The following is a 57,671-nucleotide window of genomic DNA, read 5'->3' on the forward strand; positions in this document are numbered from 1 at the left end:
TTTAGTACTAAACCTATCGTTATAATTCCAAGTATTGTCTTCATCAATAGGCACCCCGTTTTTTGTGTAATATTGATCTGTAATTTTCAATGGCGTCCCTAATTCGTGTCTAATTTGTGAATTATCTGTATTTGTCTCATCTACAAAAGGTGTTACAAAACGTTGCAAACTACTTACTATGCTTTGTGTATTTGCCCAGATAATCTCTGTATTCCATTTTTCAGTTATGGCAGTTCTTAAACTTAACTGTGTTATGGTGGCATCTGAAAGTGGTTTTCCTATGGTATTTTGAAACTCGTGCAATTTAAAACCAAGACTCTCACAAAGGTCAATAGCTTCTTTACATGCAGTTGCTGCTTTTGCCCATCTTGTTTCATCATAAATTTGATTGAATAACTGCGTACCATCATTATTTACCAATGCTGCAAAATCTGTATTTTTATTAAAAAGCGGACTTGCATGAAACGTTAATACTGTTGCTTTTAATGCTAATGCGATAGGCTGTGTTATTCTTCCTAAAGAAGCAATAGGGTCTGTGATTTCAAGTGGTAGGTTTTCAATAGACTCATCAAGAAGACTTACAACAAAATTAAAACAATCATCCACCGGTTGGCGTGATACACGAACCTGATCAATAGTTGCATCAATTGGTAAACTTTCGTCTACTATTGGAATTGGTCCATAATGTTTAACTAGATAAAAATGATAATAGGCTTTTAGAAACTTCACCTCGGCTATCCATTCTCTTTTTTCAAGAGAATCCATATCTGGAACTATATCAATATTTTCTAAGAAAATATTACAGTCGCGAATAGCCTTATACATATTATCCCATATCTCATTACCTATAGGGTCTATTTTATTTTGTCCCCCTTTTGCTGTATCGAATATGCGATGCTCAAAGTTTTTAGATGACCCTGGTGCTGAGTTAAACGCCCATATTTCGTCGCCTCCAACTAACCCAAAATTACTTGCAGGATCTGAATGATTAGGCATATAAGAATAACAGGTGAAAAGGTATTTCTCTGCATTTACACGCAAACTAAATGCATCATCAATGGTTGCCAAGTTATCTGGCACCACATCAAGGTAGCTGTCGCAAGATCCTAGAGAGATAAAAGCAACAACAATTAAACTCCATATTTTATTTTGTTTCATTTTGTTCATTTTTTAAATTATTTAAAAACAAATAGTCTGTAATTAATTAAAACTAATATTCATTCCTATATTCACTGTACGCTGTATAGGATAGCCTAAGCCATTTCCGCCCATTTCAACATCCCACTTTTTGAATTTACTAAACGTTAATAAATTTGATGCATTTAAATACACTCTAAACGTAGTCATACCCAATGTTTCTTTCACTTTGTCTGGCAGGTTATACCCTACCTCAACTTGTTTAAGCCTTAAGAATGACCCATCTCGCATAAACCATGTACTAGTCTGTGTATTGTTTTCGTTTTTTTGTGTATCTAATCGGGGCCAAAAAGCATAAAGATCCCGATTACTTTCAGACCAATAACTGTCTGAAATCACTTTTAAGACCTGATTTTCTCCACCGCCAGAAGCAACAAACGGTGCTATACTATTTGGATCAATCCAAAAAGATTCATTAGTTAAACCTTGAAAAAAGGCAGAAACATCGAAGTTTTTATATCCAAATGAAAATCCGAAGCCATAAACAATTTCAGGAAGCGTTGGGTTACCAATAGCCACCATGTCTGCTTCTGTAATTTCACCATCGCCATTTACATCGGTATATTTAATATCACCACCACCTACTACGGTACCTCCAAAATTTTGCGTTGGTGAATTTTGAGCTTCTTCATCATCAACAAACAAACGCTCTGCTATATACCCATAAGTTTGTTGAATTGATTTACCAACTCTGGAACGCCAGTACTCATCGTAATCTGGTTCTTCATATATTTCAAATTTATTAGTTGCATATGTGAAGTTTCCTCTAGCCGAAAACCAAGTACCATCGTTCCAATTATGGCGAAAATCAGCCGATAAATCTATCCCTCTACCTGAAGCTTCACCTAAATTGGCTTTAATTGCTGTTTGTAAGCCCATAGTACTAGGAATGGCTTCTCTTTCCATTAAAATATTGGTACGACGTTCCTTAAAAAAATCGGCTTGAACGGTCAATTTATTAAATAAACTTACCTCAAGCGCAATGTTTGTTTTATGAGCTATTTCCCAAGTAATATCTGGATTTGCATATCTACTAACTCGCACCCCGTTTCTGGTATATCCATTTTCCCTACCAAAAGATGCCGATCTGCCTCCATCATTTAAGTTAACCTCAGATAAATAAAAGAAACGATCTGCAGCCGATCCAATACCATCGTTCCCAACAATACCATAAGAAGCTCTAAGACGGAAATTATTTACGATATCTTTATAGGATTTCCAAAACTTTTCGTTTGAAATTGTCCAAGCAGCACCTGCCGACGGGAAAAACCCAAAACGTTGCGATTCATGAAATCTTTCTGAACCATTATACCCAAAATTGAATTCTGCAAAATAACGATTATCATAAGCATAAGTACCCCTACCAGATATTCCTAAATTTCTAAATGGAAGTGAGGTTTGAAGGCTACTAAAATCACTATCTAAGGTTTCATTCATTCGATATACCAGCAAGCCGCTTACCTGATGTTTTTCATTGAATTTTCTACTATAAGTTAACTGACTTTGTAAAAAGAACGTTGAGCTAACTGTTATATCACCCCCTTGTGGGTCTCCAAGCGTTTCTGTACCTGTATCTGGATTTAATTGTTCTAAACTATACGTGTTGTTTACAGGGTTGTAGTTTCCTGCTTCATAGTAGAATGGATTATACGACCTTTTTACCTCAAAATACGAATTACGGTTAGTATTAACCATAATATTAAACTTCAACCCTTCAGTTACGCTTGAAAGATCTTGATTGATCTCAAATTGCGCTAACATTCTAGACCTTGAGTAGTCTTTATAACCTCTTACCATTTCAGCATAAGGATTTAAATAATTACCATCACCATAATTCCCGAATAAGATGTGGCGTACAAACTTATGATCTTCATCAACTGGATAATACGCTGGAAATAATACTGGATTAGAGCGCACTGCCATTTTATAAACATCAGAACCACCATTAAGTGGCCCTGTATAATCGTCAAACACACCATTTAACCTAACAACCAACTCTGTAGATGGAGATAAATCAATGTTCACGTTCGACCTTAAAGTGTAGGTATTAAGTTTAATATTACTATTAAAATTATTGCGTTTATGTGTTTTTAATATACCGTTATCTGTATTGTACGAACCTGCAACAAAATATCTAGCTACCTTACCACCACCACTTACATTTAAGTTCATGCGCCTATTATTGGTTTGGTCTTTAAACAATAACTCATTCCAATCATTAGTTGGATAAAAATATTTATTTGTACCATTAATGGTATTTTCTATTTTTTGAGGAGAATAAAGTGTTTGCCCTAGAGGATCCCTTGTTAACACTGCTTCGTTATGCATATTCATAAACGTTACTGGGTCTGCAAATTCAACATTTCTAGTAGGTGCTGAAGTTGAGTTTTCAACACGTAACGAAATTTTAGCAGGTCCTTCGACCCCTTGTTTTGTTTGAACTAAAATAACACCATTGGCACCACGGGCTCCATATAATGATGTAGCAGTTGCATCTTTTAAAACCGAGAAGCTTGCAATGTTGTCTTTTTGCAAACGCGCCAAATCAGTTGAAGTTAGTTCAATACCATCAATTAAAATTAATGGACTTCTATTAGCCTGAGTTCCAAAAGTAGTTACACCACGTACAAAAAAATCTGCATTATCTTCTCCAGGTTCTCCACTACGTTGGTAAGCAATTACACCTGCTGCTTGTCCAGCTAATGCCGTAGTAAGGTTACTAGTAGATATTTTTTGTAAATCTTTGGCGCTTATGGTTGAAACAGCACCTATCATATCGGTTTTTTTCTGCTCACCAAAAGCTACTACAACCACCTCATTTAATGCTTCGGTGTCGTCTTGCAACGTAACGTTAATAGTAGATTGTCCAGCTATACTAACTTCCTGCCTAATCATCCCTACATAAGAGAAAATCAGTGCTTTAGCATCATCTGGAATCAAGAATTCATACTTCCCATCAAAATCGGTAGTAGTTCCTATCGAGCTGCCTTTTACAATAATGGTAACGCCTGGTAGCGGCATTCCTCCCTTATCTGAAACAACTCCTGCTATACTAATCTTACTTTGCGCACAAATGGGCAAAGTTAATATCACTCCTAATAAAAAGAAGTAGTATTTAATATTCTGTTTTATTTTCATGCCTTATTATTTAGTTGGTTTTTTTAGTTGGTTTTTGTTTTGTAGTTCGTGTTACTTTTTTAAGTACAGGCATCATACTTTTAAATAAACCTTCAACACATTAATTAAAAGAATCGCTTTCTCTTTCATATTACAGTTTTAGTTAATAAATTTTAAAATACTATGAAGGCAAATTAAAAGGAATAAGCTTCCTTTAATAGAGAATATTGTACTTATAAAACAGGAAAACCGTACTTCAATACCAATCAAAATAAGGCTTTGAAACATTTTGACTATTAAATCTCTAAACAACTTGATCTCTGTTTCAAATAAAAAAACAAATCATTTGTTGTTTAAATTTAGATAGGTCTTAATTGAAAATCTTGAATTTGCAAACTTTGAAGTAATATTGAGTAATAAATTTTATACAGAAGAGTATTTGGAACTTAAAAAATGATATTAATGAAGAAATAAAATCCACAAACACTTTTTAACATTTAAAGTAACTATCTTTATACTTCCATTATAAATCACTTAATCATGGCACATAAAACTCTAATTATCATACTGTTTTTAAATGTTTTTTTTGTTTTCCCAATAGAAAACCCATTAAGTAAATCAAACCATAATATTGAAACAACCGCCTCTGTATCCAATAGTGCTGTGGCCGATTTTGTTGTAAGCACCCCACAAGAGCTTACAAATGCACTTGCTGCAATAACTGCTGGGGGCAATATTTTTATAAGAGAAGGAAATTACGTTTTCACCTCTAGAATTAGTATTTCAAAAAGTGGCACTTCTTCGAATCTTATTTCAATACTTCCACATCCTGATAATACGGGAAGAGCAAAGCTAGATTTTTCGTCCATGGCTGAAAACTCATCCAATCGTGCAATAACACTATCCGGTTCCTATTGGCATATAAAAGGCATTGATATTTTTGGAGCTGGAGATAATGGTATGTTTATAGGTGGTAGTAATAATTTAATAGAGTTTTGCACTTTTAGTGAATGTAAGGATTCTGGGCTTCAAATAGGAAGCGGAGGCAGTAACAACACCATTTTAAATTGTGATTCATTTAATAATGCAGATTCTTCTATAGAAAATGCCGATGGTTTTGCATGTAAATTAGATGCAGGAACTGGCAATAAGTTTATTGGTTGTCGTGCATGGCAAAATCTAGATGATGGCTGGGATGGATACTTAAGACCAGCAGATAATATTACAACTACCCATGAAAATTGTTGGGCGTTTAGAAACGGTTACTTAAAAAATGGCACCATAGGTGGTGGTGATGGTAATGGCTTTAAAACTGGCGGTAGTGATGATAAACTACTAAAACATAACGCCATCTACAAAAATTGTATTGCTGCAGGGAATGTATTTGATGGTTTTGACCATAATAGTAACCGTGGCGATGTAACGCTTTACAATTGTTCTGCATATAGCAACGGAAGAAATATAAACTTTAGTAGCACAAACATAGCAAATTCACTTACTATTAAAAATACTATATCCATTTCGGGAGTTTCAGGTGGCGATAGCTATTCTGCGACTACTACAAATATAACCAACAATAGTTGGCAAAATGGTCTTGTTGCCAATGCTTCAGATTTTGTTAGTTTAGATATGACTTTACTAACCGCTCCAAGAAAAGCAGATGGTAGTTTACCTGATATTGATTTTATGAAACTGGTACCTGACAGCGATTTAATTGATAAAGGAGTCGATGTTGGCTTAGCATTTAATGGTGCTGCGCCAGATTTAGGTGCTTTTGAGTCTGTTGCTTTAGGTATGGATGATTTTGTAGTTGAACAAGGTGTATTTAATTACCCAAATCCGTTTTCAACTGAAACGCATGTTGTTTTTCACACCAAAGAAACTTCTAAAATAGGAGTTTCTATCTATAATTTAATGGGAGTAAACGTATTCAACATCGCAGAAAAAACATATCCTGCAGGGAAAAATTCCATCCTATTGGACAGAAACAAATTGGCGTCTGGAAATTACTTATTGGTTATAAAAGGAAGAGACCACCAAAGAAATAGCAAACTTATTACCATTCAATAATTCCAATTAACTTGAAATCAGCATAAAATCAACTTTCATTTCTGGAATTAGTAACATTTTTTAGTTATTAATCTAAATGAAAGACCTCTTTTAAGGGTTTGGCAACTGGCGAATTATCTGGATTAGTCTCCATAATATCTGCCATATATGCCCACCACTTTTTCACAATAGGATGGTTAGGCAAATAGGCTTCATCAAAATCTTTACTTATTTTTTGAACAGCAAAAAGCGTTAAGGTTTCTTCATCTAAAAAAATACTGTAATCTTGAATACCAGTTTTGGAAAGTAGTGCTGACAATTCGGGCCAAATTTCATCATGACGCTTTTTATATTCAGCTTCAAAACCTGGTTTTAATTTCATTTTAAAGGCATTTATCTTCATCATTTTTTTTAGTTGTTATGTAGAATCCAGTATTTCGTTTGGTTTTAATTGTTACTAATTCTATTTTTCTGAATAAGTTCTTTCAAGCCAAGACTTAGGAACATGAACGATACAAATATTCATTGATTTATCATCTTTTGATAGCATCGCAGATTGAATTTGAATTTTTGTTCCGTCTGGACTAAAAGATGGATGCGCATGATCTGCAGCAGTTACTTTATGCCCTGTAGTGAGCATCATCATTTCCCTTGTATGCCTATCTATTAAGTAAACGCTTCTAGAAAAATCATCACCTACTGCCCATCGCCCATCGCTAGATCCGTGAACATGCCACAACCCACTACCACTTGGGGTTTGCCCAGCAATAGTCATTTCTTTAGTTCGTAAATTAACGATTGCCAAACCGGTTGGTTTTTCACGAGTTCCCGAAGGTCCCCAATTACTTTCCTGCCCTGGGTTTTCCGGGTTTCTAACAGCTTTGCTTTCTGTTACTTCTACAGGTTTATCTTCTATTATATCTACTTTTCGATGCCCCATAATAGCCATAGCTACCTCATCTTTTGTTATAACAGCTTCATGGGTAACCCACTCATAATCAGCCTCGGGATATAGCGGACGCAACCCAGAACCATCAGCCAACACCGTCCATGTGCGTTGTGGCGATTTCCCTCCTGTTTCCCAACAAAAAACCAATTCACCAGCATTCCATGGGTTGGTCTGTATATGTCCTATTTGAAAAGGCACAGAAATTACATGCTCGGTTTTGCCTGTTATAATATTCATTTTTGCTATTCCGTCTGGACCAGCACCCATATTACGTGGTCCAAAATTCTCTTCTATTTTAACATTTGGACTCAGGTATTTTACAGCGGTTTCTTTACCTATTTTAAAATAAACCCACTCTTCATCTGCATCAAGTGCCAAATCGCCGCCAGCTTTCATATCGGCAGGTGTGGTGCCGCATATTCTTTCGTAATTTGAAATTGGTTTCATAACACCCGCCTTACTATCTGTAAAAACCTTGCCAAGATTTACTTCTACTATTTGCATTATATCTTTATCTGCCTTTCGCATAAAGTATAACTTCATTGATTTTTGAGCAATGTTTAGCATGCCCGTAAAACCGCCTTCGGTTACTTGAACTATATCACCAGTTTCTTCGTTAACCGCCATGGCCTCCCCACGTACTCTTCTTGATTTAAAAATTAACCATTTACCGTCCGATGTCCATTGCGGGTGTGTGGGATATATTTTAGAATCTCCCTTAGGTTCACTTGTTAAAAAAATTAATTCGGTTCCTGTTACTGAATCGATAACTACTTTTTTTTCAGATGGAAATCGGGCACCTATTTGGCTATATACTGTTGAGCTAAATAAAATAATACTACCCAAAACTAGAATTATGTGTTTCATCTATTTAATTTTTTTTATGTTTAAAGAACGGTTTAATCTTAATAATTACTGGTTTGTTTCTGTTGCATATAATTTCACCATTAACATATTCCAATTCGGCTACTTGAATGGAACTTCGTCGGGTTTGATACGTGTCTTTTCCTTTGTTTTCCGACAATCTTCCTGGGTGTGTAAAATAAAAGACATAAGCTTTATCTCCACTAACAACAACATCGGAATGCCCACCTATAACGGCATCATCTAATCCAGTACCCGGAATTTGTAAAATGTTGTTTTCTTGTCGATTCCAATTAACAAAATCTTCAGAGGAATAAACCCCCAAACCATTCCAAGCATCGTTAACCATCCAGTTTTTTCCTTTCCATGAAAATACTTTAGGCCCTTCGCCCCTATCATTTACAACTTTTTTCCCACTATCAACCCAATGGTATAAGTCGTCACTATCGGCGTAATAAATGGATTTTCCATCGTTCTCATTATTATAATACATACGCCATTTACCGTTTGGTAATTGAAAAACAGATGCATCAATACAGCGTTCGGAAGCTAATTTTAATTGCGATTCAAACTTCCAATCGGTTAAATTTTTACTTGTTAAATGAATAATATAACGTGGGTGGTACCAATCTTCAAAAATACCAGGAACGATAGTTAAATACATATGGTAAACACCTTTATATTCAATAACATCAGGTGCCCAATGTGTAACATCTTTAATTTGATAATCTATATTACAAGTGTCTTTATAAGTCCAATGTGCCCCATCTAAAGATTCTGCAATACCAATTCTAGTACCGTGTACCCATGCAACACCACTAGCTGTAGAGTCTTTTGCTCGCCTATTAGTATAAAACATAAACCATTTTTTTTCGTGTTTGTTCCAAATAACGGAAGGGTCGGCTGCACCATCAAAAATAGGGTCTCTAAACAATGGTTTATCTGCTATATTGGTTTTACTGTTGCTTTTTTGAGCATGGCAGGATATACAACATATCATTAAAAATAGGTAAGCAAATTTTAATCTCATTTAACGTTGTGTTTATTTTAATTCTACGTTTACCGTTTTATCATCTTTAGCAAATTGCTTGTCTAATAATAATTTCATTTTTGAAGTAACTGCAACATCTTTATCAATAATATTATCTTTTTCTTCGGGGTCGATTTCTATATTGAACAGTTCATATAAAGCAGGTGAATTATTTTTATTTCGAGATCTGATAATTTTCCAAGATTTGTGTATTAGACTTTCTTGAATGTGACCGCGTACGTAAATATCGTGAGCTGTTTTAATTTCTGAATCTTGAATGGATGCCCATACATTAACACCTTCTACATCCTTTGGTATATTTTGACCAATTAATGAAAGCATGGTAGGCATAATATCACTAACGGACATAAAGTTGGTATTGGTTTCTGGTTTTAAATGGTTCTTCCAATACATGATTGCTGGCACCCGAATAGCACCTTCATAGTTTGAACTTTTCCAATCACGTAACGGGAAATTACTACCCAATACAGGATTTGGATCAAATTTACCATCATATTGATTTTCTGGATACCAATTTTCCATAGCACCATTATCACTAATAAATATAACTAAAGTATTGTTTTCTAGATTTTGTTGCTTTAAAGTTTCTAAAACCAAGCCAATACTATGGTCCATGTGCGCCATGGCTGCCGCAAAATCTCTTCGAGAATCATCTTTAATAGTTTCTAAATAAGGTTCTTTCCACTTATCTTCTTCTTGCAAAGGGAAGTGCGGTGCACTATATGCTAATTGAACATAAAAATTTTTAGTCGTATCGCGTTTTTTTGTTAACCAAGTAATAGCTTCATTAGTCACTAAATCGGTGGTATGTCCTTCTTCTTCAATCATATCCTCATTTCTATACCAACTGGCATCACCATTTTTATACCTATGTGTATATTGGTCTATTTGCCCATGAAGAAAACCATACGAATAATCAAAACCGAAGGCGTTTGGCCCGTTAGAAATATCGAGTCCTAAATGCCATTTACCAAATAAAGCATTCTCATAATTATGTTTTTTTAATGCTTGAGGTAACGTTGTAATAGAATCTGGTAATGTTTTTTTACTTTTCCCACTAATAGGGGCAACAACGCCTATTCTACTTGCCGGCATACCTGTTAACAGTGATACTCGCGAAGGCGAACAGGTTGGATTTGCATAAAACCTATTAAGTTGCACACCATTATTTGCTAACCAATCTATATTGGGCGTGTTAATTTCAGAGCCATTGTAACCTACATCGTTCCAACCGGCATCATCGGCGATAATTACTAAAACATTAATACCTTTTTGTAAAGTAGCTGTTTTGCTTTCTAAGTTTTTACAAGCACTTAGAGTAAAAATTATATAACCGAAAAAAACACACTTTAATAGTTTCATTTTATCTTTTTTTAATAAACACATATTTGGTATAATCTCAAAGATATTTGTTTCAGTTTTTAATGGCATCCTGTACTATACTGTAGCATAAAATTATAAAAAAAATGCGCTACAGTGAAATTGACTGTAGCGCATTTTTACATATAAAATCAAACTATTTAGTTATATCCAGGGTTTTGGGTATATAACCCTGGTTTAACTTCTAATTGACTTTGATTTATTGGATAAATTATAAAATTTGGTATCATAGGACTCATGACTGCTGCTGCATCGTCAACAGCATCCCACGCATTTATAACATCAATCACTTTCCCTGTTCTTACAAGATCATGAAATCTTAATCCTTCACCAATGAATTCCTTTCTTCTTTCTTCAAGGAGCATATCTAAATCTACATTTGAAACAGTACCTAAACCAGCTCTATTTCTTACATTGTTTACGATATCATCGACCTCTTGACTTGGACCATTTTTCAACAGAATTTCTGCTTTCATCATTAAAACATCCGTATAACGTATAACTGGAAAATCTATACCCCAATTAAAGCGATCTACAGGAACATCAGCTAAATCCAAATATTTAATAATCATGGCATCGTTACTTGTATTGTTATTAGCATCTACCCAAGTTCTTAATATTGAAAAGTCATCCCTAACATCATTAGCTTCAAAAGAATTTAATACTTGGTTAGATGGTGTTATATGCCCATCACTTGGAACTCCGCCAGCAAATGGCATATTTACTCGAGCCCATGCTTCATGGTACATTAACGTTGGTAAAATAGTTCCAATACCTTTATCCCCACCGGTACCATCGTTTATGTTTTGAATTGAAAAAACGATATCGGCATTATTTTCTGAATTTGATCTAAAAATAGTAGCATAACTTGGCACATCTCCATATTGGTTGCTTGCAATTACGTCATTAAATAATGTTAGCGCTTGAGAGGTCATATCTACACCTAAACCTGGCCCTTGTATACCATAAGTTGGTCCAGACATTGTTAAATATACTTTCCCTAACAATGCTTTAGCAACCACTGAAGAAGGTCTTCCAGCAGCAGTACTAGTGCTTGGAAGTAAACTAATTGCATCGTCTAAATCAGAAACTATAAAATCGTAAACGGCTTGAGGCGTAGCTCTAGAAATCTCTAATGCTTCACTTGGTGTTATTAATTTATCAATGATTGGAACACCTCCAAAAAAACGAACCAAATCGAAATAGAAGAATGCTCTTAAAAATTTAACTTCTCCTTCCATTCTGTTTCTAGTAGTTTGGTCAGGAACAGCATTTTCGTTTAATCGATCCAAAACCGTATTGGCTCTTAATATCCCTACGTAAGGGTCGTCCCAAGCATCTCGAACCAATGGATTAGTTACAAGGGTTTTAGAAAAATTACTTACAGGAATCCATTCTCTAACTCCGGCTAAACCTGGAATATATACATTATCCGATCTAACTTCAGATAAATAAAATTGAGAAGCTGAATGATAAGCTAGCGCATTATAAATTCCTACAATAGCTTGCTCAAAATCTGTTTCATTATTGTAAAAATCTGCTGCACTTCTGTTCGATAAAGGAGCTTGATCAAGCTCATTTTCACAGGCACTAAATACCAAAACTGATAAAATGCCAATTAATATTATTTTTTTCATATGATTAATTTTTTTTAAAAGTTAAGATTAAGACCAAATGTTACAGATCTTGACAATGGGAATGCTCCATAATCATCTCCACTATTATTTACTGCTTCTGGATTAAATCCGCCGTCATATTTATCGCCTCCAAACCAGTTCTCCATTGTTACATAGATTCTAGCTCCCGAAATAAGATCAGATTGAATCTGCGAACCTAAGTTATAACCCAGGCTAATATTTCTTACTCTCCAATAATCATTATCGTAAAGCCAGTCTGTGTTTTTGATTCTACCAAAACTAGATGGAGATTTACGTTCTAATCCAGCCACATCGGCTTCAGTTACTATAGCACCTTCTTGCCATATATATCTTGGTCCAAGATCAAGTAGGTTATCAGAAGCTCCTTGCCCTGTTCTATACATTGCTCTACCAAAAGTAGAATAAATTTTTCCACCCCATTGACCTTGTAATTGCACTGACAAATCAAAATCTTTATACTTAAATGAATTTGTAATACCCCATAAATAATCTGGATTTGGACTACCTGAATAAGTTCTATCGTCTGGTGTTATAACACCATCTTCATTAATATCCACATATTTTGGATCTCCAGCTTCCTGATTTCCATATCGCGCAACGCCATTATTAATATCTTCTGTTGTTAATAAACCATCTTGTTGCACCAAATACAATGTGTACATTGGTCTTCCTACTTCTAATATATTATGGGTAATATCGAAAGCACCTCCTAATATTGGAGTATTGTTTGGTCCTAATTTTTTAACCTCATTGGTGTTATGACTTAGATTTAAATTTGTTGTCCAAGTAAAATCTTTATTCGTAATATTTCTAGTAGTTAATTCAAACTCCCAACCTTTATTTAGCACTTCACCAATATTGGTAAGTGCTGTACCAAATCCACTAGAGGTTGGAACAGGTATATTTAATAATAAATCAGAATTCCTTTTGGTATAATATTCAATAGAACTAAAAATTCTATTATTAAATATTCCTATATCTAAACCTATATTAGTTGACTCGGATTTCTCCCAACTTAAATCGGCATTGGCAAAATTAGCTGGAGATTGCCCACTTGCCAAGTTTCCACCAAAACTATAATTGGTATTGCTTAAATTAGCAATATGCTCGTAGTTACCAATATTGTTGTTTCCAGAAATACCCCAACTACCTCTTAATTTTAATTCATTAAAGAAATTGTTACTTGACATAAAATCTTCTTCTGTTATTCTCCAACCAGCTGACAAAGAAGGGAAAGTACCAAACTTAGTATTATCACCAAATCTGGATGATCCATCACGTCTTAAAGTAGCCTGAAAAAAGTATTTTTCATTGTAATCATACATCAATCTTCCAAAATATGATATTAATGTGTTTTTGCTTTTTGTAGCACTGCCACTTGTAGTTGATGCCACATTTATTGTTTCAACATCATCTGATGGAAAACCAGAAGCATTTATTGAATAATCTTCAAAGTTGAAAACATTGTATGAGTACCCTCCTAACAAATTAAAATTATGCTTGTTAAAAGATTTTAAATAATTTAATGTATGCTCAGTTACAAATGATGTTCTTGTATCACCAGATTTAGAACCTGTAGCGGTTCTGTTTCTAGTAATCCATGAAGGTGTAAATCGGTCATTAGTATTTATTTGAAGATCTGAGTTTATTGTTCCTTTATATGTTAAACCTTCCAATAAATTATATTCTACAAAAATAGTAGCAAGGTTTCTAAAACGCTTAGTACTTCTTTTATTGAACGTAGCTTCAGCCAATGGACTTACTCTACTACCTGCCCAAGGATAACTAGAAAACTCACCTGTATTGGTATACAATGCCCCTACAGCAGACTCAACGATAGGAGTCTGTGAAACAACAATATGTGTTATTGCATCTTTTCCTTCTACACCTGGATCATCAATTGTACTAAAAGAAGGCGCTATATTAATTCCGAATTTAAGGTTTTCATTAGGCGTAACTTCTATATTGGCTCTTAAATTAAACCTTTCGTTATTTACCCCAATAGCAATCCCTTCTTGATTCGAATAATCTCCAGAAATATAATACTTACTAGTATCTGTTCCTCCTGTAGCTGATAATTGATAACTCTGAATCAAACCTTTTCTAAAAAACAAATCTTGCCAGTCTACATAATCAAGACCAGGATGCCCTGGTTGTAACCAACGTTCATCATACATATAACCGGTATTGATAGCATTAGGTCCCAATCCTAAAATAGCTCTTCTTTGGTCGTTGGTATCGCTAGATGTAGCACCTTGTGCACCAAAGTTTCTAACATAGGAATAGTTTTGGTGTTCCATAGCTCTAGCAACCCATTCTTCTGAAGAGAGAACATCGAGCTTTTTTACTGTTTCATTCCACCCCGTATAAGTATTAAAACTTATTTTTGGTTTGCCAGATTTACCTTGCTTTGTAGTAATTAATACAACACCATTGGATCCTCTAGACCCGTAAATAGCTGTGGACGATGCATCTTTTAAAACCTGAATAGTCTCAATATCGTTCGGATTCAAGTTTGAAGGTTGTCCATCTGTATCCAACGGGAATCCATCAACTACATACAAGGGCTCATTACTTGCATTTATAGACCCTGTACCCCTAATTTGAATTTGAAAACCTGCTCCAGGCACTCCACTTGTTTGTTTAACCCTAACTCCGGATAATTGCCCCACTAAGGCTTGATCAAGTCTAACCAAAGGTCTCTCATCTACTCCCGAAGCAGAAAATGAAGCCACAGCTCCAGTTATACTAGTCTTTTTCTGACTACCATACCCAATTACAATAACTTCATCTAATTGTGCATTATCAGTCTCTAACGAAATATTGTAGGTGTTTGCACTTCCTACCAATAGTTCTTTTGTTTTAAAACCTACATAAGAGAACACAAGCGTTTCTCCATTAGAGACAGAAATACTGTAGTTACCATCAAAATCTGTACTTGCACCATTTTTTGTACCTTTCACAACTACGTTCACTCCAGGCAACGGCATATTAGAAACGTCTGTAACAGTTCCTGATACCTTTTTCTCCTGAGCATATCCAGACGTGTACATTAAAGTAAACATCAACATGCTCATAAGAAGAGTCATTTTGTTTTTCATATAATATTTAGTTTAGTATTAATTAATACAAATTTATTCAATACACCCCCCTATTCTATCCTGTGCCTACCTGCAAATAGATTTTAACTAAAATCAAAAAAAAATACTTTTACAATTTAACTATCTCAAAAACAGTTTGTTACAACAATAATCAATGCGATTAAAAAAATCAATAAAAATGTTATCGATTACATAATTAATTCCTACAACTATTAAAACAGGATGCTACAGGATAGCATTATCTATTGAAGATTCTACTTTTACTAAATTCTAAAAAAGAACTAATTAAAGGAAACCTATGAAAACAACTAAAACACTTTTACTTATTTTAATATCAATTATATTTTCATGTAAAAAAGAGGATACTACTATTAAAATAATCGAAATACAAGTTGAAGCACCTTTTAAAATGCCTGCTATTAAAGTTCCCGACTTTAGCAATAGTAAGCAATTCTTAATTACAGATTTTGGTGCGGTTCAAGGCAACAAAGAGCTCACATCTAAAGCCATATCCGAAGCTATCGCTAAAGCTAACAAAATTGGCGGTGGCACCGTTATAATTCCTAAGGGCGAATGGCTTACAAAAAAAATTCATTTTAAAAGCAACGTTAATCTCCATTTAAATAAAGATGCCGTTTTGCTTTTTTCTGAAAATCCTAAAGATTATTTACCTGCTGTTCATACCTCTTGGGAAGGCATGGAGTGTTACAACTATTCACCCCTCATTTATGCTTATGAATGTAAAAATATTGCCATTACAGGAGAAGGAAAGCTAAAAGCTAAAATGGAAGTTTGGGAAAAATGGTTTGCACGTCCAAAACCACACATGAACAGCTTAAAAAGTCTTTACAACTTGGCTTCTTATAACAAACCTGTTGAAGTACGCCAAATGGTTAATGATACAGCTAATTTTCGCCCACATTTCATACAATTTAACCGCAGTGAAAACATTTTACTGGAAGGTGTTTCTATTGAAAACAGTCCGTTTTGGACCATCCATCCTTACCTTTCAAAAAACGTGATTATTCGCAACATTAAAGTAAAAGCACACGGGCATAACAACGATGGTGTTGACCCAGAAATGAGCCAAAATATTTTAATTGAAGATTGTATTTTCGACCAAGGCGACGATGCCATTGCTGTTAAATCTGGCAGAAACCAAGACGCTTGGCGACTAAACACACCTTCAAAAAACATTGTAATGCGAAATTGCACCATGATAAATGGTCACCAATTATTAGCAATAGGTAGCGAACTGTCTGGTGGTATTGAAAACGTGTTTGTTGAAAACTGTAATGTAGTTGATGGTGCTAAAATGTTTCATTTGGTATTTATAAAAACAAACGAACGCCGTGGCGGTTATGTAAAAAATATTTTTGTTGAAAACATAAAAGCGGGCGCCATACAAAATGGCATACTTGGTATTGAAACCGATGTGCTATACCAATGGCGAGATTTAGTACCAACTATAGAAAGAAAGTTAACGCCCATACACGATGTGCATCTTACAAATGTATCGGCTTTTAAAACAGAATTCCTATCGCGCATTTTAGGTCAAGAAGAACTTCCAATAAAAAATATTTTTCTTAACAATGTGGTGGTCGATTCTATTAGCACCCAAAAACACATTCACGAACATGTTATCAATTTCAACGAATTGACAAAAATCAAATAACATATATAGAAAGACAACCCGATTTAACAGGATGCCACAGGATAGAGTTTATTGTGGCAAGTTATATTTTTACTAAATGAGTTAAAAGTACTCGAAATAAAATCGAAAACAATTTAACGATAATCTAAATAAACAACTAAAAATCAATCAGATGAAGCTTATTAAAACCCTCCTATTATTATTGATTTCAATAAATTTCTCTTGTAAAGGGAAACTATCTAAATCGGATATCTCAAAAGACTCTAAAGCACCCAAAATTGAAATTCCAGTTATGGAAACAAGCAAAGCAAGTTCAATGGCTAAGATTTGGATTGATTCAACTACTGGACATAAGATAGAAAAATTGGTGAATAGAACTGGTGATAACCGTAGCTTTTACTTTCATAACAATCCATTTTTAAAATCAAAAGATGGCAACAGCGATTTGATGATTTTCTCAGGAAGTACAGAAACTGGCGATCAATTCTTTACAGTCAACTTAAAAACAAAAGCCATAGACCAAATTACTACGAAAAAAGGCAATAAAAGAGGCGAAATTGTTGGCACAAAAACAAGAAAAGTATTTTATACCATTCAAGACAGTATTTTTGCAACCCATATAGACACCCATAAAACAGAATTCATTTATAAATTCAGTGATGCCATTATAGGTTCTGTTACCAGTTTAAATGCCGATGAGACTTTATTGGGTGGTGCTTTAATAACCAAGGAAGAAAATGAAATCTTTAAAAAGAATCCTAAAAAATCGGATTATTTTGACAAGATTTATGAAGCAAAGCTTGAAAGAAGCCTCTTTACCATCAATGTAAACACAAAAGAATTCAATAACATATATTCTGAAAATGCTTGGTTAAACCACATTCAATTTTCACCAACAGATCCCGATTTATTAATGTATTGCCACGAAGGACCTTGGCATAAAGTGGATCGTATTTGGAACATCAATTTAAAAACCAAAAAAAACGAAATAATTCATAAAAGAACGGTTTACAGAGAAATTGCAGGTCATGAGTTTTTTAGTCCTAACGGAAACACTATTTGGTTCGACCTTCAAATTCCTAGAGGCGAAACTTTTTATTTAGCAGGAAAACATTTAGATACTGGAGAAGAAACCAGATACGCCTTAAAACGCGATGAATGGTCTATACATTTTAATATATCCCCCGATTTAAAAACCTTTGCCGGAGATGGTGGAGATGAAGGTCAGGTGGCGCATGCTAAAGATGGTATGTGGCTTTACCATTTTACACCAAAAGGAGACAGTTTAGTATCTAAAAAATTGGTGAACATGAAAAACCATGATTACAATTTAGAACCTAATGTGCATTTTTCACCTAATGGGAAACAAATTATTTTTAGAGCCAATTTTGAAGGAAGCACTCAAATTTATGCTGTTGACATTGAAAAACCTACCTTATAAGTTTCAGATTAACCCGTATTTATATTCAATTAAAAAAGTTTATTTTTAAAAATCAATACACACTAAAGCATTAAATAAATGAAAATCAAGCCTAATCATGCACTTCTATTTTTAGCCTTTATAGCTTTATTCTCCTGTAAAGTGAATGACCAAGACAAAGCGTCGCCTTGGCCAGAACAAAGCAATGTCACCAAACCATGGACACGTTGGTGGTGGATGGGTAGTGCCGTAGATAAACCCAATATTAAGTCCAGTTTAATAGACTTTCATAAAGCAGGTATCGGCGGTGTAGAAATAACGCCCATTTATGGTGTAAAAGGACAAGAAGACAACTTTATTGATTATTTATCGCCTAAATGGATAGACATGTTAAGCTATACCATTACAGTGGCAGATAGTTTGGGCATGCAAGTTGATATGGTTTTAGGTACCGGTTGGCCTTATGGTGGCCCTCAAGTTACTGCTAACTATGCTGCAACAAAATTATTAGTGGAAACCTATCAACTAAAAAAGGGAGAAACATTCAACAAAGACATTGTTCCAAAAAACGACAAAAACAAGGACATCGCCCAACTATTAAATGTTTTGGCCTATGGCAGCGACTCAACATATATAGATTTAACATCAAATTTAAAAGGAAATCATTTAGAGTGGAAAGCAACCAACAGCAATTACACCATTTATACGGTTTTTGCAGGTAAAACTGGGCAACAGGTTAAACGTGCTGCACCTGGTGGAAGTGGCTATACCTTAGACCACTACTCATCTGAAGCATTGTTTACCTATACCGAACCTTTCAATGAAGCACTTAAAGAATTTCATGGTAAATTACGCGCTATTTTTAATGACAGTTACGAAGTATATGGAACCGACTTTACCCCCATGTTTTTTGGAGAATTTGAAACGCGCAGAGGCTACGATTTAAAACCCTATTTACCTCAATTATTAAATAATGAAGATACCGAAATTGGCAATAGAATAAAAAGCGATTACAGAGAAACCATATCCGATTTACTGTTATATAAATTTGATATGCCTTGGACAAGTTGGGCGAATTTTAAGAGCTTCAAAACAAAACTGCAAGCGCATGGATCGCCCGGAAATTTAATAGATCTATACGCCTCTGCCGATATTCCCGAATGCGAAACATTTGGTTCTATGCCGTACGATATCCCAGGATTTAGACGCGAACCCGAAGACATTCGTGAAGGCGATGCCGACCCAGTTATGTTAAAATTTTCATCATCAGCAGCACATATTTCGGGCAAACCATTAACCTCATCAGAAACCTTTACCTGGTTACGCGACCACTTTAAAACAGCTTTATCACAATGTAAACCTGAAGTCGAAGATTTACTTTTAAACGGTATTAACCATGTATTTTTACACGGCTCTACCTACTCGCCAAAAGAAGCTGAATGGCCCGGGTGGAAATTTTATGCTTCGGTTAATTTTAATGCAACCAATACCATTTGGGAAGATGTTCCTTCCTTATTTTCTTATATTGCAAACTGTCAATCTGTGCTTCAGTCTGGAAAACCAGACAATGAAACCTTATTATACTGGCCTATTTACGATACATGGGCCAAGAACTTTGGAGGCAACTTATTTTTTCAATTTAAAATCCATTCTTTAAATGAATGGTTACACGATACACCATTTTATAATACAACAAAGAAATTAATGGATAATGGGTATGGCGTCGATTTTATATCTGATAATTTTATTGCACAGGCTACTTTTAAGGACGGACAAATTGTGCTTCCGGGAGGGAAATACAAATCGATAGTTATTCCTAATTGTGAAAAAATGCCAATGGCTACTTTAAAGAAATTGATTGCCTTAAAAAATGCGGGGGCTCCTATTATTTTTGAAGGCTTGCCTAATTCAGTTCCTGGATTTCATAATTACAAAGCGCAAAATTTAAAATTATCACAGTTAATTTCAGAAAACAGTAGTCTTTTAGACCTTACATCAAACTTGTTTAAAGACCTAGAAACGGCGAAGGTTTACCCAGAAACCTTAGTTAAAACAGGGTTAAAATTCATTAAAAGAGCTATTGATGGTGAAAAAATATACTATGTAGTTAATCATACTTCCAAAACAATTGATGATTATATCCCGCTAGCTATAAAAGATAAAGAGGTCATCATCTTAGATCCTTTAACTAAAAAATATGGTAATGCCATTGTAAAAAATGAAACCAATACTACGCTTGTAAAACTTCGTATCGAACCTGGGCAATCATTCATTCTTAAAACAGAAACCAATAAATCTTATCAAAATTGGAATTATTACAAAGCAACTCAAAGTCCAATAAATTTAGAAGGCAACTGGCAAATCAGCTTTGAAAAAGGAGGTCCAGAATTACCGCCATCGGCAAAAATAAACACCCTAAAATCTTGGACAACCTTAAGTCCACAAGCCGAAGCTTTCTCTGGAACCGCACTTTATACTTTAGAGTTTAATGCTCCAAATATTGAGGCTGACAATTGGAAATTAAATTTAGGTGATGTTAGAGAAAGTGCTAAAATATGGCTTAACGGCAATTATATTGGAGATGTTTGGTCTGTACCATTCAGCATCAACTTAGGGCAACTAAAAAAAGGTAAAAATGAATTAAAAGTACAAGTTACCAATCTTGCTGCCAATAGAATTCGTGCCAAAGAAATAAGGGGTGAAGAATGGAAAATTTTCTACGAAATAAATATGGTAGACAAAGACTATAATAAGTTTGATGCTACAAAATGGCAGCCTATGCCTTCTGGTTTACTAGGACCTATTTCAATAACAGCCTTAAAAGAAATTAAATAACGATAATTAATATATAATGAAAAAAACACTTTTATTTATAAGCTTAAGCTTCTTAATGGCACAAATATCGTTTGCGCAGCAACCTTTTAATAAAAAAGAGGTATTGGCTCACATGGAGTTAGCCAACAAATACTTTATGGAAAAATGGCCGGATGTGGGCAAAACCATAGTAACCAACAAAGAACGCCCAAGTAATATTTGGACACGTGGTGTATATTATGAAGGATTGATGGCATTGTATGAAATATACCCGAAAGAGGAGTATTATAAATATGCTTATGATTGGTCTGAATTCCACAACTGGGGATTTAGAAATGGCAATGCGAACCGCAATGCCGACGACTATTGTGCAGCACAAACCTATATTGATTTATACAATTTAGAGCCAGACGCTAAAAAGTTAAAAAACACAAAGGCTTGTATTAACATGCTTTTGAATACGCCACAATTGGACGATTGGTCATGGATTGATGCCATACAAATGGGCATGCCTGTGTTTGCTAAATTGGGTGTTTTAGAAAACGATACTCGTTATTATGAAAAAATGTACGAGATGTACATGTACACTAGAGACAAACATGGTGACAACGGACTTTTTAACCCTAAAGATGGTCTATGGTGGCGCGATGCAGATTTCGATCCGCCATACACAGAACCTAATGGTGAAGATTCATATTGGAGTCGTGGTAATGGTTGGGTAATCGCTGCTTTAGCAAAAACATTAGCTATCATTCCAGAAGATGCACCACATAGAGAGCAATATATTATCGATTTAAAATCGATGGCAGAAGCATTGGTTCCAATTCAAAGAAAAGATGGCTTTTGGAATGTAAGTTTACATGATCCAAAACATTATGGTGGTAAAGAAACTTCGGGAACTGCTTTATTTGTTTACGGTATGGCTTACGGTATAAACAATGGCATTTTAGATAAAACCAAGTATATGCCTATAATAGAAAAAGCTTGGAATGCCATGATAAAAGAAGCATTGCACAATAATGGCTTTTTAGGATGGTTACAATCTACAGGAAAAGAACCAAAAGATGGACAACCGCTATCATACGATAAAGTTCCAGATTTTGAAGATTATGGTTTAGGCTGTTTTTTATTGGCTGGTGCTGAAATTTATAGATTACAGTAAATTATGAACTATTTAGTTTTTATCTGTTCGCTATTTTTAGGTTATACAATAACACCAAAAAATCCATCTACAGAAAATACTAACACAAACAAATTGCCTGGTTTTGAGATTTTCACATCTCAAAACCAGGCAATTATTTTATACAATAAAAATAACGGTAAACTTGACTCTATCTCAGCCCATTTATTAGCTGAAGATATTTTTAAAGTTACCAATTACAAACCTGAAATCATTACAAATATTAAGCAAGCTAAAGGCAACGTTATAGTCATTGGCACTATTAATTCTAAACTTATTACTTCACTTTTAGGTGAGAAAGCTATTAAAGCAGGTTTTGAAAACCAATGGGAAAGCTTTCTCTACAAAACCATTTTAAACCCAACTAAAAAAATAAAAAAAGCATTTATTATTGCAGGAACCAATCCACGAGGTACTGCGTATGGCGTTTTTAATATCTCAAAAAAAATAGGTGTAAATCCTTGGTATTGGTGGGCAGATGTTCCTGTTAAAAAACGATCAGAATTAGTATTAAATCAACCCGATTTTTATAGCAAAGCGCCATCAGTTAAATACCGTGGCATCTTTTTAAACGACGAAGATTGGGGTTTACAACCTTGGGCAGCTAAAACCTTTGAACCAGAAACAGGCGATATCGGTCCTAAAACCTATTCCAAAATTTTCGAATTACTTCTCCGCCTTAATGCAAACACCATTTGGCCCGCTATGCACCCAAGCACAAAAGCGTTTTTCTATTATCCAGATAATGCTAAGGTAGCTAATCAATACCAAATTGTAGTTGGCACATCGCATGCTGAACCTATGTTACGAAACAACGTAGATGAATGGGATAAAAACAATTATGGTGATTTCAACTACAAAACCAACAAAACAAATGTGCTTAATTATTGGGAAACCAGAGTGAAAGAAGCTAAAAATATCGATGCTATTTACACCATCGGTATGCGTGGTGTGCATGATAGCGGTATGGAAGGTGTGAAAAATAACGACGAAGCCGTGGCTGTTTTAGATAACGTTATTACAGATCAAAGAAATCTACTAAAAAAACATATAAATCCAAATATTGAAAACATCCCTCAAGCATTTACCGTTTACAAAGAGGTTTTGGATTTATACAAAAACGGACTTCAAGTTCCTGATGATATCACCCTCGTTTGGACCGATGACAACTATGGTTACATTCGTGCTTTAAGCAATTCCGAAGAACAAAAACGCAAAGGAGGTTCGGGTGTTTATTATCATGCATCTTATTGGGGAAGACCACATGATTATTTATGGTTGAGTTCCACCAATCCGTATTTGATTCAAGAGGAAATGATGAAAGCTTATAATCTAGACAATAAGAATATTTGGATTTTAAATATAGGCGACATTAAACCATTGGAATACAATATGCAATTGTTTTTAGATATGGCTTATGATGCTGATAAGTTTCAAAACTCAACTTACATAACATCACATCAAAACCAATTTTACGGCACTATTTTCGGCAATAAATTTGCTGAAGATCTTACCAAAATAAAAACAAATTATTATAAATTAGCTTTTGAGCGTAAACCTGAATTTATGGGTTGGAGCCAAACGGAACCTACTACACAAATTTTTAATACAGCTTATAATACATTTTCTAATGGTGATGAAATTCAACAACGTATTGATGCTTATGAAACCATTGAAAAAGGCGTCGATTTAATTGAAAACCAATTATCAGAAAATTTAAAAAGTGCTTTTTTTCAATTAGTAAGCTATCCAATTCAAGCAGCTTCAAACATTAACAAAAAATTTCTTTACCGAGATAAAGCAATAAATTATGCCAAACAAGGTCGAAAAAGCGCAAAAAAATATAAAACACTTTCAAATGAAGCCTATAACAATATTGAAACATTAACTAAAGAGTACAATCAGCTTTCAAACGGAAAATGGCAAGGGATGATGGATATGAGACCTCGAAAACTTCCTGTTTTCGATAATCCTTCAATAGAATTGCCAGAACTAACAACTACAGAAACTATCGGCTTTTCGATTGAAGACACTTTAAAATCCACCACTAATTTACCAAAACTACCAACCTTTTACACCAACGATAATTCGTCGTATTTTATAGATGTTTTCTTAAAAAACGCCGAAAAATGTACGTGGACATTTAATGATTTACCACATTGGATTATTGTTAGTAAAGCTTCAGGGAATTTAGTAGATTCAAAAGTAATGGAAGATAGAATTTATGTTTCAATGGATTGGGACGCATGGAAAAAAGCAGGCGAACCGATTTCAGACATTATAAAACTTCAATTAAATTCTGAAAAGAAAAACATTCAAATTAATACTTCAAACAGTTATAATAACATACCAAAAAATAGCATTGTTGAAAAAAACGGCTTGGTAATTATTTATGCCAATCATTTTTCTAAAAATAAAATTAATGATAATTTAAAATGGAAAGAAATTACAGGTTTTGGGCATACACAAGCGGTTATGGCATCGACGCCTTTAAGTAGTAACGACATTTCAAATTATGAAGAAACAGCTGTTTTGCACTATGAGTTATTTACAGAAACTGTTGCCAAAAATGCTTTTTTAACCTTAGTTGCCATACCATCGCACCCAATAACAACAGGTGCAAATCTTAAAATTGGCGTGCAATGGAATAACGACCCTATAACTATTTTAGATTTTAAAACTGAAGGTCGCAGCAATACCTGGAAACAGAATGTACTGCGTAATAAAGCTGAAAAGCAAATACAAGTTTCTATACCTAAAAAAGGCAAACAGACATTAAAAATTTATATGATGAGTGCTGGTGTTATGCTAGATTATTTTGTTTTGAATACTGAAAACAAAACATCTATTCCTTATAAATTTTCGAGTGAAACTATAATTAACGAGAAATGAAACTTACATAACGAGTGTTCTATGCCCAAGAAATGACTAAATGGAAGCTACATGTAACCAATAAAAAACAAATAATATAGACACATGAAAACTTACAATCTCGTAAAACTATTACCATTAGTCATTCTGTTTTTTATTGGTGCTAATCTAATAGCTGCCCAAGAATTTAAAAGAGAAAAATATAATTTCAATTCCGATTGGAAATTAAAAACAGGCGATTTTGAAAATGCAAAAGCCACTAATTTTAAAGATGAAACTTGGAAAAAAGCAACACTTCCTTATGCTTATAACCAAAATGAAGCCTTTTTAAAAGATATTGAACATTTAACCACAGGCATTGTTTGGTATCGAAAAAAATTCAAACTCCCCAAAGGTATTTCAAACAAAAAAGTATTTATAGAGTTTGAAGGCATTCGTCAAGGTGGTATTTTTTATGTAAATGGTGAAGAAGTTGGTATGCACGAAAACGGTGTGATGGCGTTTGGTTTGGATATTTCAGAGTTTGTAAAACCCTTTCCTTTTGAAAATATCATCGCCCTTCGTATCGATAACGATTGGAAGTATAAAGAAACCGCAACAAACACCTCCTACCGCTGGAACAATATCAATTTCAACGCTAATTACGGTGGCATACCTAAGAATGTATTTCTTCATATTACCGATAAATTATACCAAACCCTACCATTATATTCCAATTTAAAAACCACTGGCGTTTATGTGTATGCAAAAGATATTGATATTGAACACAAAACAGCATCCGTAAACATTGAAACTCAGGTAAAAAATGAATTCAATGCTCCCAAAACTGTTGAACTAGAAATTGAAGTATATGATATATCTGGAAACAAAATCTCTCAATTCATAGGAAAACAAACAACTATTCAACCTAACGAAACCAAAATACTAAAAGCAGATGCTCAAGTTAATAATTTAAACTTTTGGAGTTGGGGTTACGGATATTTATACACTGTAAAATCTATTTTAAAAGTTGATGGACACATTGTAGATGAAGTTAATACCAAGACTGGCTTTCGCAAAACTACATTCAGAAATGGTGAAGTTTTACTTAACGATCGCGTTATCCAAATAAAAGGATATGCACAGCGCACCAGTAACGAATGGCCAGCAATAGGGATGTCGGTTCCGCCATGGTTAAGCGATTTTAGTAACAAGATGATGGTTGAAAGTAATGCTAATTTAGTGCGTTGGATGCACGTTACACCTTGGAAGCAGGATATAGAATCATGCGACCGTGTTGGATTGATGCAAGCAATGCCTGCTGGAGATGCAGAAAAAGATTCGCAAGGATTTAACTGGATGCAACGTGTATCATTAATGCGAGATGCTATTATTTACAACCGTAACAACCCTAGTATTATTTTTTATGAATGTGGTAATGAAGTTATTAGCGAACCCCACATGCACGAAATGAAAAGCCTAAGAAATACGTACGATCCTTTTGGTGGTCGTGCTATTGGCTCGCGCGAAATGCTTGATAGTAAAGAAGCCGAATACGGTGGTGAAATGCTATATATAAACAAAAGTGCCAAAAAACCACTTTGGGCAACCGAATATTCCAGAGATGAAGGTTTGCGGAAATATTGGGATGAGTTTTCACCACCGTACCATAAAGAAGGTGAAGGACCATTGTATCGTGGCAACGATGCTTCGGATTATAACCATAACCAAGATGCCCACGCTATAGAAAACATAACACGTTGGTACGATTATTATGTAGAACGCCCTGGCACGGGACATCGCGTGAGTTCTGGTGGTGTCAATATTATTTTTTCAGATACCAACACCCATCACCGTGGCGAATCTAATTATAGAACAAGTGGTGAAGTTGACCCAATGCGAATTCCTAAAGATGGTTTTTTTGCACATCAAGTGATGTGGGATGGTTGGGTAGATATTGAAAATCATCGTAGTCATATTTTTGGCCATTGGAATTATAAAGAAGGTGTTATAAAAAATATGTATGTAGTATCTTCAGGAAGTAAGGTAGAGCTTTTTGTGAACGGAATTTCTAAAGGTTATGGTAAACAAACCAAACAGTTTTTATTCACTTTTGAAAACATTGCGTGGGTAGCTGGTACCATAAAAGCCATCAGTTATGATGACAATGGAAACCTAGTTAGCGAAGCTACAAAAACAACAGTAGGAACTCCTTTTGCTATAAAATTAACACCGCATATAAGTCCTAATGGATTTCTAGCAAATGGCGCCGATGTGGCATTGGTTGATGTAGAAGTGGTTGATAAAAGTGGGAATAGATGTCCCATTGATAACAGTTTAATTGAGTTTTCATTAGAAGGACAAGCTACTTGGTTAGGAGGCATTGCTCAAGGTCCAGATAATTATATTGGTTCTAAAAAACTTCCTGTTGAAAATGGCGTGAACAGAATTATGATCCAGTCTGGTTTAAAAGCAGATAACATTACCATTACTGCTAAATCCAAAGGTTTAAAATCTTCACAAATTGATTTAAAAACAATTCCTTTTTTAACAGAAAACGGACTTTCAATACAGTTTCCTAATCAAAATTTACCTTCAAATTTAGAACGGGGTGCTACGCCAAAAACACCTTCTTACACCGTAAAGAGGAATCCTGTTTTTATAAGTCATGCTACAGCAAAATCTAATAACGATGCTGTTTATAATAGTTATGATGACAATGAACTAACCGAATGGACCAATGATGGCAGAATAAGCAGCGGGCAAATAATATACACCCTGGCGAAACCATCGATAGTAACCGAATGTGTGGTTAAGCTTACGGGGTGGCGCACTAAAAGCTATCCTATTCGTATCTTAGCCGATGGCGAAGAGGTTTATAAAGGAAATACGTGGCAGAGTTTAGGATACATTTCAATACCTTTAAAACCCGTTTTAGCAAAACAAATCACCATGGAGTTAATTGGCGATAATACCGAAAAGGACGCCTTCGATAAAATTGTTGAAGTAGACCCTACCAAAGAATTAGATTTATATAAAGATAAAAATGCAACCGAAGCCAAAGGGCAATTGCGCATTGTAGAAATTGAATTTTATGAATAACAAAATGAAAAAAACAAATAAAGCATTAATTATAGGATTCCTGTTTTTTGGATTAGTGAATAACACATTTTCCCAAAACGAAGAAGTTAAACTTTGGGAAAAAGTTCCAAGTGCTATTACAAATGAAACTTACAAAGAAGTGTTTAGACTAAATGATAGTGGTGAAGCAACAGGTATACTAAAAGTTACAGACCCTACCTTAAAAGTGTTTCTTGCAAAAAATGACAATCAAAAAAACACCGCAGTTGTAATTTGTCCGGGTGGTGGCTACGGTGTTTTATCGCATTACAAAGAAGGTGATAAAATTGCCGAATGGCTTAATTCCATTGGTATTTCGGCTTTTGTTCTAAAATACAGATTACCAAGCGACCTTATTATGGAAAACAAAACCATTGGTCCACTTCAAGATGCACAACAAGCCATTAGAATGCTTCGGAAAAATGCTAAAGAATGGAATTTAGACACAAATAAAATTGGTATTATTGGTTTTTCGGCTGGTGGACATTTAGCTTCAACCGCTTCTACACATTATAACGATACTGTTTATGCATCAGATGGAACGAGTGCAAGACCAGATTTCTCCATGTTAATCTATCCCGTAATTTCTATGGAAGATGGCATCACTCATAATGGTTCAAAAATGAATCTTTTAGGAAAAAATCCTTCCGAAGCATTAATTGTAAAATATTCAAATGAAAAACAGGTAAATGAAAACACACCGCCAACCATTTTAATCCATGCAACCGATGATGGCGCTGTACCTGTTAAAAACAGCATCAATTATTACCTAGCTTTAAAAGAAAACAAAGTACCCGCCGAAATGCACATTTATGAAAATGGTGGTCATGGTTTTGGTTTAGGCAGGTTTGGCACGCACCTTAATTGGCCTAAAGCTTGTGAAAATTGGCTGATAGCAAATAACTTTATTCCTGAAAAAGAAGTTTATATGTTTTCATATTTTAAAGGAAACGGTGAAGACGGTTTGCATTTGGCCTTTAGTGAAGATGGCTATAAATGGGAATCATTAAAAAACGACACCTCTTTTTTAACACCAGAAGTTGGCAAAGACAAACTCATGCGCGACCCATGCATTATTAAAGGTGGCGATGGCTTGTACCACATGGTTTGGACGGTGAGTTGGACAGATAAAGGTATTGGTTACGCATCTTCAAAAGATTTAATTAACTGGTCTGAACAAAAGTTCATTCCTGTAATGGAGTACGAAAAAAACACTAGAAACACATGGGCTCCAGAAATAACGTATGATGAAACTAATAATGAATACATGATTTATTGGGCTTCAACCATCCCTGGCAAGTTTCCAGAAACTCAATCTACTGAAGACAACGGTTATAACCATAGAATGTATTACACGGCTACAAAAGATTTCAAATCGTTTAGCAAAACCAAATTATTATACGAACCTGGTTTTAACGTCATTGATGCTACCATTCAAAAACATAACAACAAGTTTGTGATGTTCTTAAAAGATGAAACCAAAAACCCTGTACAAAAAAATTTAAAAGTAGCTTATAGCGACAACCTTACTGGCCCATACACAAAAGCCAGCGAACCCATTACAGGAAACTATTGGGCAGAAGGACCAACCGCTATAAATATTGAGAATCAATGGATTGTATATTTTGATAAGTATCGAGACCATAAATATGGTGCCATCCAATCTAAAGATTTAAAAACTTGGGAAGATATTTCAGATAGAATACAATTTCCAAAAGGCACTAGGCATGGTAGTGTTTTTAAGATCCCTGCTTCTTTATTTATTAAATTAAAAAATTTATAAACCATACGTCATTCTAAAACTGTATTTCATCCATATTCCTATAAATAACAGGTAAGTACAGGATGGTAAAAGTAAAATTCATTTATATATTTAGAAAGTGTAAAAATTACATTTATTAACTAATTAAAAACAACTTTACTAAATTATGAAAACAACTTTACTAAAAAACTTTTTAACTCTATGCGTTTTAGTATTCTCTATGGGAGCTTTAAATGCACAAATTTGGGTAGGAGGAACAAGCACTGACTTTTTAGACGCAACTAACTGGAATGACGGACTTTTGCCAGACGCCTCTGACAATGTAATTATTGACCCTTCTTCTAACAATCCAATATTAAATGCAACTTTATCATCAGCTGGTAATGCAGATGATTTTGTTAGTCATTTATATATAAACCCTGGAGGAGAATTAACCGTTGCCGCTAAACTATGGATTTGGTCCAGTGGAGGTAACCCTTTTGGAAGCGGTACATTAAATGTAGAGGCAGGCGCTGATATTAATATTAGAAACCAAGGACGTTTTGGCAACGATGCTGCAAACCCACAAGTGATTAATATTAATGGTGGTTTAGTTAACACTAAAAACCAATTGATAATAGGTGATCAAGGTGATTGTACTTTTAACATAAATGGCGGTACAGTAACTTCTACACTTAACGGAATTATTTTAGGCGGATACGCTGGTGTGGGCATACTAAACCTTAATGGTGGTGTTTTAACTGTAAATGGCGGTTTCCCTATTGACGAACAACCATCTCGTGCAGGTACTGGTTATATGACCATTGACAATGGAACCTTAGAATTAACTGGTGATAAAGTATCTTTTGTGGAAGGTTATGTTGCTGCTGGTAAAATAGTAGCAGCACCAGGCAAAGAAATAGTTATTACTTACGATGCTTTTACAATTGACGTAACGTATGTAACTGCTGTAGCAGCTACACCTAAAAACGTACTTTATGTAAACCAAACGGGTGTTGGTCAAGGTGCTGGTGCTTCTGCTCCAGGTGCAGACCCAGTAATTAAAATGCTACAAGCTGATGCTAACTTTAATGTAACTTACTTAGAATCATCTCAGGCAGGAACTGAAATAGATCTTACTGGCTATGACCTTGTAATTGCTCAAGAAACTATTAGTTCTGGAGCTGGAATGTTTACACCTACAGGAGTTTTAGGAATTAAAAATGTTACCGTTCCAATTATCTACAACAAAACTTGGGCGTTTAGAAATGGCAAAGCTGTTACCGATGCTGATGCAGCAGTAACAGGAACACAAAACTTAGCTGTTACCGTAGATCCAGCAAACCAAAGCAACCCGATGTTTAGAGGAATTAATTTCGCAGGCGGAAATGCTATTAATATTTTTGCAGCAGCTACCGCCAACGATGATGGTTCTACTGGTGGCAATAAAGCTATTGATGTATTGAATAACCTAGATATGACAGCAACTGGCACATTATTAGCTTCTGTTCCAGAAGTTACTAATGCTGACCAAGCATTTGTTGTGAACTACCTTCCTTCTGGAACTGGATTTGGAACATCTGGAACTGATGTACTTACAGTAGATGCTGTTGCATTATCATTTAGCTATGGTGCTACAATATTAGGTGATGGAGCAAATATTACTTCTGAAGCATTAACCATTTGGAGAAATGCTGCTTATACATTAACAGGATTACCTGTTCCTAACTCATTATATGTAAACCCTGATTATGTAACTTTAGGCCTTGGGCAAAAAGCTTCACTAGTTTCTACAGATGTTAGAGCTATTGGAAACAGAATCTACGTATCTAATGTTAAATCAACTTCAGAAATTAACATTTATAGTATTACTGGTGCTTTAGTAAAATCATTTAAAACAAATGAAGATACTAACTTCACTTTTAAATCTGGACTTTATATAGCAACTATTAAAACTTTTGAAGGTGCAAAATCTGTTAAATTATTAATGAAATAGTATTATTTCGTTAATAATAAAAAATTAATTAAGATAAGGGTGTGTATTATTATAATACACACCCTTATTTATATAAATAAACTTAAGGTTTGACATGAAGATACAAATTACATATACAAAATCACTATCATTCATTGCTGTATTGATATTTTTTAGTTTATCACAGTCATCACATACACAAACAAATTGGACAGGTGCCGTTGATACCAATTTTTATAACGTAAACAATTGGAGCAATACAGCCATTGACTTTTCCAACATACAAAGTGAAACCCTTGTTATTGGTGCAGGTTCACCAAATAACCCTATTCAATCTGGGGGCAATGCAAACAATGTTAATTACCGCCCTGGCTCATTAAACATTCTTACAGGAGCAAACGCTACATTTAACGGGGTATTACTTCCTTGGAATAGTAATTCTTTTAATGGTACTATCACACTAAACGCCCCGGCTGATTTAAACATTAGAAATTTTGTTTATTTAGGTAAAACAGCAAATGGTACTTTAAATTTAAATGGAGGCGCCATACACAGTAAAAACCAATTTTATATAGGCTATGGAGCTGGCGGAAATGGCGTTGCAAATGTTTTAGGAGGCACTTTATATGCCGGCTCCTATTTAGAGATTGGAACTAGCCCCAGCGGCTCGAATCCTATTGGAACTTTAACCATAGACGGAGGCACTGTAGAAGTGTCCTCGGGTGTTAATATAGGAACCAATGGAAGTATTCATATTGCAGGTTTAGGGGCCTTATTAATTAATGGAAACCATACCACAACTATAAACAACCATATTTCAAATGGAAAGATTACATCACCGGCAAACACAACTTTAGTTGCTAATTTTGATGGTTCAAGAACTACTGTAGCAATTTCTCAAGACCCTAACAGATTAATTAAAGAATATGCAAGCTATATCATTCTTGATAATGGGATATTAGAAGCAAGGATAGACAAAGCTACTAGTAATGTTGAATCTTTAAAAGTTAATGGCGTTGAAACTTTACAACAAAATGGTGGTTCTAGATCTGGAACTTATTACGATTTTACGGGCTCTTATGGATTTGATAAAATTTCTGGAACCGTATTTTCTATTAAAGAAGAAACCGAAGATTATATTGATGTTTCGTTTAAAAGAACCTATTCGGATGGTAATTATTTGGCTCCCTGTGATGCTGATATCCATTATGTACTTAAAAAAGATGATACTGGATTATATACCTATTCTATTTTACATCATAAACCAGAATACCCTGATTTTGATTTAGGCTCTTGGAGACAAGTTATTTGGATTGGTGATAATGGCACTGATTATTTAACAGAAAAAATTTATGTGAACGATGTAAAAAATTGGCAAATGCCATCTGTATACGATAATCAAAATGCATCGGCTACTGGCATTCAAGAAATTATAAAACTCAACACAGGTGTGCGAGCTGGAAAATATGATGGGAAATATGAATATTCAGAAAGTTTATTAGAGCTACCAGTTTGGGGACATGCCAGTGATATAAATAATATAGGAAGTTGGGCAGTATTTGGAAGTCACGAGTTTTTTCCTGCGGGACCAACTAGCCACGATTTAAATGCTGCAGCTGGAATTATTCATGTCCTGCTAACAAACGTTCATTATAACTCAAAAGGTTTTAACATCCCTCAAGGTGAAGACTGGTCTAAAATTTACGGGCCTTACTTAATATACACTTCTGAAAAAGCTACTGGAGATGCAAATTGGGAAGATGCCAAAACAAGAGCTGCTCAAGAACGTGCAGAATGGCCCTATACATGGCTTACAAACACTCCTGAATATCCACAAGCCGATGGACGTGGAAATATCATTGGAAATTTTTCGATAACTGATTCAGAAAAACCGGAATTAGATGGAGGAAACGCATGGATTGGTGTCACTGAATTAAGCGCCGAATCGAACGGAGATTGGCAGTTTGAAAGCAAAAATTTTCAATACTGGGTAAAAACTGATGCTTATGGTAATTTTGATATTAAGCATGTACGCCCAGGCACATACACTTTGTTTGCTATTAAAAATGGGGCTATAAATGAATATAGAATGGAAAACGTTGTTGTTACAGCTGCTGGAACTACGAATTTAGGTAGTGTAAACTGGACCATTCCTAGAAACAATGGAAAACTTGTATGGGAAATTGGTGTTCCAGATAGAACAGCTTCCGAATATAAATTTGGTGATTTTGATTATTGCGAAGGATTTGTGCAAGATAAATTCGCAAGTACATTTCCAAACCCAATAGAATATAATGTTGCCGATAAAAACTGGACCACTGTGTTGCCATATGTACATTCTACCTACTTTAATTCGGACGGTAGTTTTCAATCTTGGAACTGGAATTTGAATTTCGATTTAACTGGTAGCATTCCAGCAACAGGTAATGCTAAATTAACTGTGGCATTTGCAAGTGCAGACCATGCTCAATTTTGGGTTTATGTGAACGGTACGCGTATAACTCCTTTACCATTTTATCCTCCAGTAGGTGGTGGCAATGCCTTTTTGAGACAATCCAATCATGCAAAATACGGATTAACCGTTCTTGATATTCCTTATAACATATTACGTACAGGTAATAACATTATCAATTTACAAATGCCATCTACATCATCTCCTGTAGTAAACCACGTGATGTATGATTATATAAGTTTAGAAGGAAATTTAACAACGACATTAAGCACAAATAATTTAGATAAAAATGCCCTGGGAATTAAAATCTTCCCAAATCCTGCATCTGAATCTATTAATGTGAAAATTGAAAATAAAAATTTCAATAATTTAACATTATCTGTATATGATTTATTAGGGAAGCAAATGATTAAAACAACTCCCGTAAAATCTATTTCCAATACCTATACAATTGATATAAAAAACAAATTAGTTTCTGGGATGTATATTATAAAAATAGATACTGAAAAAGGAAATTATATGTCAAAGATAATGGTTGAATAAACTGCTTTAGTTTTTAAAGATTAACCCACTGAAAACAAAAAAGCTGTTTCTTTTAAAAGAAACAGCTTTTTTAATATAAAATCTTAAAATATTATTTTTCCAAATTCCCATTAACCAAACGCCAAATATTTAATTTATTTTCTGCTTTAAGTGCATCTGGCAAAAAAGCATCCGGATAATCCTGAAAACACACTGGGCGCACAAAACGCTTTATGGCATTGGTGCCTACGGATGTTGAATTAGGCGCTGTAGTTGCAGGATATGGGCCACCATGCACCATAGAATGGCAAACCTCTACACCTGTAGGATACCCATTTATTACAATACGCCCTACTTTCAATTCTAAAATATCAAAAAGTTCTTTATATTCTTTAAAATCCTCATCGGTACCATGAATGGTTGCCGTTAAATGACCTTCTAAGTTTCTGGCAGCTTCAAGTATCTCATTTTTTGAAGACGCCTCAACGAATACACTCGATGGCCCAAAGTTTTCTTCTGATAAAGATTGGTTTTTTGTAAAATTCTCAATGGACGTTTTAAATACTTTAGGAACAGCACTATTTGCTGATTCTCCAGACAAACCAGATGCGAGTTCTTCAACATTATTAATTGCTAATGTATTTGCAACTCCGTTATTAAAAGCTTTTAATATATTTGACGTTAACATCGTTCCAGAAGGTGTTCCTTTTATTCCGTTAGCTAAGTTAGTATAAAACGTATCAATGCTTTCCGATTTTTGTAAAAATGAAAGTCCAGGATTGGTACAAAATTGCCCCACACCTAATGTGATAGACCCTGCCATTCCTGATGCAATTTCTTCACCTCTTTCTTTTAATGCTTGCGGCAAAATAAATACCGGGTTGGTACTTCCCATTTCAGCAAAAACCGGGATTGGTTCTGGCCTGCTATTGGCATAATCAAATAATGCTTTACCACCTCTATAAGAACCCGTAAACCCTACTGCTTTAATATTGGGATGCTTAACCAGTGCTTCCCCAACTTCGTTAGAGCTACCATGAAGCAAAGCGAAAACACCCTCTGGCATACCTGATTTTTTTGCTGCTTTTATGATGGCGTTACCTACCATTTCTGAAGTTCCTGGATGAGCTGGATGTCCTTTAAAAACTACGGGGCATCCTGATGCTAATGCAGAAGCTGTATCACCTCCAGCCACTGAAAATGCCAAAGGAAAATTACTTGCGCCAAAAACAGCTACCGGGCCTAATGGCAAAAGCATGTGCCTAATATCCGATTTTGGAATTGGTGCTCTATCTGGAATGGCTGTATCAATTCTTGCATCTACCCAAGAGCCTTCGCGAACCACTGTGGCAAATAATTTTAATTGATTCATGGTTCTGCCTCTTTCGCCTTGAAGCCTTCCTAATGGTAAAGCTGTTTCTAGATGGCACCTTTCTAAAAGGGCATCGCCAAGATTTAATATTTCTTCAGCTATTTCATCTAAAAAATTAGCAATGCTTTGGTTATCTTTTTTTCGGTAACTTTCAAAAGCAATAACCGCTTTTTGAACAGCTTCGTCAACTTGCACCTTAGATGCATTGATAAATTCACCTTCTAGTTTTTCATTGGTTAAGGCATTTATTCCGTAAAAAATTGTGTCTGTACTCATAAAAATTCTATTTTATTAAAGTTCCCGCTTTATCAATTAATTTTTTAAGCACTTCTACCTCATCAGTATTAGGTACTGGTAATGGAGCTCTAACATCGCCTGCACTTTTACCTATTATTTTGGCTCCTGCTTTAATTAAACTTACAGCATATCCTTGGGAATTACTTCTCAACTTTACAAAAGGAATAAAAAATTCTTTAATAATCAAATTAACAGCTTCCTTATCTCCGGCTCTTAACGATTTATAAAAATGGTTTGCCATTTCTGGCACAAAATTAAATACTGCCGAAGAATAGGTGTTCACACCAATTGACAAATATGCTTCAGAAATAATTTCGGCTGTTGGCACGCCACCAATATAAATTAAACGATTTCCAACGGTTTTAATGGTTGTATTTAATGCTTCCATGTTACCCGTTCCATCTTTTAAGGCTATAAAATTAGGACAAGCATCGGCTAACTTTTGAATATATTCAGCCGGAAGGATTCCATTGGCACGATTGTAATAAATGACTGGTAAATTTGTGTTTTGCATAATGGTTTTAGCATACTCAAAAACTCCTTCTTTAGCACATTCTGTAAGATATGGAGGCATTAAAAGAAGCGCATCTATACCCGCTTTTTCTGCAATGGATGCAAATTCAATAGCTTCTGGAATACTTCTACCAACACTTGATATGGTTGGAACTTTACTTTTTACAGTTTCCGAAGTGACTTTAACGATGCTTATATATTCATCTTTAGATAGTGAGAAAAACTCACCTGTACCACCAGCTACAAATATGGATGACACTTGATGACTCATAAACCACTCTAATCTATCGGCAAACGTTACGCTGTTAAATTGCCCTTTATCATCTAAATCGGTTACTGGAAATGATAATAACCCATCGGCCAAAGCACTTTTTATTCTTTCTAAACTTAGTTTCATCTGTTTATATTTTTTGTTTTTCATCTGTCAGATGGAACATCCATACAATCATTCTTCTCTGTGACTAAATTGTAGCCATGGATGTTTCATTATTTAATAATTTTAATATTTTTCTATTATGTTAAAGGTCCTGGATTAAACAACACTAAATCGTTGTGCAACCCTAATTTATCGCAAGCCACTTGTTTTTTTCCACTGGCAACATCCAATATCATTTGGAACAACTCCCAACCCATGGCTTCGATTGTTTTTTCACCTGTTGCTATTTTTCCTGCGTCAAAGTCTATTAAATCAAACCATCTATTACTTAGTTTTGAATTTGAACCTACTTTTATAACAGGTACCATGGCTAATCCATAAGGCGTACCACGACCGGTCATAAATAAATGTACGTTCATACCCGCTGCTAACTGTAAAGTCCCACAAGCAAAATCGCTTGCAGGAGTTGCTGCAAATGTTAATCCTTTTTTTCTAATCTTTTCTCCAGGTTTTAAAACATCTACAATGGTACTTGTACCCGATTTGGCAACGGACCCCAAAGATTTTTCAACAATAGTACTTAACCCTCCTTTTTTATTTCCTGGTGTTGTGTTGGCACTTCGGTCTGCACTACCTTGAAGCAAATAGTCATCATACCATTTCATTTCTTGTAATAATGCTTTGGCAACCGTAGCGTTTTCGGTTCTAGGAACTAATAAATGAATGGCATCTCTTACCTCGGTAACTTCGGAAAACATGACACTACCTCCTGCCCGGACTATTAAATCGGCTGCAAATCCAGCAGCTGGATTCGCAGTTAAACCTGAAAACGCATCACTCCCTCCACATTGCATGCCCACTACTAAACTGGAAGCAGAACAGGTTTCTCTTTTTCGCTTGTTTAATTTTTCTAAATGGACTTGAGCTGTTTTCAAAATACCTTCAACCATTTCATTAAATCCGTGAAACGATTCGTCTTGCATATAAGTAATACTATCACCCGATTTTTTATCTTCACTTACTATACGTTCTGGTCGTAACTTTTCACAACCTAAACCAATGACCATGATTTCACCGCCAAAATTTGGATTTGTTGCTATATTTTGAATGGTTCTAATAGGAACAATGGCTGCAGGTGCTTCTATGGCAACTCCACATCCGTAACTGTGATTTAAAGCAACTACATCATCTACGTTTTTATACAACGGAAGCAAGTCTTGCTTAATTTTTTTAACTACATATTCGGTTGTCCCCGCTACACATTGTACACTTGTAGAAATGCCTAAAACGTTTTTTGTTCCAACAGTTCCATCAGTATTTTTGTAACCTTCAAACGTATAGCCTTCTAATGGTACTATTTCAATATTTTTAGTTTCAGGCATTGAAATATATTCCAATTCGGGCGGTTTGGGTAATAATATATTGGTTTCGTTAATCCATGCTCCTTGTTTCAAATTTTTATCGGCATACCCAATAACTTCTCCGTACCTAATAATTTCCTGACCCTCATTTATATCATGTAAAGCCACTTTATGTCCATTAGGCACAAACTCTAAAAGTGCAAAACCAAAATCAACTAATGTTCCTTTTTGCATACCAATTTCATTGGCTACAATTCCAACATTATCCTTTTCGGTTGTTTTAATTAATATATTCTTATTCATTTTTAATTATATGAAAGGGAACAGTTTTGATAAAATCATGATTGAAAACAACCCACCAAATGCCATGACCATTAATAGTATAGAAAAATGGCGGATGGTTTCCTTTTCTTCCATACCACTCATTTTTGTTATAATCCAAAAAGCACTATCATTCATCCAAGCAAATATTTTAGAGCCACATCCAATTACCAAAGCTAAATAAACTGGATGAAACGCTAAACCTGCACTTGCAACTCCACTCATAATCCCTATAGTTGTTACCATGGCTATGGTAGCAGAGCCCTGTGCTGTTCTAACGGCAGCTGTTATAAAAAATGCCATAGGCAAAATAGCCATTTGATAATTTGCGGATAACTCTTGTATTCTTATACCAACACCTGTTTGCTGAAGCATTTGCCCAAACACACCACCAGCCGAGGTAATTAAAATTATCATTCCTGCACTGGTTAAGGATTCATACATGTATTTTTTAAATGTTTCCAAATCTAAAATCCTAGACCACATTAAATACATAGCAATTAATGCCGAAATAAATAAAGCAATATTTGGATCTCCTAATACCGAAAAAACAGAAACAACATTTGTTTGTAAATCGCTTAAGTTGTGATGTGCTTCAGAAAACATTTTTGAAAATGTATTTCCAGTTATTAATAGAATAGGGAGCACTACAGGAAGTAAAGATAGCCACAATTTGGGTAAATCTTTATTCTCTTTTTCTGAAATTTGTTTAAGTTCATCTATACTTATATCTGGCGTACTGCGCATAGGTAAATCCCACTTTAAGTTTGCCCAAACAGCATACCCATAACCGCATAAAACGGTAATTAAACCTATAACGATACCGCCAATCATCATGGTTCCTAAATCAATATTCATGGTTTCTGCTACAAATAATGGCCCTGGAGTTGGAGGTATTAACGAATGTGCCATAACTCCCCCCGCAATTACTACCATTAAATATAAACTAAACTTTTTAGGATTCTTAATTCCCATAGATTTTATAACAGGTATCATTAAATAAAAAACCGTGTCGAAAAAAACGGGAATTGCTAGTGTAAAGCTACTAAATAGCAAGGCAATGGCACTGTTCTTCTTCCCAAACAACTTTAATAAACTCCTAACAATGCGTTCGGCTCCACCACTCCGCATTAGCGATGTGCCAATAACGGATGCTAAAGCAATTAAAATACCTATTTTACCACTTGTATTACCGAAAGCATCACCTAAACGCTTGCCGACTGATACTTTAGAAAATTCTAAAGCTTTTTGTTCAGACATGCCGCTATTTAGTGCGAAATTATAAATAAGGTCTGGAGATGTTAAAAAAGCTGTTACTAAAGCCGCTAAGAGTAACGATATAACCGCATGCATTCGTAATACTATAATACAAAACAGCACTACAGCCGTTCCTATTAATATGATTAAAATTGGATCCATAAATGCTGTTTGTTATCTATTTAATTCAAGTGCTGCCATAATAAATGGGCCTAATCCATGAGAATTATCTGTTAAAATAGGCTCGCTTAAATAATACTCATACGAACCATCTCTATAAGGATCACCTCCCAAACCGGCACTTTTGCATATTTGATTTAAATGAATTTCGCCATCTTCATCAACTGTTATTAATTTGCTAACTAAACCATCAAATCCTTTATTAGCAACAGTCTCAAATTTAGCTGGTAAATATCCTTTATGTGCACCTTTTGCAAATGCATATACAAACATTGAAGAACCAGAAGCCTCTAAATAATTCCCTTCTCTTTCTTGCATATTTGGAACTTGATACCATAATCCTGATTCATCTTGAAAATTGCTTGCCGCTTCAGCTAGTTCATTTAGATATGCAACAAATTGTTGATGCTTGGGATGTTCTTTAGGTAAATAGTCTAGAACATCAACCAATGCCATGGCATACCAGCCTAAAGCTCTTAACCAAATATTAGGTGCACATCCTGTTTCTTTATTAGCCCAAGGCATTTGTTTACTTTCATCCCAGGCATGCAAATACAATCCTGTATTTTTATCAAAAGCATGGTCATGTAATAACTTAAATTGATGCGCTATATCATCAATGTTTTTTCCGTTTTCATATTTAACAGTATATTGTGCATAAAATGGCTCGCCCATATACAATCCATCCAACCACATTTGGTTGGGATATATTTTTTTGTGCCAAAACCCTCCAGATTTAGTTCTAGGTTGGCCATCTAATTGTTTTCTTAGTGTTTTAAGTGCAATTAAATATTTTTCATCTTGAGTTTTATCATAAAGATTGAAAAGCAGTTTGCCAGAATTTATTAAATCGATATTGTAGCTTTCAAGTTCATACCCTTTGATAGTTCCCGTACTATCAATCATGGTATCTACAAAATCCTTAATGTAGTTATAGTATGTTTCATTTTTAGTTGACTCATAAAGTCTTTCATAGGCTTTTAAAACCAATCCAACTTTATATTCCCATTTTGGTGCCTCAATATGATCGATATCCCATACTTGTGGGTTGCGCTTTATTATTGAAAGTGCCATTCTATCAGACCAATTTAAAGTATCTGAAATTACAACTTCCTTTATATGGCCCTCTAATTCGTCATTTTGTTTCTTTTCTTGCTTACAGGAAACCATTAAAGTTGTACCATAAAATGTTATTAGAATAAGTCCTATTTGTTTTATTAATCTCATAATTCTAAAGTTAGTTTAGTCATTTAAATATTTATATAATAAATAACCCGCTAATTTAGTATAGCGGGTTATTTTAATTCTATTAATCAATCTTATAGTTATAAGAACTATTCAGATGCATGTCCGTAACCTTGTGTTAGATTTCCGTTTGAAGTACTTAATGTTGAATATGACAATGGCATTATATAGCGTGGTGGTACACCAGCAGCAAAAGAACCATCAGGATATCCTAAGAAAAAGTCATCCGTATACTCTACTTTGTTAGCAACAAGATTGCTACCCCAAGGTGCTTTAACATACCCATCTGCTAAAAGTGCTAAACCTTCAGCACTCGCAGGATCAATATATCTGAACATACCTTTAATAGCTATATGGTTTTTTTGCAATGCAGGTGATAATGTAGCAAGATAATCTGCCCATCCATTGTTGGTACCTCTCCATCCCGGAACTAAAACAGGATACTTAGAATCTGATTCCGTAAGACCGGCAGGCGTTTGATATGTTAATAAATCTAACCCTGGATCTACATCTTTAATTTTAAGATTTTTTGTAAAAACAAAACTAGAGATTTGAACGCCATTAGGGAATGTATAATACCCATTTGTTTCCAAACCAGCTATCATAGCTCTCATATTGTTTCGCATTTCTTGGATGTGTTTTGGGAATGTACCGAAAAGAATGGTATCCCAACGTCTCTTACCTTCACCACCTGTTTCAAGTTTAAGCTCTTGCTCAATACCATTTAACAAAGTTTGACCAGACATTCCATCCACGTAAGCAGTAACCTTTGTTGCTTGATTTGCTGCAGAGAAAGCACGTGCACGTACTTTTTTGAAATATGTTTTAGCTGTAGCTTCATCACCAGTAGCTGCTGCCGCATAAGCAAGGTCTAACATTACTTCTCCTAAACGTACTTGCTGCCAGTTCACACCAGATTGACGTTGTCTTGGAATATATGGATCATTCATTCTAGATTCATCAAATTTATTACTAGCTAGCCCCCCTTTTTCACGGTTACCACGAGCAAAACTCATTAATATTTCACCGGCCTTACCAGTATTACCGGTAAAACAAGCGGTAACATCACGACGTTTATCAGCAGGGTCGAAATCACCAAAAATATAATATGGATTTATACGTCCTTGACCATAACATTTATTTGGATGATCATTTGAACCAGCACCTCCCGAAGGACGACCCCAAGAGTATGGCCAATCTGAATTTTGTGTACGTGTATATCCAGCTTCAAATAAAGATTCTGGACTCACTTCTAAATCTAAAAGTTTTTGGAAGTTTAATTGGAATGGATTATCAAATTTAGCACCTCTGGTGTCCGTTTCAATTAAATATGCAGATCCTGGGTTATTAACTACTTTTAAGAAGTATTCTTTTGCAGTTTGCATATAACTTTGCCAGTTCGTATTTCTAACATATTTAGCTTTCCAAGTTGAATTTTCTTGTCCCCATTGATCAAAAGTTATGTTGCCATAATCGAAATCTGTACGACGTAATTGATAGCCGGCAGCATCAAATGCTAATCTTCCAGTTAAATAATCTGCGTAATTTCCAGAAAAACGTTCTGCTGTTAAATTACCTCCTAATCTATACATTAATGGTGCTGCTTTTTTAAGAGCCGCAATCTCACCATCATAAACTTTATCACGAACAGTAAAGCCTAATGTATCTGTTTGGGCCGTACTTGTTATTGGATAATCAAAATAAGGCACATCACCAAAATACATAATTAACAATTTATAATTGGTCGCTCTATGGCAAAGAGCTTCACCATAAAGTTGTGTCCATGCATTAGCTGTTCCTGAAGTTACAGCTTTTTGGTATTCAGGATTTGACTCTAAAGCTCGCATCATAATGTTAGCTCTATTGATTATTTCATAACCTTCATTCCAAGTATTAAGGGCGTTACCATCGTTAATATCATAAGGAACCGGAAAAAGACCCATAGGTATATGACGTGCTTGTGCAGAATAAGGCTCGGGATGGTGTTCAGAATCTGAACCTACAGACACGACATCGTAATATAAGTTTTTATCTAAATCGTGCCATATGTCATACATACCAGCCAACACTTTGGTAGCCTCTTCTGGCGTACCAAATACAAAATTATCATCAACACTAGATGGCGCCTGCACATCTAGAAAGTCCTTCTCACACGATATATTCATCAGAACACATGCCGTGAGGATAAAATAAAATAGTTTTTTCATAATTTAATTTTTTATATATTAAAATTCAATATTTAAACCAAACGTAAATGTACGTGGACGCGGATATGCATTTAAATCAAGTCCTGGAGTTGGTAAACGAAAATTATTGAATGCGCCACCGGCATTACTTGCTTCATTAACATTTATTTCAGGATCAAAACCTTTGTATCCGGTTATTGTAAAGGCATTAAAAACAGAACTATATACTCGGAATTTATCAATTCCAAACTTATCAACAACACTTTGAGGAAGCGTATATCCTAATGTAAATGTGTTCAACCTTAAATAAGACCCATCCTCTATACCAAAAGAAGATGCCAAACCATTTTCCGGGTAAGGTAAAAACGTTGTTGCATTCGCATTAAGCGCATCTAAAGCGGCTGGATCTACAACTTTTGTTAATTGTCCATTTACTATATCGTAAATTTTGTAAGCACCTGTAAGTTCGTTATATCTATTTCTATACAAACCTTGCTCTTTAGTTCCTTGGTACGCTTCAACATGAGATGCATTGTAGATATCATTTCCTACACTCCAAGTAAAATCAAAATTAAAATCAAATTGTTTGTAATTTCCTGCAAGGTTAAAACCTCCTGTATGTGCAGGATTTGCATCACCAGTAACAGTAATATCCTCAGCATTAATAATACCATCACCATTAATATCTCTAACTTTTTGCACACCTGGATATTCTGATTGTCCAGCTGGTTTATTTGCAACAGTACCATAAACTGTACCCAAAATACCAGATTCTATTTTAGGCACACCAGCTTTAGTGGTATAGGTTTGAGTACTTGGATTATAATCAAAATCATCCGTAGTATACCAACCTTCATGTATATAGCCGCGGAATAGTCCAACAGGTTGACCTTCTTCAAGGAAATAATCTTCTCTTGGATTAAAATAAACCCCTCCAAAACCAGAGCTGTATTTTCCATCTATACTAGGGTCTAATTCATCAACATTACCTTTATTAACGTTGATATTGATACTAGCCATTAAATTAAAATCTTCCGATCTTATAATATCACCATTTAATGACAACTCAATACCCTTATTACTTGTTTGCCCAATATTAGCATATGCATATTGAAAACCAGTAAGTGCAGGCACAGGTTGAATCATAAGTAAATCTTTAACGGTATTTTTATAAAGCTCCAATGTACCGTTTAATTTTCTACCAAATAATTGAAAATCGAAACCAAGGTTTCTAGAAATAGTTGTTTCCCATTTTAAGTCTGGGTTTGCAATACTGCTAGTTGCAGGAATATAGGCAGGTTGTTGTACATCGTTTAAAGACCATCTAACAGTACTTGGTCTCCAATTTTGTTTCCATAATTCAGCACTAATACCGTCATTCCCTACAGAACCATACGAAAAACGTACTTTTAAATCATCTAACCAGCTCACATTTTTTAAGAAATCTTCTTCTGAAGCTCTCCATGCAATAGCACCTGCTGGAAAATATCCCCAACGGTTAGCTTCTGCAAACCTTGAAGAGCCATCGGCACGAAAAGTACCTGTTAATAAGTATCTATCTTTGAAACCATAATTAAGACGGCCAAATAAAGACTGTAACCTATTTGGTGTTCCTCCTGCAGTCGATAAATCATAAAATTGAGTACCTGGCTCTTGATTATAAGAACCCATATTGCTCCATGCGCGTTCAGCATCAAAAGAAACAGGGTAGTATTGACCTGCTACTCTTACTGATTCTGAACCAGAATCGGCTACTTCATATCCACCTAAAATGCCTAGTTTATGATTTTCACCTAAACCTTGAATATCATAGTTTAAAGTACTAGCCCATCTATAGTTCCATCCTTGTCTTTGCTCAACAGTTGCATCTCCTCCCTGAAGTGGATTTCCATCATTATCAAGACGATTCAAAGCAGTGGGACCTCTCCAACCTTTTGAATTAGACCAATCAGACACTAATTGGATTTCAGTTCTAGCGGTCAATCCTGAAACTATTTCCCAACTTAATGAACCACTTCCAACTAAAGAGCGGCTTAATCCGATATTTTTAGTATCATTTAATATAGAAATTGGGCTAAAGGCATCTTGAAGAATGCCATTAAAATCTCCCAATTGTGTATTTACTGTTATATCACTCTCACCCAATACATCTGAAGAGTTAATAGGACGAAAGTAATAAGCATGCGAATCGCCACCATTGTTACCTCTTTCTATTTGAGAATAACGTGTATTTAACGAAAACTTAACTTTTTCGCCCAAATTTTGATCTAGTTTAAACTGTGCATTTGTTCTTTCAAAAGACGACCCCACTTTATTTCCTTCTTGATCTAGGTAATTTACAGCAAATAAATATCTCGTATTTTCTGTACCACCTGAAACGTTGAAATTATGGTTATGACTAAATGCACTATTATATAGTTCTTTATTATAATCGCGACTAGAAACTGTTTTATAATAATCTATTCCAGCAGCGTTAGAGAAATTGGCACTTTGTGGCCCGATAGCCCACAATTTTTCCCAGGCATCTCTATAACCAGAACCAATGGCATCAGCATACCCCCAGTTATAGGCTATATAATCATACCCGTTCATAATTGGCACATACTCAGGTATCACACTAAACTGTGTATAACCGTTGTAAGACACTTTTGTTTTACCAACTCTACCACCTTTAGTAGTTACGATAATAACCCCATTGGCTCCACGTGCCCCATAGATAGCTGTAGAAGAAGCGTCTTTAAGCACATCAATACTTTGAATTTGATCACCTGGTATATCACTTATTGTATTAACCGCAAATCCGTCAACAATAAAAAGTGGTTGATTACTTTGGGTAATTGAACCTCCACCACGAACGCGAATGGAAATATCGGCTCCTGGACGACCATCTTGTGATACAACACGTACCCCAGGCAATTTTCCTTGTAAAGCTTGTGCTGCATCAGCAACAGGAACAGCTGCAAGCTTCTCGCCAGTTACTGAAGATATAGCTCCGGTAACATCTCGTCTAGTAGTGCTACCATATCCAACTACCACCACTTCATCTAAGACATTTTTATCTTCAGCAAGACTTACGTTTATAGTATTTTTCCCTTTAACCGCAACTTCTTGAGTTTTGTACCCAAGAAAACTGAATACTAAAACATCGTTAGCATTAACCGCTATTGAGTAATTCCCATCAAAATCTGTTGCAGTTCCCTTTGTTGTGTTTTTTACAACTATCGACACTCCTGGTAATGGTATTCCAGATTCATCTGAAACAACTCCTTTTACATTGGACGTGTTTTGCCCATAAATTGGCAAGCAAAATATTACACCTATTAACAGTAAATAATATTTGAAATTCATTTTTGTCTTCATTTTTGTTTAGTTTGGCTTTTGTTTTTTATTGTTTAGTTTAAAGTGATTGTAACTGTCTTTAAGCATAGGCATTTTAAATTTTTAATTAAACAATTATTACTCTTTTTAACAGATCTCACAAAAAAAAAGTAATCAATCTCCGATTTTATTTACTAAAATCTTTGATTATTTACTAAATATTTTTGAAAAACACAAAATTAAAAATGCAATCGATTACAACAAAAATAAAAAAAAATATATATATTGCACTATCATTTCTTAATTTTTTCTTAAAAAAACAAAGAGGATATTTTAAATAACCTAAAAAAAGACGGTATAAAATTAAATAATGAGATTTATTGCCCCAATAAAATATCTATTGTTAATAACCAATAAATAATTAAACTTTTATGTAACAAATTAATAAGTTTGCATTTACATAAAACTAGCCAATTAACTCATGGGAAAAAAAACAACCATATATGATATAGCTGAAAAGCTTAATATAACTGCAGCTACTGTGTCCAGGGCTTTAAATGGTAATTCTAAAATAAGCGAAAAAACTCGAAAATTGGTTAATGATACTGCTAAAGAAATGAATTATGAGCAAAACAAACTTGCTCTAGCACTTAAAAGCGGAAAAAGTTTTAACGTTGGGGTTATAGTACCTCGTATTGACACCAATTTTTTTGCGTCGGTAATTCGTGGTATTGAAGATGAGTTACACCCTAACGGATACCATGTTATTATTTGCCAAACCCACGATCAAGAGAACTTAGAAATTGAAAATATTAACTCGTTATTAAACGCTCAGGTAGATGGCATTTTAATGTCTATATCTAACTCGAAATTAGAAACAAATCAGCATTTTCAAAAGCTCCTTAAAAAAGGTGTTCCTTTAATATTTTTCGATAGAAAAAAAGATATCGCTGGAGTTAGTTCTGTAACCATTGATGATTTTAAAGGAGCCTATGAAGCAACTCAACATTTAATAGATCAAGGATGCAAGCGCATTGCTCATTATTCAAGTAATCGTGATATTCTAATTTTCAAAAATAGATATTTGGGTTATAAACAAGCCATTATTGACAATGGACTTGAGTTTGATGAAACCCTAGTTATTGAAACCATAAGTAAAATTATAGAAGGTAGAAAAATAACAAAACAACTTTTGGCTATGAAAAACCCACCGGATGCCATATTTTCTGTAAGCGATTTTACAGCATTGGGTGCTATAGAAGAAATTAAAGCCCATGGACTTAAAATACCTGAAGATATAAGTGTTGTTGGTTTTAGTAACGAACCATTTACCAGATTTATGGAACTTTCTATTTCCTCTGTGGATCAATCACCTATAGAGATGGGTAGAATTTCAGCACAAGTTTTTTTAGAAGAAGCTAATAACAGTAAAAAAATAAAATCTGAAAAACAGGTTGTTTTATCACCTGAACTAATAATTAGAGATTCTTCATTAAAGTCTAAGGTACTAGTAGATAATTAGCTAGCAATTACTCTTAAATAAGAAAAGAAAAAAAAACCAAGAAATAATTCTTGGTTTTTTTTTCTTTTCATTTGTTCACTTTTTATAAAGACACACCTCGTCTCCAAGGAATAAAATCGTTTTGATTTAATAACTTAGCTTTAGTTTGAACTTCGCCACTCGCTACTTTAATAATAAATCCAAGCATTTCATCAGCCATTTCTTCAATTGTTTTTTCACCGCGAATTACCGCTCCAGTCTCAATATCAATAATATCTGGCATGCGTTCTGCTAGCTCTGTGTTTGAAGATACTTTAATAATTGGTGCAATAGGATTTCCTGTTGGTGTTCCTAAACCAGTAGTGAACAAAACAACATTAGCCCCAGAACCTACCATAGCAGTAGTACTCTCTACATCATTACCTGGCGTACATAATAAATTTAAACCTGGCTTAGTAATATACTCACCATAATCTAAAACATCTTGTACAGGCGAAGTACCACCTTTTTTGGCAGCTCCGGCCGATTTCATCGCATCGGTTATCAAACCATCTTTAATGTTTCCTGGTGAAGGGTTCATGTCGAAACCTGAACCTGCATCTACCACAGATTTTTCGTAAGCTTTCATCAATTTTAAAAACTTCTCTCCTTTTTCATCTTCAACGCATCGGTTAACCAATTCTTGTTCTACACCACATAATTCTGGAAACTCAGATAAAATGGCTATACCGTTTAAAGCTGTTAACATATCGGAAACAGCTCCTAAAGTTGGGTTTGCAGATATACCAGAAAACCCATCTGAACCGCCACATTCCAAACCTACTCTTAATTTAGATAAGGGTGCAGGTTTACGTTGTACATTATTCGCCTTCTTGATAGCTTCAAAAGAATCTTTAACAATAGCTGATAACATCTCATCTACCGTTCCCATTTTTTGTTGCTCATAAATAATAACTGGTTTATTTAAGTTAGGATTGATGGTATTCAATGCCTCTTTAAACACACTTATTTGAAGGTTTTGACAGCCTAAACTCAACACCGTTGCACCTGCAACGTTTGGATTATTTACATAACCTGCTAATAATTTGGCTAAACTTTCAGAATCTTGACGGATACCGCCACAACCACCTGGGTGCGTGATGAATTTTACATCAATATTTTCGAATACATCACTTGAAGTTGGAGCCACTTCTGTTGCCTCGCTTCCTCCAACAAGTGAGCGCAGTAGCATTTGATGTGGGTTTACTTTTTGCTTTAAAAGTTCCTTTTCAAAAACTTCTTTTAAAATTTCAATGTTTCGGTTTTCACAGAACACTAATGGAAAAAACAACCACACGTTTTCAGTTCCTACTTGACCATCTTCTCTATGATATCCTAAAAAGGTTTTATCTTTCCATTTATCAACATTTGGTGCAGTCCAACTAAAAGTCTCTGTTCTACCAAATACTTTTTCACTTTGGTGCTTTACATTTTCAGTGGTTAAAACATCTCCTTTTTCAATAACGCCATTTGCAGAACCTACTAGGACGCCATACATGATAATTCTATCTCCAGAATCAAATTTTTCTAAAGCTATTTTATGCTTCGATTTTGTATCTGACAGTACTTTAACGTCTTGTCCTTCAAAAGGAATAACGTCTCCTGCTTTTAAATTGACTAAAGCAACTGCAACATTATCGGATGCATTTACTTTCATGATTTTCTTTTGCATACTACTAATTTAAATTAGTTCTGTTTTAAAACTTTTTGCTATAATTAGCAAATCCAGCTTCAATACCGTTGGCATCAATTTCTTTTAAAGCTAAGGCAACGGCCTGGGTAAGGTTTTCAACTTTTGTTAAATCTTCTCCCCAATAGTCTTCAATACTTAGTACATTTTTAGCAATTTCTGAATAATCGTTAGACTTCCAAATTTTTGCAAAGGTAGCAACAATATCATCACTATCTTGAACTGGTAAGGCTTCGCCATTCCATGTGCCTTTATAAAAACGTATCAAAGCAGCAAAAGCAAATGTTAGGTTAGTTGGCACCTTTTTGTGGATTTTCACATATCCAAGTAAACTTGGTAATACGCGTACTGCAAATTTAGAAATTGAATTTAAAGCAATACTTGATAAGTTATGGATAATGAATGGGTTTCTAAAACGGTCGAAAATTTCATCAGAGAAACTACTTAATTCGTCTCTATCCATTTCAAGGGTCTCGTTTATTTCACCAAATACTGCTTGGTTTATAAAAGGTCCCGTAAATTCGTTATCTACAGACTGTTTTACTGTTTTGTTTCCATACAGCAATGAAAAAGGCACCATAGCGGTATGTGCACCATTTAATATACGTACTTTTCTGGTACGATATGGTTGCATATCATCAACGATCTTAACATCTAAACTTGTTTTGCTAAATGGTAATTTCGCTTTTAAATCATCGCCACCTTCAATAACCCAAAGTAAAAATACTTCGGCTGCCACTATTAAATTATCTTGATAATCTAACTGAGCATTGTAAGCTTCAATTTCATCTTTTGGGTAACCTGGTACAATTCTATCAACCAATGTGCTGTGGAAAGCATTACTTTCTAGCAGCCATGTTTTGAAGTCATCACCTAAATTCCAATCGATTACATACTTTAATATAATTTCTTTTAAAGTTTCAGAATTGTGGTTAATTAATTCACAAGGAATGATAGTTAAACCTTTACTTGCATCGCCATTAAAATGTTTGAAACGCTCGTGTAAAAGCACTGTTAATTTTGCTGGAAATGAACTTGGAGGTTGCATTTCTGCCGTATCTGAACCTACATAAGCAATACCCGCTTCGGTAGTATTAGAAATAATAAACTCTAACGATGGTTCTTTAGCTAAACTTAAGTAATCTTGAAAATTAGCATACGGATCTACCGCTTTTACGATGTTGGAAATTAATTCAACATCTTGAATTTCCTCCCCTTTTTTAACACCTTTCATAAAAAGTGTGTACAGGCCATCTTGATCGTTTAGCATATTTACCAAACCTCTATCAATGGGTTGCACTACCGCAATACCAGCGTTAAAATCGGCAACTTTATTCAGCTCTTGAAACGCATATCCTATAAAAGCTCTTAAGAAATTACCTTCTCCAAATTGTACTATTTTTATTGGAAGTTTTTCTTCCAATCCAACATTTTTTCTATTTAATTTTTTCACTTTATGTTGTGTGTTTATTTTTATCTATTATAATTTTTATAAAACATCTAAATAAGAAATCTTCGTTTTGAACAATAATCTATACTTCAATAGGCTTTAAGTTCTCATCTAAAGGAGTCATTTTAGGCATTAACAAGTGCACTAAACCAAGAATGACTAGATAACATGAACCTGCAATTAGGAAGGCCCAAAAATAGCCTGTATTACCTGCTTGGTCTAACACTGAGCCTAAAGCAAAATCTGCAATAATACCTGCTACGGCACCAATCATCCCACCAATTCCAACCACTGAAGCCGTTGCTTTTTTAGGAAACACATCTGAAGCTAAAGTAAAGATGTTGGCGGACCACGCTTGATGACCTGCTGCTCCCAACCCTATTAAGAAAATAGCCAACCATTTGTTATCAGTTACGGCTACAATAGCAACTGGTAAAATAATTAACGCACATATCAATAGGGTAATTTTACGTGCTTTATTAATAGACCACCCTTTTTTGATAAATGCTCCAGAAAGATAACCTCCCAAAATACTGCCTCCATCAGCCATAATATAAATTACAAAGAACGGTAACGCTATGTCATGAATATTGACTCCGAAAGTCACTGCCAAAAATTTTGCTCCCCAGAAAAGATAGAACCACCAAACGGCATCTGTTGTTTTTGCTAGAGCAAAAGCCCAAGTCTGACGTTTATTAAGAACAGCTTTCCAAGGTAACTTTTCTTCGTTTTCAGCACTTGAGTCACTTTGTATGTAGGCTAATTCCTCTTTAGTTACATGAGGATGAACTTCAGGTTTTTTATACATTCTGACCCATAAAAATACCCAAAGGGCACTAAGTACTCCTGTAATTAAAAATGGAATTTGCCAGTTTTTTCCATCTTCATGAACAATCCATCCAACAACAAAAGGCGCTGCAATGGCACCAATACTTGTCGCTGCATTAAAAAGTCCAGTAGCAAATGCACGATCTTTTTTAGGAAACCATTCTGCTGTCGTTTTTATAGCTGCGGGAAAGTTTCCAGACTCTCCAAAACCAAGACCGAATCTTGCCGCTGCAAACCCTATAACACTCCATCCAGGACGAACTGCGGCGTGCAACATACCGAAGAAACTCCAAAGACCAATGGATAAGATATATCCCTTTTTTGTACCTAAGCGGTCAATTAAACCGCCCATTGAAAGCATCCCGAAAGCATAAGCAACTTTAAAAGAGATCATAATATTGGCATAATCCTTATTTGTCCATCCGAACATTTTTTCTAATGTTGGCGCCATTACACCAATAATACTTCTATCAAAGTAATTAATAGTGGTAGCAAACATTAACAATGCTAAAATTCTATAACGATAGTTGCCTATCTTTTGCGTTTCATTCATAATTATTAGTTTAATTCTTGTTAAGTATTCCTTTAGTTGGTAAAGTAATAATTTTATTTAAAATTTAAAGTATTCTTTTGCATTGTTGTAGCTGATATCAGAAACCATTTTTCCTATCCACTCCATATCATTAGGCAATTCGCCTCTTTTTATTTCATCGCCTAAAAGATTACAAAGAATACGTCTGAAATACTCATGTCTTGGGAATGACAAGAAACTTCTAGAATCGGTTAACATCCCTACAAAACAACTAATTAGACCCATATTAGACAGTGCGTTCAATTGTTTTATCATACCGTCTTTTTGGTCTAAAAACCACCACCCGGAACCAAACTGTACTTTACCTTTCACACTTCCATCGTTAAAGTTACCAATCATGGTAGCCATAACCTCATTATCAGCAGGATTTAAGTTGTATATAATGGTTTTTGTTAGTTTATCTTTGCTATCTAAGGCGTTCAAGAAAGCGGATAGTTTCTGTGCTTGTGGATAATCGCCAATAGAATCCCATCCTGTATCTGGCCCTAAAATGCGGTGCATGCGTGCATTGTTATTTCGTAAAGCACCTAAATGGAATTGTTGTACCCAACCAAATTCATGATATGTTTCACATAAAAACACCAAAATAGCACTTTGAAATTTTAGAGCTTCCTCATTTGAAATAGCTGTACCTTCTCTTTTCTTAGCAAAAATTGACTTTACATCACTTTCGGTATAATTTTCAAAATAAATTTGATCCAACCCATGGTCGCAAAGTTTGCAACCGTTAGCATTAAAAAACTCTATACGTTTTCTTAAAGCACTTAATAAATCATCATAAGAATTAATTGAACTACCTACTACATTTGCAAGAGAATCCAGATATGAATTATAACCATCCGCATTAATTAAAATGGCTTTATCTGGTCTAAAAGCGGTACTAACTTTTACGTTAAAATCGCTTTTTGCCAATTGCTGATGGTACTGTAAATTATCTATAGGATCTTCAGTAGTACATACCAATTCAGCGTTTGCTTTTTGCAACAATTGGCGACAACTGTAATGCCCAGATGTTAATTTCTCTTGAGTTTGTTCCCAAATTTTCTCAGCCGATTTTTCATTTAACAACTCATTAATATCGAAATACCTTGCCAGTTCTAAATGCGTCCAATGGTACAATGGATTACGCATAGTATAAGGAACTGTTTTTGCCCAATTTAAAAATTTGTCTTTATCAGAGCCATTCCCAGTAATAAATTTCTCGTCAACACCCAAAGTACGCATAGCACGCCATTTATAATGGTCGCCATTAATCCAAACATTCGTAATGTTATCAAAGGTTTTATCCTCTGCTATTTGTTGTGGTGGTAAGTGATTATGATAATCTATAATCGGCTGATTTTTAGAATAATTATGATATAATTCTTCAGCGTATTTATTCTCTAATAAAAAGTTGTCGTGAATAAATTTTGTACTCATTTTATATTTTATAAAATATTAATTTTCATTTGAAGGTTTTCCTATTGTAGCTAAAATTCCACCATCAACATACACAACATGGCCGTTAACAAAATCGCTCGCTTTTGAGCTTAAAAAGATAGCAGCCCCTTGCAAATCGTCTGGATTTCCCCAACGTCCAGCTGGTGTTCTTCCGATTATAAATTCATTAAACGGATGCCCATCTACTCTAATAGGAGCTGTTTGACTGGTTGCAAAATACCCAGGACCTATACCGTTTGTTTGAATATTAAATTTAGCCCATTCTGTAGCCATGCTTCGGGTTAGCATTTTTAAGCCCCCTTTAGCAGCGGCATAGGCCGAAACAGAATCTCTTCCTAATTCACTCATCATGGAGCATATATTTATTATTTTTCCTCCTCCTCTTTTAATCATACTTTTTGCTACATGTTTTGAAACAATAAAAGGACCGACTAAATCAATTTTAATCACTAATTCAAAATCAGGAACTTCCATATCAACAATTGGTGTTCTTTTTATAATCCCAGCATTGTTTACCAGAATATCTATTGGTCCTACTTCTGCCTCAATCTTAGCAATAGATTCTATTACAGCTTTTTCATCTGTAACATCAAACACATAGCCAAATGCATTTAATCCAGCAGCCTTATACTCTGCTACAGCACTCTCTAAACTATCTTTAGAGTTGTTATTTACAACAATAGTTGCACCGGCATTTCCTAATCCTTTAGCCATGGACATTCCAAGACCGTGAACAGCACCAGTTACTAGAGCTATTTTACCAGTTAAATCGAATAAGTTAATTGACATATTTTTGTTATTATATTAATTCTTGATAAGTGTTAAATCCTTTAGAATCTTGAAAACCTCAAGATAACTACAAAGCTACAATTAATTTATACTTTAAAAAAATACTTTGTAATCGATTGCACAAAAATAATAAAAATATTCTGAAATACTAATTTTATTAAGTGAATCCTAAAAAAATTAAACCTAATACATTTATAAAATTTTTCGAATTTAGGTTAAATTATGTTTATGGGTATCCTGTACTGTACCGCTTAACCTACTCAAAATACATCTTTAAGCTTTAATCATCCTTTATGCAACATATTTTAAGGATGATAACAATTGATATATGTCTTGAAAATAAAAAAGCCGAATCTTTCAATTCGGCTTTTCCTTTATAGTGCGGGCGGGGAGACTCGAACTCCCACACCTCGCGGCACCAGATCCTAAGTCTGGCGTGTCTACCAATTCCACCACGCCCGCTAAAGGTGTGCAAATATAAACAAGATTTTTAAATTGCAAACTTCCAACGGCCAAAAACATTCTTTTTTTTATATTTTTGAAGTAATTATAAAAATACTTAATGAATAATATACAATCTTACATCAAGGAACATAAAGAACGATTTATATCTGAACTTGTAGAATTACTTAAAATACCATCTATTAGTGCTGATTCTGCTTATAAAAACGACGTTTTAAAAACTGCCGATGCAGTTAAAACAAGTTTAGAAAAAGCTGGTTGTGATAATGTCGAAATTTGCAAAACCGATGGATACCCTATTGTATATGGCGAAAAAATAATTGACAAAGCCCTCCCAACAATATTAGTTTACGGACATTACGATGTACAACCACCAGATCCAATAAGCTTATGGGACTCGCCGCCTTTTGAACCTGTTATTAAAAAAACAGATTTACATCCAGAAGGTGCTATTTTTGCTCGTGGTGCTTGTGATGATAAGGGACAAATGTACATGCACGTAAAGGCATTGGAATACATGACAGTTACCAACCAACTGCCTTGCAACGTAAAATTTATGGTTGAAGGAGAAGAGGAAGTTGGCAGTTCTAATCTTGCTGTTTTTGTAAAAAATAATCAGGAAAAATTAAAAAATGATGTTATTTTAATTTCCGATACAGGCATGATTGCGCAAGATGTACCGTCAATCACTACTGGATTACGTGGCTTAAGTTATGTAGAAGTGGAAGTTACTGGTCCTAACCGTGATTTACATTCTGGTTTATATGGCGGTGCGGTTGCAAACCCCATCAACATCCTAACTAAAATGATTGCATCACTTCATGATGAAAACAATCACATCAACATTCCAGGATTTTACGATAAAGTTGAAGAACTTTCAAAAGAAGAACGTGCAGAAATGGCAAAAGCACCTTTCAACCTAGAAAATTATAAAAAAGCATTGGATATTGAAGCTGTTTATGGCGAAACTGGTTATACAACCAATGAACGAAACGCTATAAGACCAACTCTAGATGTTAATGGTATTTGGGGCGGTTACACAGGTGAAGGTGCCAAAACCGTTATTGCAAGTAAAGCATTTGCAAAAATATCCATGCGTTTAGTTCCGCATCAAGATTGGGAGGAAATTACCCAATTGTTTAAAACTCACTTCGAAAGCATTGCCCCAAAAGGCGTTACCGTAAAAGTAAAACCTCACCACGGTGGACAAGGTTACGTAACCCCAATTGATAGTATTGGTTATCAAGCTGCCAGCAAAGCATATCAAGATACTTTTGGAAAAACCCCCATACCACAACGTAGCGGTGGCAGTATCCCAATTGTTTCATTATTTGAACAAGAACTAAAAAGTAAGACTATT

General features: G+C 34.8%; 32 protein-coding genes and 1 tRNA gene (2 of these 33 cut by a window edge). 12 read left to right on the forward strand and 21 right to left on the reverse strand.

The window, feature by feature from the left end; all coding sequences use genetic code 11:
• Both VP395_RS05785 and VP395_RS05790 read right to left on the reverse strand, forming a co-directional pair.
• Window positions 1-1,158, reverse strand: the 5' portion of a protein-coding gene (locus tag VP395_RS05785) for a RagB/SusD family nutrient uptake outer membrane protein (protein WP_346240802.1). It extends 723 nt beyond the left edge of the window; 1,158 of the gene's 1,881 nt are visible here — the first part of the coding sequence; the start codon lies at window positions 1,156-1,158; the stop codon falls past the left edge of the window.
• Window positions 1,159-1,200: 42 nt separating this feature from the next.
• Window positions 1,201-4,335 carry a SusC/RagA family TonB-linked outer membrane protein gene (locus VP395_RS05790; protein WP_346240803.1) on the reverse strand — a complete coding sequence of 1,045 codons (3,135 nt, stop codon included), beginning with the start codon at window positions 4,333-4,335 and terminating at the stop codon, window positions 1,201-1,203.
• 519 nt (window positions 4,336-4,854) lie between these two features.
• On the opposite strand from VP395_RS05790, the gene VP395_RS05795 reads away from it, so the two are divergent.
• Complete coding sequence (locus VP395_RS05795; RefSeq protein ID WP_346240804.1) at window positions 4,855-6,384, forward strand: right-handed parallel beta-helix repeat-containing protein; 1,530 nt, start codon at window positions 4,855-4,857, stop codon at window positions 6,382-6,384.
• A gap of 67 nt (window positions 6,385-6,451) precedes the next feature.
• On the opposite strand, the gene rhaM is transcribed toward VP395_RS05795, so the two are convergent.
• The 6 genes from rhaM to VP395_RS05825 all read right to left on the reverse strand — a co-directional run bounded on the left by rhaM (window position 6,452) and on the right by VP395_RS05825 (window position 15,366).
• Window positions 6,452-6,766: an L-rhamnose mutarotase gene (gene rhaM / locus VP395_RS05800; protein WP_346241009.1), complete on the reverse strand. Its 315-nt coding sequence runs from the start codon at window positions 6,764-6,766 to the stop codon at window positions 6,452-6,454.
• A 60-nt stretch (window positions 6,767-6,826) separates the two neighbouring features.
• Window positions 6,827-8,179, reverse strand: a complete 1,353-nt coding sequence (locus VP395_RS05805; RefSeq protein WP_346240805.1) for a TolB-like translocation protein — start codon at window positions 8,177-8,179, stop codon at window positions 6,827-6,829.
• A 4-nt stretch (window positions 8,180-8,183) separates the two neighbouring features.
• Window positions 8,184-9,206, reverse strand: a complete 1,023-nt coding sequence (locus VP395_RS05810) for a family 43 glycosylhydrolase (protein WP_346240806.1) — start codon at window positions 9,204-9,206, stop codon at window positions 8,184-8,186.
• Window positions 9,207-9,218: 12 nt separating this feature from the next.
• Complete coding sequence (locus tag VP395_RS05815) at window positions 9,219-10,589, reverse strand: sulfatase-like hydrolase/transferase (protein WP_346240807.1); 1,371 nt, start codon at window positions 10,587-10,589, stop codon at window positions 9,219-9,221.
• A gap of 158 nt (window positions 10,590-10,747) precedes the next feature.
• Entirely contained in the window at window positions 10,748-12,244 is a 1,497-nt protein-coding gene (locus VP395_RS05820) for a RagB/SusD family nutrient uptake outer membrane protein (protein WP_346240808.1), read from the reverse strand.
• Between the two features lie 14 nt (window positions 12,245-12,258).
• Window positions 12,259-15,366 (reverse strand): SusC/RagA family TonB-linked outer membrane protein, encoded by a 3,108-nt coding sequence (locus tag VP395_RS05825; protein ID WP_346240809.1) that lies wholly within the window; start codon window positions 15,364-15,366, stop codon window positions 12,259-12,261.
• 298 nt (window positions 15,367-15,664) lie between these two features.
• On the opposite strand from VP395_RS05825, the gene VP395_RS05830 reads away from it, so the two are divergent.
• From VP395_RS05830 to VP395_RS05870, 9 genes are all read left to right on the forward strand, one after another.
• The gene (locus VP395_RS05830) at window positions 15,665-17,041 is read left to right on the forward strand and encodes a glycoside hydrolase family 28 protein (RefSeq protein ID WP_346240810.1); all 1,377 of its coding nucleotides are present in this window, start codon (window positions 15,665-15,667) and stop codon (window positions 17,039-17,041) included.
• A gap of 151 nt (window positions 17,042-17,192) precedes the next feature.
• A complete protein-coding gene (locus VP395_RS05835; protein ID WP_346240811.1) occupies window positions 17,193-18,461 on the forward strand; it encodes an oligogalacturonate lyase family protein in 1,269 nt (422 codons plus the stop codon).
• 78 nt (window positions 18,462-18,539) lie between these two features.
• On the forward strand, window positions 18,540-21,275 hold the full coding sequence (locus VP395_RS05840; protein WP_346240812.1) for a glycosyl hydrolase: 2,736 nt from the start codon (window positions 18,540-18,542) through the stop codon (window positions 21,273-21,275).
• Window positions 21,276-21,291: 16 nt separating this feature from the next.
• A complete protein-coding gene (locus tag VP395_RS05845) occupies window positions 21,292-22,416 on the forward strand; it encodes a glycoside hydrolase family 88/105 protein (protein WP_346240813.1) in 1,125 nt (374 codons plus the stop codon).
• Between the two features lie 3 nt (window positions 22,417-22,419).
• Window positions 22,420-25,326: a glycosyl hydrolase 115 family protein gene (locus tag VP395_RS05850; RefSeq protein WP_346240814.1), complete on the forward strand. Its 2,907-nt coding sequence runs from the start codon at window positions 22,420-22,422 to the stop codon at window positions 25,324-25,326.
• 84 nt (window positions 25,327-25,410) lie between these two features.
• Window positions 25,411-28,386 (forward strand): glycoside hydrolase family 2 protein, encoded by a 2,976-nt coding sequence (locus VP395_RS05855; protein WP_346240815.1) that lies wholly within the window; start codon window positions 25,411-25,413, stop codon window positions 28,384-28,386.
• 4 nt (window positions 28,387-28,390) lie between these two features.
• On the forward strand, window positions 28,391-30,187 hold the full coding sequence (locus VP395_RS05860) for a prolyl oligopeptidase family serine peptidase (protein WP_346240816.1): 1,797 nt from the start codon (window positions 28,391-28,393) through the stop codon (window positions 30,185-30,187).
• 145 nt (window positions 30,188-30,332) lie between these two features.
• Window positions 30,333-32,141: a T9SS type A sorting domain-containing protein gene (locus tag VP395_RS05865; protein WP_346240817.1), complete on the forward strand. Its 1,809-nt coding sequence runs from the start codon at window positions 30,333-30,335 to the stop codon at window positions 32,139-32,141.
• A 94-nt stretch (window positions 32,142-32,235) separates the two neighbouring features.
• Window positions 32,236-35,115: a polysaccharide lyase family protein gene (locus VP395_RS05870; protein WP_346240818.1), complete on the forward strand. Its 2,880-nt coding sequence runs from the start codon at window positions 32,236-32,238 to the stop codon at window positions 35,113-35,115.
• Window positions 35,116-35,206: 91 nt separating this feature from the next.
• On the opposite strand, the gene VP395_RS05875 is transcribed toward VP395_RS05870, so the two are convergent.
• The 7 genes from VP395_RS05875 to VP395_RS05905 form a co-directional block, all read right to left on the reverse strand.
• Window positions 35,207-36,742: an aldehyde dehydrogenase (NADP(+)) gene (locus VP395_RS05875; protein ID WP_346240819.1), complete on the reverse strand. Its 1,536-nt coding sequence runs from the start codon at window positions 36,740-36,742 to the stop codon at window positions 35,207-35,209.
• A 7-nt stretch (window positions 36,743-36,749) separates the two neighbouring features.
• Entirely contained in the window at window positions 36,750-37,673 is a 924-nt protein-coding gene (locus VP395_RS05880; RefSeq protein WP_346240820.1) for a 5-dehydro-4-deoxyglucarate dehydratase, read from the reverse strand.
• Window positions 37,674-37,789: 116 nt separating this feature from the next.
• Window positions 37,790-39,316 carry a galactarate dehydratase gene (gene garD, locus VP395_RS05885; protein ID WP_346240821.1) on the reverse strand — a complete coding sequence of 509 codons (1,527 nt, stop codon included), beginning with the start codon at window positions 39,314-39,316 and terminating at the stop codon, window positions 37,790-37,792.
• Between the two features lie 6 nt (window positions 39,317-39,322).
• Window positions 39,323-40,753: a GntP family permease gene (locus VP395_RS05890; protein WP_346240822.1), complete on the reverse strand. Its 1,431-nt coding sequence runs from the start codon at window positions 40,751-40,753 to the stop codon at window positions 39,323-39,325.
• A 12-nt stretch (window positions 40,754-40,765) separates the two neighbouring features.
• Entirely contained in the window at window positions 40,766-41,998 is a 1,233-nt protein-coding gene (locus VP395_RS05895) for a glycoside hydrolase family 88/105 protein (RefSeq protein ID WP_346240823.1), read from the reverse strand.
• A 107-nt stretch (window positions 41,999-42,105) separates the two neighbouring features.
• On the reverse strand, window positions 42,106-44,223 hold the full coding sequence (locus VP395_RS05900; RefSeq protein ID WP_346240824.1) for a RagB/SusD family nutrient uptake outer membrane protein: 2,118 nt from the start codon (window positions 44,221-44,223) through the stop codon (window positions 42,106-42,108).
• 18 nt (window positions 44,224-44,241) lie between these two features.
• The gene (locus VP395_RS05905) at window positions 44,242-47,562 is read right to left on the reverse strand and encodes a SusC/RagA family TonB-linked outer membrane protein (protein ID WP_346240825.1); all 3,321 of its coding nucleotides are present in this window, start codon (window positions 47,560-47,562) and stop codon (window positions 44,242-44,244) included.
• A gap of 439 nt (window positions 47,563-48,001) precedes the next feature.
• Between VP395_RS05905 and VP395_RS05910 the strand changes: the two genes are divergently transcribed.
• The gene (locus tag VP395_RS05910) at window positions 48,002-49,042 is read left to right on the forward strand and encodes a LacI family DNA-binding transcriptional regulator (RefSeq protein WP_346240826.1); all 1,041 of its coding nucleotides are present in this window, start codon (window positions 48,002-48,004) and stop codon (window positions 49,040-49,042) included.
• Window positions 49,043-49,124: 82 nt separating this feature from the next.
• Here VP395_RS05910 and VP395_RS05915 read toward each other — a convergent pair whose 3' ends face one another.
• The 6 genes from VP395_RS05915 to VP395_RS05940 form a co-directional block, all read right to left on the reverse strand.
• Window positions 49,125-50,732 (reverse strand): UxaA family hydrolase, encoded by a 1,608-nt coding sequence (locus VP395_RS05915; protein WP_346240827.1) that lies wholly within the window; start codon window positions 50,730-50,732, stop codon window positions 49,125-49,127.
• A gap of 25 nt (window positions 50,733-50,757) precedes the next feature.
• Window positions 50,758-52,203: a tagaturonate reductase gene (locus VP395_RS05920; protein ID WP_346240828.1), complete on the reverse strand. Its 1,446-nt coding sequence runs from the start codon at window positions 52,201-52,203 to the stop codon at window positions 50,758-50,760.
• Between the two features lie 79 nt (window positions 52,204-52,282).
• A complete protein-coding gene (locus tag VP395_RS05925) occupies window positions 52,283-53,581 on the reverse strand; it encodes an MFS transporter (protein ID WP_346240829.1) in 1,299 nt (432 codons plus the stop codon).
• Window positions 53,582-53,638: 57 nt separating this feature from the next.
• Window positions 53,639-55,039, reverse strand: coding sequence for a glucuronate isomerase (gene uxaC, locus VP395_RS05930; protein WP_346240830.1), 1,401 nt, complete (start codon window positions 55,037-55,039; stop codon window positions 53,639-53,641).
• A gap of 18 nt (window positions 55,040-55,057) precedes the next feature.
• Entirely contained in the window at window positions 55,058-55,849 is a 792-nt protein-coding gene (locus VP395_RS05935; protein ID WP_346240831.1) for a gluconate 5-dehydrogenase, read from the reverse strand.
• Window positions 55,850-56,229: 380 nt separating this feature from the next.
• A tRNA-Leu gene (locus VP395_RS05940) sits at window positions 56,230-56,311 on the reverse strand.
• A gap of 100 nt (window positions 56,312-56,411) precedes the next feature.
• Between VP395_RS05940 and VP395_RS05945 the strand changes: the two genes are divergently transcribed.
• A protein-coding gene (locus VP395_RS05945) for a dipeptidase (RefSeq protein ID WP_346240832.1) crosses the window boundary here: on the forward strand, window positions 56,412-57,671 show its 5' portion. 129 nt of this gene lie beyond the right edge of the window; only the first 1,260 of its 1,389 coding nucleotides appear in the window; the start codon lies at window positions 56,412-56,414; the stop codon falls past the right edge of the window.

Origin of the sequence: Mariniflexile soesokkakense, from assembly GCF_039650365.1 — a bacterium.
In the GTDB taxonomy this organism is placed as follows: domain Bacteria; phylum Bacteroidota; class Bacteroidia; order Flavobacteriales; family Flavobacteriaceae; genus Mariniflexile; species Mariniflexile soesokkakense.

What these genes read in the sequence shown, in the direction of transcription:
- VP395_RS05790 (WP_346240803.1), bottom strand. Translation starts at nt 4,335, where the DNA reads ATGAAAATAAAACAGAATATTAAATACTACTTCTTTTTATTAGGAGTG.
- VP395_RS05795 (WP_346240804.1), top strand. Translation starts at nt 4,855, where the DNA reads ATGGCACATAAAACTCTAATTATCATACTGTTTTTAAATGTTTTTTTT.
- rhaM (WP_346241009.1), bottom strand. Translation starts at nt 6,766, where the DNA reads ATGAAGATAAATGCCTTTAAAATGAAATTAAAACCAGGTTTTGAAGCT.
- VP395_RS05805 (WP_346240805.1), bottom strand. Translation starts at nt 8,179, where the DNA reads ATGAAACACATAATTCTAGTTTTGGGTAGTATTATTTTATTTAGCTCA.
- VP395_RS05810 (WP_346240806.1), bottom strand. Translation starts at nt 9,206, where the DNA reads ATGAGATTAAAATTTGCTTACCTATTTTTAATGATATGTTGTATATCC.
- VP395_RS05815 (WP_346240807.1), bottom strand. Translation starts at nt 10,589, where the DNA reads ATGAAACTATTAAAGTGTGTTTTTTTCGGTTATATAATTTTTACTCTA.
- VP395_RS05820 (WP_346240808.1), bottom strand. Translation starts at nt 12,244, where the DNA reads ATGAAAAAAATAATATTAATTGGCATTTTATCAGTTTTGGTATTTAGT.
- VP395_RS05825 (WP_346240809.1), bottom strand. Translation starts at nt 15,366, where the DNA reads ATGAAAAACAAAATGACTCTTCTTATGAGCATGTTGATGTTTACTTTA.
- VP395_RS05830 (WP_346240810.1), top strand. Translation starts at nt 15,665, where the DNA reads ATGAAAACAACTAAAACACTTTTACTTATTTTAATATCAATTATATTT.
- VP395_RS05835 (WP_346240811.1), top strand. Translation starts at nt 17,193, where the DNA reads ATGAAGCTTATTAAAACCCTCCTATTATTATTGATTTCAATAAATTTC.
- VP395_RS05840 (WP_346240812.1), top strand. Translation starts at nt 18,540, where the DNA reads ATGAAAATCAAGCCTAATCATGCACTTCTATTTTTAGCCTTTATAGCT.
- VP395_RS05845 (WP_346240813.1), top strand. Translation starts at nt 21,292, where the DNA reads ATGAAAAAAACACTTTTATTTATAAGCTTAAGCTTCTTAATGGCACAA.
- VP395_RS05850 (WP_346240814.1), top strand. Translation starts at nt 22,420, where the DNA reads ATGAACTATTTAGTTTTTATCTGTTCGCTATTTTTAGGTTATACAATA.
- VP395_RS05855 (WP_346240815.1), top strand. Translation starts at nt 25,411, where the DNA reads ATGAAAACTTACAATCTCGTAAAACTATTACCATTAGTCATTCTGTTT.
- VP395_RS05860 (WP_346240816.1), top strand. Translation starts at nt 28,391, where the DNA reads ATGAAAAAAACAAATAAAGCATTAATTATAGGATTCCTGTTTTTTGGA.
- VP395_RS05865 (WP_346240817.1), top strand. Translation starts at nt 30,333, where the DNA reads ATGAAAACAACTTTACTAAAAAACTTTTTAACTCTATGCGTTTTAGTA.
- VP395_RS05870 (WP_346240818.1), top strand. Translation starts at nt 32,236, where the DNA reads ATGAAGATACAAATTACATATACAAAATCACTATCATTCATTGCTGTA.
- VP395_RS05875 (WP_346240819.1), bottom strand. Translation starts at nt 36,742, where the DNA reads ATGAGTACAGACACAATTTTTTACGGAATAAATGCCTTAACCAATGAA.
- VP395_RS05880 (WP_346240820.1), bottom strand. Translation starts at nt 37,673, where the DNA reads ATGAAACTAAGTTTAGAAAGAATAAAAAGTGCTTTGGCCGATGGGTTA.
- garD (WP_346240821.1), bottom strand. Translation starts at nt 39,316, where the DNA reads ATGAATAAGAATATATTAATTAAAACAACCGAAAAGGATAATGTTGGA.
- VP395_RS05890 (WP_346240822.1), bottom strand. Translation starts at nt 40,753, where the DNA reads ATGGATCCAATTTTAATCATATTAATAGGAACGGCTGTAGTGCTGTTT.
- VP395_RS05895 (WP_346240823.1), bottom strand. Translation starts at nt 41,998, where the DNA reads ATGAGATTAATAAAACAAATAGGACTTATTCTAATAACATTTTATGGT.
- VP395_RS05900 (WP_346240824.1), bottom strand. Translation starts at nt 44,223, where the DNA reads ATGAAAAAACTATTTTATTTTATCCTCACGGCATGTGTTCTGATGAAT.
- VP395_RS05905 (WP_346240825.1), bottom strand. Translation starts at nt 47,562, where the DNA reads ATGAAGACAAAAATGAATTTCAAATATTATTTACTGTTAATAGGTGTA.
- VP395_RS05910 (WP_346240826.1), top strand. Translation starts at nt 48,002, where the DNA reads ATGGGAAAAAAAACAACCATATATGATATAGCTGAAAAGCTTAATATA.
- VP395_RS05915 (WP_346240827.1), bottom strand. Translation starts at nt 50,732, where the DNA reads ATGCAAAAGAAAATCATGAAAGTAAATGCATCCGATAATGTTGCAGTT.
- VP395_RS05925 (WP_346240829.1), bottom strand. Translation starts at nt 53,581, where the DNA reads ATGAATGAAACGCAAAAGATAGGCAACTATCGTTATAGAATTTTAGCA.
- uxaC (WP_346240830.1), bottom strand. Translation starts at nt 55,039, where the DNA reads ATGAGTACAAAATTTATTCACGACAACTTTTTATTAGAGAATAAATAC.
- VP395_RS05935 (WP_346240831.1), bottom strand. Translation starts at nt 55,849, where the DNA reads ATGTCAATTAACTTATTCGATTTAACTGGTAAAATAGCTCTAGTAACT.